The sequence below is a fragment of the uncultured Apibacter sp. genome, assembly GCF_946479295.1.
GTDB lineage: Bacteria > Bacteroidota > Bacteroidia > Flavobacteriales > Weeksellaceae > Apibacter.
Genome location: NZ_CAMLFD010000015.1, coordinates 1 through 57,671, shown reverse-complemented (window position 1 = coordinate 57,671; position 57,671 = coordinate 1). Strand labels below are relative to the sequence as shown.

Sequence of the window (57,671 nt, the reverse complement as noted above, 5' to 3'; positions counted from 1 at the left end):
TTTTATAACTAGTAAATAAAAACAAAAATTATTCCATTATAAATTAACTAGTTAATTGTAAATAAAATGAGAAAAATAGATGAATAACTTATATTATTTTACATTTATATTTATTTAACTAAAATCATTGATAGATATAGAGCAAAATACCTTATAAAAACAGTCTTATTATGTCAGATGTCCGTTTGAAAATATTTTATTCTGTAGCAAAAAACTTAAGTTTTACCAAGGCAGCCGAAGAACTTTATATATCTCAACCGGCAGTTACTAAAAATATAAAGGAATTGGAGACTGAATATGACATGACGCTATTTCTTCGAAAGGGAAATAAAATAGAGCTTACAGATGCAGGTAAATTATTATTGTTTCACTCAGAAAAAATTATAGACATTTACAAGCAAATTAGATTCGATTTTGATTTGTTAAAAAATAATTTTTCCGGTACTTTTCAATTAGGAGCAAGTACCACTTTAGGTCAGTATTTACTTCCGGCACTTATGTCGCAATTTCATTCCATGCATCCAAAAATCAAAATGTCTCTTATAACTGCTAACACGAGGGATATTGAAAAGTATCTTATTGAGAAAAAAATTGAATTGGGATTGGTTGAAGGGAAACCTTCGAATAAACAACTTAAGTATATCCCATTTTTACAAGATGAAATTATAGCTATTGCTCACACTTCTCAAGAAATCTCTACCAGAGAATCTTTATCTTTAGAAGAATTAAAGATTATTCCTTTAGTATTAAGAGAATTGGGGTCAGGAAGCCTTGATATTATAAGGGATGCTTTTCAATCTAAAAACATATTGTTAAAAGACTTGAATATTGCTATGCATTTAGGAAGCACTGAAGGAATTAAATCGTATTTGACCCACGCGAATTGTATCGGATTTGTTTCTATAGCTGCTATAAATAAAGAAATAAAAAATGGAGAATTTCAAGTCATTGATATTGAGGGGATCAATATTGAACGATGGTTTTATTTTGTTTACAATCAAGGAGTTCCTCAAGGGTATTCAGATCTATTTATAAAATTTGCTACGACCCATTATAACTTTTAGTTATAAATAATAACTTTTTTTCATAGGGCTATCTATATATATTTATTGATATTTGTCTGATGAATCAACCGAAAACTAAGAATAAGTTATTATCATTCTTCACTAATGGAAAAAAAATAATATTTATACTTTTAAGCTTATCCTGTCTTATTTTTACTATAGATACCCCTTTAGCATTATTATTAGGTATATTATTTTCCTTTATAGCAGGAAATCCCTATCCTAAATCCACTAAAAAAATTACCCGTTATCTTTTACAATTATCTATTATTGGTTTAGGATTTGGAATGGATTTAGTGACAGCTATAAAAGTGGGTAAAGAAGGGTTGATTTTTACTATAGCATCTATCTGTATCACATTACTAATTGGAATAACGGTAGGTCGGCTGCTTCATATTAATAAAAAAATAGCCTTTTTAATAGCTTCCGGCACGGCGATTTGTGGAGGGAGCGCAATTGCAGCAATATCTCCACTTATTCATGCAGATGAAGAGGAGACGACCCTTTCAATGGCGACCATATTTATTTTAAATTCAATAGCTTTATTCGTGTTCCCTGTATTAGGACAGATATTTCACCTTACACAAGAGCAATTCGGTTATTGGTCTGCATTGGCCATACATGATACCAGCTCCGTGGTAGGAGCAGCACAACATTACGGAGCAAAAGCATTAGAAATTGCAACCATGGTTAAATTGGAAAGAGCCCTATGGATTATCCCTTTATCCTTTGTAACACTTATTGCTTTCAAAGAAGGTAAAGAGGACAAGGGTAAGAAGATAAAAATTCCATATTTCATTTTCTTGTTTCTTTTAGCAATTATTGCTAATACCTATATACCAAAATACTTTCCGATATTTTTCCAGATAAATCATTGGTTAGTAGGGGCAGCTAAAAAAGGGCTAACTCTAACATTATTTTTCATTGGAGCAAACTTAAATTTAAAATCATTAAAAAAGGTAGGAATAGAGCCTTTCTTGTTAGGTGGAATCCTATGGGTAATTATATCTATTGTTTCATTAGTAGTACTACAATTTTTCTTTTAATATGTATTCCAATTGCTTTCCATTTTCATTTTAATTTCTTCAAGGCAGAGGTTATTAATGCTTCCCTCATGGGTATGCGAAGTTTTTTTGCAAGATTGAAAAGTTCCTTCTTCCACTTGTTGAGCTATTAACTTATAAGCATCTCGAAAAGGAATACCTTGAGAAACTAATTCATTCAATCCCTCAACAGTAAATAAATAATCATACTTAGGATCATCAAGGATATTATCCTTTACTTGAATATCTTGTAAAGAATAATGAGCCATATCTAAGCATGCCTTAATATTTTGTATTCCCGGTATGATTCCTTCTTTCAATAATTGTAAATCTCTATGATAACCGCTAGGTAAGTTATTTGTTATCAAAGTTAGCTCATAGGGTAAGGACTGTATCTTATTGCATTTTCCTCGTATTAATTCAAACACATCTGGATTTTTTTTATGAGGCATAATGCTGGAACCTGTAGTTAGGCGTGAAGGGAGAGAAAGAAAATTATAATTTTGGCTGGAGTATAAGGTTACATCCATCGCTAACTTGGATAAAGTTCCGGCTAAACTGCTAAGGGCATAGGCAGTTGTTTTTTCCGATTTTCCTCGACTCATTTGTGCAGCAACGGAATTGAACTTTAAGGTATTAAAACCTAATTCTTTTGTAGTAAATGTTCGGTCAATAGGAAAAGAGCTTCCATATCCCGCTGCTGATCCTAGTGGGTTTTGATCTATTATTCGTAAAGCAGCGTTTATTAAAATTATATCGTCAATTAAACTTTCTGCATAAGCTGAAAACCACATGCCAAAAGAAGAAGGCATAGCGATTTGAAAATGAGTATATCCCGGTAGTAAAACATTTTTATTTTTTTCAGCTAGATCCATCAGAAGATCAAAAAGTGCGCGGGTTTGATTTTTAATAATTTGTAATTCATCTTTTAAAAATAAATGCATATCAACCAAGATTTGATCATTTCGAGAGCGAGCAGTGTGAATCTTTTTTCCAGCCTCGCCAACCTTTTCGGTCAATAAGAATTCAATTTTCGAATGTACATCTTCAAATTTATCTTCAATCTGGAAAGTTTTATTGTCAATATCCTTGAGAATTTCATGTAAAGCATTTACAAGATCTTGCTTTTCTTTCTCCGATATTAGTCCTACTTTACCTAACATTTTTGCTTGCGCTAAAGAGCCTAACACGTCGTATTTTGCTAAAACGACATCAAGTTCTCTATCATTTCCTACTGTAAATAACTCAATTCGCTTATCGGTTGATATACCTTTTTCCCAAAGTTTCATTTTAAAAATTTTAATATAATTATAGTACTATAAAAGAGTTTTATTTAATAGTTCGATATAAAGAGGTATGGCCTCTTCTATTTCCTCACGGAAAATATATTCATCGGCAGTATGAGATCGTAGTGAATTTCCTGGCCCCATTTTCAAAGAAGGACATGTTAACACCGCCTGATCTGAAAGAGTGGGGGAACCGTAGGTTTCTCTCCCTAATTCAATGCCGGCTAAAACTAAGGGATGAGTTTTAGGTATGGAGGAAGATTTTTGTTTCAAAGACCTGGGTGTAATTAAAACTTTTTCAGACGATAAGCTTTTATCAATGATTGAAAATATTTCTTCATTTGTATAACAATCGTTTACGCGTATGTCAATCACCAACCTACATTGTTCCGGGACAAGATTATGCTGTTTTCCTGCATCAATTTGAGATACAGTCATTTTCATGGGACCTAAAACTTCTGATATTTTTTCAAAAGAATAGTCTTTAAACCATTCAATTACTGGCAAAGCATTGTAAATAGAATTATTCGGATTATTGTGAGCAGCATGACTGGCTGTTCCTTTTACGATAATATCCAACACGAGTAATCCTTTTTCGGCAATGGCTAATTGCATAAGCGTCGGCTCTCCAATAATGGCACATGCTAGAGTAGGTAAATGTTTTAAAACACTGTTTAGACCTTTGGCACCGCTATTTTCTTCTTCAGCAGAAGCCACCATAATTAAATTATATTTTAAGTCTTTATGAGAATAAAAATAGGTAAATACAGCTAAAAGTGAAACCAAACAGCCGCCGGCGTCATTGGAACCTAAACCGAATATTTTTCCGTCTTTCTCTATAGCTTCAAAAGGATTGTGTGTATATTCCTTATTTGGGAAAACAGTATCTTGATGGGAATTTAAGAGTAAGTTGGGTTTGCTTTCATCAAAATACTTATTATAAGCCCATACATTATTATTTTCCCTTTTATATGGAATATTGTTGTGCGTAAACCAGGCTTCAATCAATAAAGCAGTATGGTGTTCTTCTCCTGAAAATGAAGGAGTTGAAATTAAATTTTTTAGAAGGTCAATAGCTTCTAAAGTCAGTTGTTTGATTGTTTTCATAAAACTTTTATAAAGTGATACGAGTATGTAATTGATTAGGGTTACTAATTATTTCCGGGTTGGATATAATAATATTCTCTACCCCTTGTGCAAGGGCTTCGAAACAATTATCGAGCTTCGGGATCATACCGGAATGGATAATATTGTTCGTTTTCAAATTTTGATAGGAATTATAATTTATGTTTTCAATTACACTAGTATCATCTTCAATATCTTGTAAAACCCCCATTTTTTCAAAACAATAGAGCAAGGTCGTGTTATATAGAGAAGATAGACCTACAGCAAGAGATTGGGCTATGGAATCAGCATTGGTATTAAGCAATTGGCCTTTTTTATCATGCGTAATGGCACAGAAGACAGGTGTTATTCCTGAATCTAGTAATTTTTTAATCCATTCGGAATTTATCCCGATTACATCTCCCACAAATCCGTAATCATACGTGCTATTTTCTCTTTTTTGTGAAAATATTGAATTTCCGTCAGCACCTGTAAGTCCAATCGCAGAATTATTAAAACCTTGAAGCTGAGCAACAATTTTTTTATTGCAAAGTCCGGCATACGTCATAATTGCCACATCAAGCATTTCTTCATTAGTGACCCTTCTTCCATCAATCATTATTGATTCAACACCTAATTTTACTGCCAATCTTGTTGCAGCTTTTCCTCCCCCGTGAACTAAAATTTTAGGAGTTTTTAAGGTGGAAAAATCCTGCAAAAATCGGAAAAGGACTTCAGGGTTATCGATTACATTCCCTCCAATTTTAATAATAGTTAATTGGTTTTTATTCATGGTGAAATTAATAAAATTAATACTATAGTATTGTTGTTTATGTTAGTTCTTCCAGAATTTTCGTAAGAATTGTTTGAGCCGAATAGATACGATTATTGGCTTCAGGAATAACAATTGAGGTTTCACTATCCAATATTTCATCGGTAACGATCATGTTTCGTCGAACGGGTAAACAATGCATGAATTTAGCATTATTGGTTAAATCCATCTGTCTTTTGCCTATGGTCCAAGTAGGATCTTCGCTGGTTATTTGCCCGTAATCGTTGTAATTGCTCCAATTTTTTGCGTAAATAAAATCAGCATTTCTAAAAGCTTCTTCTTGATTATAAACAATTTTTATTCCTTTTGTGATTTCCGGATTAAGTTCATAGCCTAAAGGATGAGTAATAATAAAATCTACCTCCATCTTCTTCATCATTTTGGCAAATGAATTAGGAACGGATTGTGGAAGAGCCTTAGGGTGGGGCGCCCAGCTCAATACAACTTTAGGACGTTCGGTTTTCTTATATTCCTCAATTGTCAATGCATCCGCAAGGGCTTGTAAAGGGTGCTCGGTAGCTCCTTCCAAACTTATCACCGGTACAGATGCATAGGTAAGAAACGAAGAAATAACCATTTCCTCTTCGTCTTTTTTCTTATCTTTTAAGGTAGGGAAACTTCTGATTGCTATAATATCGCAATACTGTGATATGACTCTGGCAGCTTCCTTAATATGTTCTGAAGCAGAACCATCCATTATCGTTCCGTTTTCAAATTCTAATGTCCAGCCTTCTGTGTTTAAATTCATAACCATGCATTCCATCCCCAAGTTACGGGCTGCTTTTTGTGTACTTAATCGTGTCCTTAGACTAGGATTAAAAAATAAAAGCCCTATGGTTTTGTCTCTTCCCAATTCTTTATTAGAGAAAGGATTTTTCTTGATTTTTTTGGCTAGTTTTAAAAGTTCATTTAAGTTTTGAATATCATCAACAGAAGTATATTTCTTCATTATTTCTAAGTTTATATAGTGTTATTAAAAGAAAGACAGTAAACTGTCGTAAAATATATCTATTTCTTTTTTAGAAATGTTTAAAGGAGGAAGTACCCTTAATAGGTTTTTGTTACTGGAATTACCAGTAAAAATATTTTTTTCATAAATTAATTTTTTACGAAGATCAGCCACTTCGAAATCAAATTCAAGTCCTAACATCAATCCCTTTCCTTTAATTTTTTTTATTTGCGGAATTGAAGCAAATTTTTCAATAAAGTAGGCGGATTGCTCGCGGACATTTTCCAATATATGCTCATTTTCAAAAACCTCTAAAACAGCCAAAGCTGCTGCACAAGCAAGATGATTACCACCAAAAGTGGTTCCTAATAATCCATAAGATGGTTTAAATTCAGGGGAAATTAGTATTCCTCCAATAGGGAAGCCATTACCCATTCCTTTGGCTAAAGATATAATATCTGCTTTAATTCCATGATGCTGATGGGCAAAAAATTTCCCCGATCTTCCATATCCGCATTGGATTTCATCCAGAATTAAAATTACCTTATTTTCTTTACAAACTTTTTCAAGTTCCTGGAAAAACTCTTTAGTTCCTTCGTCCAAGCCTCCAACACCTTGTATTGTTTCAATAATAACTGAAGAAATATTCCCTTTGGCTATCTCTTTTTTTACGGTTTCTATATCATTTAACTCACAAAATACTACGTCATGTTGATAATTGAGTGGAGCAATAATTTTAGGATTGTCAGTTACTGCAACTGCTGCAGAAGTTCTCCCATGAAAACTATTTTTAAAAGCTAAAACTTTAGATTTTCCGGTATGGAAAGAAGCTAATTTTAGAGCATTTTCATTGGCTTCAGCTCCGGAATTGCAGAGAAATAAAGCATACTCAGGATATTCTGAAATTTGAGGTAATAAATTTCCGAGTTTTCTCTGTAAAGGGTTGATAATTGAGTTGGAATAAAACCCGATTTTATTAATTTGTTCGGTTACCTGCTTTATATAAGTCGGATGTGAATGCCCGATTGAAATAACACCGTGTCCCCCATAAAAATCAAGATAAGCATTCCCGTTTTCATCCCATACAGTACTGCCTAATGCTCTTTCGGGAGCTATCGTATAGAGTGGATATACGTTAAATAAACTCATTTTAGTATTTGTTTTAAATTATTATAAGTAAAGCAATAAATAGAGATGTCTCAATTATTTATTCGAAATTTGACTAATTTTTTTATAAGAAGCTAAAAGTCCTTTAATGATAGCAGAACTTGCTCCTTGATGATCCATTTCATTAATTCCTGCAATTGTGCATCCGCCCGGTGTAGTAACCTTATCAATTTCTTGTTCAGGATTACTTTTTTTAATTTCTAGTAGACGTGCTGCGCCGATGCAGGTTTGAGTAATCATGGCTATCGCTTCATTAGATTCGAGTCCCATTTCTATAGCGCCTAAAGTGTGAGCCCGAATAATCCTCATCCAAAAAGCAATACCACTGGAACAAATAATAGTGGCCGCTTGCATTTGTTCTTCTGGAATTTCAATAGCATGACCTAGTTGATTAAAGATATTCAAAGCGATTGGTATTCGTTCTTTTCCTTTTGAATTTGAACACAGACAGGTCATGGATTGATTCACTGATATGGCAGTATTTGGCATGGCCTGAATAATGGATTGATTACTACCTATATGTTCTTCTAATTTAAAGATATTGAATCCTGCTACCACAGATATGATTGTATGAGTATCGGTAAGTAAGCCTTTACATTCGCTCAAAACGATCGGTAATATTTTGGGCTGAACGGCAAAAATTATAATTTCTGAATTTTTAATTGCCGTTTTATTATCAGTAGTCAGAAATATAGAATGAGAGGTTTCAAATTCTTTTATTGTTTCAATATTCCGTTTAGTAATATATAATGTTTCTGTAAAATTGCTGTTAATAATTCCTTTGGCTATTGCCAATCCTAAATTTCCTGCTCCGATAATTGCTATTTTCATATTATTGCTTTTACTTGTAAAAAATAAATCATAATTATTAATTCATCTCAGATGTAAAATTTATTATAGTTTATTGTTTGGAATCATACCAAATTACATTAGAAAAATTTAATTAATATACCAAGGAAACTAATCATGTTTTTGTAGTTTCTATGTACAATTTTTATAATGAATTATTTTATTCATATTTAAATTATATTTAGAATGCTACCGGTTTTAAATGTAATCCTTCAGATTCATTGAATCCGAATAGCAGATTCATATTTTGTATTGCCTGTCCGGAAGCTCCTTTAGTTAAATTATCAATTACCGATGTAATCAACAGGATATCTCCATGCCTTTGTATCTCCAATAAACATTTATTGGTATTAACCACCTGCTTTATAGAGATAGGGTCATTTGAAAGATAAATAAAAGGATGATCTTTATAATATTCAGTATATAAATTTATAGCTTGTTCCTTAGATATATCCGTTTTTAAATAGACGCCGGCAAGAATACCACGAGAAAAATTTCCACGCATCGGCAGGAAATAGAGTTGATAATTATCGTCTCCTAGATAATGAATGCTTTGTAAAATTTCAGCTTCGTGTTGGTGGCTGAATTCTTTATAAAATGATACATTATTATTTCTCCAACTAAAATGAGTAGTAGAAGAAAGAGATTGTCCGGCTCCGGTAGAACCGGTTACGGCATTTATATGGATATCTTTATGTAACAGACCTTCCTTAGCTAAAGGGAGTAATGCTAATTGAATAGCAGTGGCGAAGCAACCGGGATTTGCAATATTTTTTGCTTTTCTTATTTCCTCTCTTTGTAATTCAGGAAGTCCGTATGTAAATGACCTTTCTTGAAATGTATGGTTAGGTTTAACTCTGAAATCATTACTAAGATCAATAATTTTCGTGTTTTTAGAATATAGATTATTTTCTAAGAATTTTCTGGATTTACCGTGTCCCAAACAAAGAAAAACCACGTCTGAATCCTGGTCGATTTTATCAGTAAAAATTAAGTTAGTTTCACCTAAAAGATCTTCATGCACTTTACTTACAGGATTGCCAGAATTGGAGGTACTGTAAATGGATGTAATCTCCACATTAGGATGATTGATAAGAATTCGTATTAATTCTCCGGCAGTGTAACCTGCGCCTCCTACTATACTTGCTTTTATTTTATTCATTTTGAATGTTAGGCTATTACTAAACTAGGCTTTGTCTATTATAAGATTGCATTAAGTTAAGATAAATTTCATATTTATATAATTTTTATTGGATAATTTTTTTAATAAATTAATTTACTTACGGGATAAAAGTGATATAATCTACAAAACATCATTAAATAAAATTTTAAAATTTATGTGTTTTTTTTATTTCAAAATATCTTCTTCTATGAAACTTTTAAAAATGTTTTGATTTATTTAATCAATTTATACGCTTAGTTATGACCATTCTTTTCTTGTATTTTTATTATAGCACATTGAAAGAAGTAGTAAATTAATTATTTATAAATTATCATATAGAATATAATTTTAAAATTTATTCTTGATCATTAAAACTATGATGGATTTTTAATTGATTTCCGAATATTTTTATAAATCCTTTTGCATCTCTACTATCCCATGCTTGATTTTCTTCACCGTAAATTGCAACTTTGGATTGCATCATATCATAAGGTGAATTTATGCCGATCATGCGGAAATAATAAGGGTATAGCTGAACCTTTACAGTTCCTGTAACTCGTTTTTGAGATGAGGTTAAAAAAGCCTCTATATCTCTCATAACCGGATCTAAGTATTGAGCTTCATGCAATAAAGTTCCATACCAATTTGCTAAGGAATCTTTATGTAATAGTTGCCAGCGAGAAAGGGTATGTTTTTCAAGCAGGTGATGTGCTTTAATAATTATCATTGAGGCGGGAGCTTCAAAACCTACACGTCCTTTTATTCCCAAAATGGTGTCTCCAACATGTATATCTCTTCCAATGGCATATTTTCCACCAATTTCATTAAGTTTTTGAATTAAAGCAACAGAATTCATTTTTTCACCATTTAATCCAATGGGTTCTCCTTTAGAGAATTCAATTTCAAGTATAGCAGAATCTGTTTCGGAAAGTTGAGTAGGAAAGGCATCTTCCGGTAATGCAAGATCGGAAGAAAGAGTTTCAACACCTCCAACAGAAGTACCCCATATACCTTTATTGATGGAATACTTAGCTTTTTCCCAGTTCATATGTATTCCCTGTTTTTTCAAATAATCTACTTCTTGTTGACGAGTAACTTTTTCATCGCGGATCGGCGTAATTATTTTAGATTTAGGTGAGATGACTTCAAAAGCAACATCAAAACGTATTTGATCGTTTCCTGCTCCCGTACTTCCATGAACAATATATTCTGCCTCTATACTCTTGGCATATTCCGCGATTGCAATTGATTGAAAGATTCGTTCAGCACTTACAGATAAGGGATAAGTATTATTTTTCAGAATATTTCCATAGATAAGAAAACGTAAGCAATCTTTGTAAAACTTGTCGATTATATTTATGGTTTTGTGAAAATTGGAACCCAGTTCGTAAGCGCGTTTTTCTATTTGTTTCAATTCTTCACTTGAAAAACCTCCGGTATTTATTATAACCGTGTGTACTTCCATTTCATGCTCTCTTGTTAGCTTAACCAGAGAATAAGAGGTATCGAGACCACCACTGTATGCCAAAACTGCTTTTTTCATAAAGGTATTTTAAATGGTTTTAATCTGAGAATTGTCGAAATCTTTTTTAGATTTAATATGAAGGACTTCTTTTATTTTGTTTAATTGAGTAATGACTTTTTTGTCAAAACTATTTTTTTGTGTATTATCCATTTCCTTTTTTTTGTCTTTTGGATCGAATAACATACCGGTACATAAGCACATTTTATTCTGTTTACTTTGTAAAATATTAAAATTAGTACAAGTTCTACATCCATTCCAAAATTCAGGATCATCAGTCAGTTCAGAAAAAGGAACCGGCTTATAGCCTAATTCCGAATTTATTTTCATAACGGCCAACCCTGTTGTTATTCCAAATATTTTAGCTTCAGGAAATTTCTTTCGCGTATAATCAAAAATAAAATGCTTGATTTTCTTAGCTAATCCCACACCTCTGTAGTCAGGATGAACTATTAGTCCTGAATGGACGACAAACTCTCCGTTTTGCCATTTTTCTATATAACAGAAACCTGCAAATTTTGAATCATCGAGAGCTAATATGGCCTGCCGTTGGTCCATTTTTTTTTGTATATACTCAGGAGTTCTTTTAGCAATGCCAGTACCCCTAACAATCGCCGATTGATATATAGTTTCACATATTTCCTCAGCGTATTGATAATGTTTTTCTGTAGCAACAACAATATTGATATTCATTTTATAATAATAATATACTTATATAAATAAATGGATAAATGAAAAACAGTTTTACTTGAACAAGTTTACTGTATTAAAATGCGGAAGTGTCGGCTCTGTAAAAATTTAAGATCAAAGCCTAACCTGCCTACTAAAGTAGATAGGATAAGAGAAGTAGACAATTTTATTAACTAGCAATATTAAATTGCGTAATAACATGACTAAGATTTTTTTAATTTTTAAAATCTAAATTAACAGAACAAAATTAATAATATTTTTTTTATACAAATAAAATTTAAAAAAAAATATATGGTTAAAATTAAATTTTTTTATAATATATGTTGTTAGAGAATTTCAAGGGTTTTAGAATAATGGTTTGATGGAATGGATTGCAATTCTAATTGATAGTTTATTCAGACAAAAAATTTTAATTTTGTATATAAAATACTAAATCTTTATGGGATCTAAAATTACATTTTATATAGCTCGTCATGGAAGGACGATTTTAAATTCATTAAATAAGGTACAAGGGTGGAGTGATACTCCTCTAACGAAAGAAGGAATTGAAGTAGCAGAAAATTTAGGAAAAGGTCTGAGAGATATTAAATTTTCGTCTGCATATTGCAGTGATTTGAGAAGGACGCGAGAAACTATCAATATTGTTTTAAACAATTCAGGACAAAAAGAACTTACAGTTGTAGAGAAACCTGAATTTAGAGAAATTTGTTTCGGGGCTTACGAAACAGCCTTAGCAACGGAAATGTTTAAAGATGTGGCATTATATCTTCATTACACTAAAGTAGAAGATCTATTTGCTGATATTTTTGATAAGAATAAAGAAATAACTTATAAAGATGCCGTAAATACAATCAGCATTTTAGATCCGATGAAAATGGCAGAAGATTTTAATACGGTAGAGAAAAGAACTCATAAAGCTTTAAATGAGATTGTGGAAAAAGAAAATAAGTATAATGAAGATAGGAATATATTGATTGTTTCTCATGGATTAAGTATTACTTTGATGCTTCACAATCTAGGTGGTAAAAAATTATTTGTAAAAGATTTGGATAATGCTTCTATCTGTAAAGTTTTGTATGAAGATGGAAAATTTACGATTGAATCTGTTAATGATATGAGCTATGTTGATAAAGGTCAAAATAGTTAACTATTTTTAGTAAGCAAACCTTTTAATATATAATAGAAGATTGGATGATAATCATCCAGTCTTTTTTTATTAATATATTTTGTACTTTTAATTTTTATGTAGTAGTTTCTATATTTTTTTATATAATAGATGATTCCTCATAATAAGTTAGATTACGTAATCCTATTTTTACAATTAATAATTATTCTTCTTTAAAAAGTTATATAAATAGATAAATATATATTCATATTTTAGTTCTAATAAAATTTAATTTATCTGTTCAGTATAAAAATACAATAATTTTTCGTTCTACATTAAATAAAATATTTGTTTATCAATAAGGACTTATAAACTAACAGATATGAATTTACGCCTTAAAATGATAAAGGAACAACGAATGGGAGTTCTTTTATTACTTAGTATTATATTTATTCTCGAAATTATTATTCATAGCAATTTTTTATTTTCATCAAGTTTAGATAGTAATGTACCTTTCTCATTTGTAGAAGAAATTAATGATGAAATTGATGATAATAAATTAAAAGATAAAAAACTTGAATTATTTGATCCCAATAAATGTACTTCCGAGGATTGGCAACATTTAGGATTTTCAAAGAAACAAGCAGAAGTACTTATAAAATATAAAGCTAAGTTAGGCGGTACGTTTAGTTCTAAAGAACAGATTAAATCCTGTTTTGTCATTTCTGAAGAGATGTTTTCAAAGATTTCACCATTTTTATTGCTTCCAGATGGAAATGTAACAAAAGAAGAACTAAATGAATCAAAAAATATAAGATATAAGCTTCGTACTTTTGATCCTAATATTTTTGAGATAAAGGATTGGGTGAACATAGGCTTTTCTGAAAAACAGGCAGAAAGTATTTTAAAATATAAGAAAACGTTAGGGGATGGTATATTTAGTTCTAAAGAAGACATAAAAAGATGTTATGTTATTTCCTCTTCGAAATATAAAGAACTGGAAGATTTTATTATCCTACCAAAGCATATCTACGAAAATAAAACGGTTTTAAAAGTAAATACACAAAAAGATCTAAATTCTGCGACCTATCAGGATATTTTTTCAATTATTAACAATGAAATTATAACTAAGAGGATACTAGGTTTTAGAAAAGTACTAGGTGGTTTCGTATCTTTAGAACAGGTAAAAGATGTGTATGATATAACACCTGATATGATAAGAAAAATTTTTGATTCTTTTATTCTTGATCTGACTAAAGTCAAAAAAATAAATTTACAAACTGCGTCAGAACAAGAATTACATAATCAGGTTTATATAAGGAAATACAAAAGCAAGATATTGGAAGCAAGAAATAAGGGGAAAGATCCATTACAAGTGATTCCGGAATCAGACCCTAAATATCAGTTTATTATGAATTATTTAGAACAATAAAGAAGCCCATGAAGGCTTCTTTATTTATAATTTTTGTTTATAAAAGAAAAAATATTAAATTTTAATTTCATTTATAATCTTAATACCATAGCCACTACTAAGTGGGAAATTCTTATTAGGGTTTGTTGTTAAAACATTAATGTATTTAATTCCTAAATCTTTTATAATCTGAGCACCGATTCCTAAATCTCTTTCATCTGAATTGATTTCCAAATTGGCTTTTTCTCCTGATATGTATTTTTTTAGATCACCAAGATGATTTTCAATCATTTCCGTGTTGGAAGAATTGTTTATAAATATAAGCACCCCTTTGCCTTCGTTGTCAATAAAATCTATGGCTCTCTGTACAATTGTCTCTTCACCCTGAGCAAGAATTTTGAAAAGATCTAAATATACGTTAATGGCAATAACTTTTACCGGAATAGTTTCATCATTTTTAATATCCCCTTTAACTAAAGCAAAATGAATGTGTTCATTGGTTTTATCTTTATAAGCTATGAATCTTAATTCTCCATAATGAGTGTTGATCTTTTCATCCTCGATTTTTTCAATTAATGAATCATTTTTTAGTCGATAAGAAATTAAATCTTTAATAGTTATAATTTTTAAATCAAACTTTTTAGCAACTTCCATCAATTGAGGCATTCGAGCCATGGTTCCATCCTCATCCATAATTTCAACTAGAACACCGGTTGAAGGGAGACCCGCCAATTGTAATAAATCCACAGTAGCTTCAGTATGTCCGTCTCGTTTAAGTACCCCACCTTTTTTTGCCACTAAAGGAAATATATGTCCCGGTCGTGCAAAATCAGTTGGTTTTATATTCTCATCCACTAAGGCTCGTATAGTTTTAGATCTATCCGAAGCAGAAATTCCTGTCGTAACTCCATGTCCGAGTAAATCCACAGAAACGGTAAAAGCAGTTTGTTTTGGATCTGTATTCCTTCCAACCATAAATTCTAAATCCAATTCTTCTGCTCTCTTTTGGGTAAGGGGAGTACAGATTAATCCTCTTCCGTGTTTAGTCATGAAATTTATGGTTTCGGGAGTCATAGTTGAAGCAGCTGCTACAAAATCACCTTCGTTTTCACGGTTTTCATCATCGACAACTATAATTACCTTGCCTTGCCTTAAATCTTCAAGAGCCTCTGATATGGTATTCATTTTAAAGTCTGTAATAATCATTGGTATCTACTGTGTTCTAAATTTTTTTGTTTTATAAATTTATTAATAAATTTTTTAAAAGGTTTTAAATAATTATCAACATCAAACAACTCTGAATCCTTCATGGATTTAATGGTTAGAAAAATTCCAACAGGTAAAAATAAAGCATTCGGAATCCATGAAGCCCAATAAGGATTTATAACCTGGTTCTTTGCTAAATTTTCCATATAGAGTCCTAAAATATAAAATATGATAAATATTATGATTGCTACAACTACAGGTAAACCTACTCCTCCCTTTCTTATGATAGAGCCTAGAGGAGCACCAATAAGAAAAAATACTATGCAGGTAATAGAATAAGAAATTATATTTTTTTGCTGCCAGATAATCATTTTAGCAACAAATTTTTCAATCGCTTTCATTTCTGTAGCTTTTGAACTTAATTCGTGTTTAGAAATTTTAACCTGCTCAATTGCGGCTTTTACTAAATTATATTTAGTCAAATCATCTAAGTTTGACCATTCGAAAGGGTAAGTTTCATTGTATATACTATAGTCTAAAGAATCTAATTGATTGTTTTGACCTAATAATATTATTTTCAAGCCGTTCTCTCCAATCTCTTTAAAATATGCGATATTCGAAGTTTGTATTGAATCTATATACGTGCTTAATTCCGATACAGATTTATACCTGAAGTTATCACCTTCGGATTGCTTGTCCAAAGATTTTTTAATTAAGTCTGAAATATCATAATATTGGGTTAATGTATCAAATTTGATAGCATTACCTGGTTGTTTTTTCAGTTCATTATAATTTTTCCCTCTAATATTATCTTGGTATATAAACCCATTATACAATTCAATCTTTAGGTAATGATTATCTTTTGAAACAATATTTCCTTTATCCGCAATAATAGTTTGTTGATCTTCAAATGGAGATGCATTTTTATGAATAAAAACTTGATCCCATTCACTGTCATTCTTGCCACTTTTTTTACCTATCTTTATGCTTAAGGGATTCATTTCTTTTATGAATCTTCCTTCTTCAAAATTTAATGCTGGCCTTGTTTGTGCAATATTGATAAGCATATTGCGAGCTCTCCTTTGATTCTCAGGTAGGGTAGTGTTGCAAAAATAAAATAACCAGATAGCTATTAAAATGATGAGACTAAAAAGAGGATACATGATTCTTGCTAATGATATTCCGGCTGATTTCATGGCCGCCAATTCATAGCGCTCTCCAAATCCGCCAAATGTCATAATGGAAGATAATAATATGGTTAGTGGTAAAACTAAACGAATAACGTCAAGTCCTAAATAATACAACAATTTAGATATGTCCCATAAGTTCAATCCTTTGCCTAAAAATTTGTCCATTTGATTAAAGGCAAATTGAATTACAAAGATGAACATTAAAACGCTAAATATAAATAAAAAAGGACCAAAAAAAGTGCGTATAATATACCAATCTAACTTTTTAATCATCTTTTATAACTCTGTTAGTGTGTAATCTTTATAGTTATTTTTATCAAATGTAAGTAAAGATTTATTAACAATTAAATTTTCTTTGAAATCGATGATCATTAAAATCAATGAACTTCCATCGTTATAATTTTCAGATACTCTGATTACTTTATTATCAGAAAGAGCAATAAATATTGATTTTGATTTTTTAGTATCGTTAGGAACTAATTTTATAACGGAACATTTTATATTATTAATGATTGCATTTCCTTCAAAAGTTATGTTGAATCCTGATTTATATAAATTTAAGATATTGGTAGGAGAGAGACTTTCTCCATCTTCTTTTTCGGAAGAGGTTATTTCTTTATCTTCCTTGGATATGGTATAAATTTTGTTTCCATCGTAAATTTGAGTAAGAGTAGGCAAAATCAAATGATATTTTTCCTTTGCTGCATACACTTGCCCAATTTCTGATATACTTTTTTTTCCCGGTTGAGAATATAAATAATTAAATTTTATATAAAAAGTTGAATTTTTGCTGAGCTTACTACTGGCAGAATCTAAAAGCCTTTTTGCTTCCGGGTCTATTTTTTGTGCCCATAATATAATTGAAGAACTAATAAGTAATAATGCAAATATCTTTTTCATAATGTTATTAAGTATTTTTTAGTTGTTTAAATTTTCCAATAATTGTTCCAAACTTACTAGGTCTGTGATTAATACTTTGCGTGCTTTACTACCTTCAAAAGCGCCAACGATGCCGAATGCTTCCAATTGATCCATAATTCTACCCGCTCTGTTATAACCCAATGACAATTTTCGCTGTATTAACGAGGTAGATCCTTGTTGTGCAGTTACGATTACTCTAGCTGCATCATTGAAAAGTTCATCTCTTTTTGCTTCTGAGACTTCATTCTGGCTAGCATTAGTATTATCTTCATAAAATTCCGGTAATTGATATGCATCAGGATATCCTTGTTGAGAACCTATATATTCTGTGATTTTATCTACTTCTGGGGTGTCTACAAAAGCACATTGCATACGTATCAATTCATTTCCCGTTGTAAATAACATATCACCTTTTCCAATTAGCTGATCTGCTCCATTTCCATCTAAAATAGTTCTGGAATCAATTTTGGAAGTTACACGAAAAGCTACTCGAGCAGGGAAATTGGCTTTAATCATACCTGTAATAACATTTACCGAAGGTCTTTGCGTAGCAATAATTAGATGAATTCCTATGGCTCTGGCTAGCTGAGCTAATCTGGCAATCGGAAGTTCAACCTCTTTTCCCGCAGTCATGATTAAATCAGCAAATTCGTCTATAACTAAGACAATATACGGTAAAAAACGATGTCCTTTTTCAGGGTTTAATTTACGTTCTTTAAATTTTTGATTATATTCTTTAATGGTTCTTACATAGGCGCTTTGGAGAAGTTTGTAACGATTATCCATCTCGACACAAAGTGAATTTAAAGTATTAATTACTTTAGTAGTATCGGTGATAATGGCTTCTTCCGTATCAGGTAATTTTGCGAGAAAATGACGCTCAATTTTATTATATAGAGTAAGCTCTACCTTTTTAGGGTCTACAAATACAAATTTCAATTCACTAGGATGCTTTTTATATAATAAGGAAGTTATTATAGCATTTAAACCTACAGATTTACCCTGACCTGTTGCTCCTGCCATTAGCATATGAGGCATTTTAGCTAAATCTGTAACAAAAGTTTCGTTAGAAATGGTTTTTCCAAAAACAATCGGAAGTTCCATATCTATTTTTTGAAATTTTTGAGAAGCAATTACCGATCGCATGGAAACCATGGTAGCCGTGCTGTTTGGTACCTCAATACCTATAGTTCCTTTTCCTGGAATTGGAGCTATAATACGTATTCCTAAAGCAGCAAGGCTAAGGGCAATATCATCTTCTAAATTTTTAATTTTAGAAATTCGTATACCTGCTTCCGGTATGATTTCATATAAGGTCACCGTAGGACCCACTGTTGCCTTTATACTTGAAATTCCAATACCATAGTTAGCTAATGTAGTTACAATTTTATTTTTATTTTCTTCTAACTCTTCATTATTGATAGTAATGTTGTTGTTGATATTATAATTTGTAAGAAGGTCAAGTGTCGGGAATTTATATTTTGGTAAATCCAATTTAGGATCATAAGGTCCAAATTCTTCTAAAATGTTTTTATGAGGCTCAATTTCAGTTAGAAGCTCTTCTTTTTTTGTTTCTTCAATGGTGAGTGAAATATCCTCCTCAACTGTTTCTTCAATTGTAGGGATATCTATCTCAAAATCAGTGGTAGGTTGACTTATATCATTATTTGCTGTAGAATTCTGTAATTCTAAAGTTGAATCAGATAAGCTTAATGGAATATTTTCTTCAACTAGTGTTTCAGAATCTTTCGTTTGTTTATCTTCTTTTTCAACTTTTTCATCTGAAGGGCTTTTTGTAAAAACAGTCTCAGATTGAGCCGTTTTAGGATCTTTTATTTTCTCATAAATTTGATCTTCTTTAAATGGTTCATTTATTTCATTGTTTTTCTTTTCAGCCGTTTTAGACTGTGTTCCGGGATGTACTTGTAATTTGGATTTTATATTTTCTACACTAAGGTTAAACTCAAGAATGAAATATATTGAAATTGTTAATAACAATATAATACCTGTCCCCACGCTTCCAAGTAAAGATTTTAAATAATCATAGACTTCGTATCCTATTAAGCCAGAAAGAAGCCATTTAGAGCCCAAAACCATAGCTAGGAATATCGGTGTCCATATGATAAAGAAAATTCCATGAGAAAGTAGTTTCCATATTTTTAGAATTTCTTTATCAAATAATATTTTAAAGGATAAAATTAAAAAGAAAAATGGGATAAAAACAGAAATAGCTCCAACACCGTCAAAAATAAATATTTGTCCTAAATACGCTCCTATTTTACCGATGATATTTTGTGCAGTAATATTTTTATTTAAAAAAGAAGTTAATTGACTTTGATCTTCTTTCCAATTATAATAGAATGATATAAATGAAATAAATAATATAAGGGAAAAGCTAAATAGAACTAATCCTAAGATTGTTTTTAATAGAGGTTTTTTTTTATTTTTTTTTATACTATCTTTTGGATTATTCTCCATATTGATTTTCTAATAAATTTAAATTTACAAAAATTATAGTTTACGTCTGTGTTAAATTTTATTTTAAATAAGATATTTTATTATATGTAAATAGGTGAATAAAAACATTATTCACCTATAAACTATTTTTAAGGTTTTTCAAAAAGAAAAATTATTTTCGTGACCCAAGAAATCTTAATAAATATAAGAAAAGATTAATAAAATCTAAATATAAAGATAAAGCCCCTTGAATAGCTATTTTAGAATAGTTCTCTCCTAATTCTTCATTTATCTGAGCTCCAATATTTTTAAGTGTTTGCGTATCATAAGCTATTAATCCCACAAATATTAAAACTCCTACTACAGAAGTTATTAAATCCAACATAGTGTTTTTTAAGAAAATATTTACTAATAAAGCTAATAATACTCCTAATAGCGCCATAGATAAAATCTTTCCAAATTTAGTTAAATCCGTTTTTGCGAAATATCCATATAAACTCATTATAGCAAAGGTGCCGGCAGAAATAAAAAATGTGGTAGCGATAGAAGACATAGTATAAGCTAAAAATATGATGGATAATGTCATTCCATTTATAAAAGAATAAAAAAGAAAAACAGCCATTGCTAAGCTTAAAGTCATTTTGTGAATAGCCCCCCCTAAGGCAATAACCAATCCTAATTCACCAATAATCAAGGCATAATATAAAAATGTCGGACCGGTAGGAGTGAACATTAGATTTAGTACTCCCGGTGAGTTGGCTGTAAAATAAGCAGTAAAACCGCTTATAAATAAAGCGAAGCTCATCCACATATATACTTTAGAAATAAATGTAGCTTGTTGCTTTGCAGTAATATTTTTTTGAAACGATGTTTCCAATGTGTTTTCGTAATCTTTAAAATCCATTTCCTTGATTATTTATAAACCCAAATGTACAATTTTTATGTTATTTTATAAAGAGATTATTTATTCCAAAAATAAATTTAAAAAAAATATTATTGTAATATTCACGTTCTCAACATATTTCACCAATTGGAAATTTTATTCACACGATGTTGATGTCTTCCCCCTTCGAAATTAGTCGATAGAAATATGTCAATGATATTCTCAGCCAATTCTTTAGCAATGAAACGAGTGGGAATAGCCAACACATTTGCATTGTTGTGTTGTCTAGCTAGACGGGCTATATCTGTTTGCCAACAAAGTGCACAACGAATTCCCAAATGCTTATTGGCAGTAATGGAGACTCCTTCACCACTTCCGCAGAAAAGAATTCCAAAGTCAAATTCATGATTTTCAACAGCAATAGCCAAAGGATGTACAAAATCAGGATAGTCTACACTTTCTCCTGAATAAGTTCCAAAATCATGAACTTGATTTCCTTTTTCTGTAAGGTATTTAAATATATAATTTTTATATTCAAATCCTGCATGATCTGAAGCTAACGCTATTTTCATAACATATTTTTTTAAATTTTTAATTCTAAATTTTTTATACGTTGTAAAGTTTCTGTTTTTCCAAGTAATTCCATAATGACAGGAACATCCGGCCCTTTGAGATCTCCAACTAAAGCTAAGCGTAAAGGTTGCATGATTTTGCCGAATCCCATTCCTGATTTTTCAACGAATTCATGAATATAAGTATGCAATTCTTTTTCTGTAAAAGATACTGATTCCAATTCAGAATATAATTGAAATAGGATGGGTTTAGTATCTTCTTTGATAGCCTTTTTAAAGCTTTTTTCATTATATGTGCTAGGAGCTAGCCAGAAAAAAGAGCCTATGTCCCAAATTTCTTTTACAAAAGAAACTCTCTCTTTTAAGAGTTCTACAATTCGAAGATCCTTAGCATCATCTGTTTCAATGTTTTTTTCTTTTAATATTTTCTGAAATTCTGGTAATAATTTATAGGCATCAGATTTACTAATATATTCATGATTAAACCATTTTGCTTTTTCGGGATTAAAACGGGCTCCGGCTTTATGAACTTTTTCCAGATCGAATTCATCAATCATTTCATGTAAAGAGATGATTTCTTTATCGTTGGAGGGCGACCAACCTAGTAAGGCAAGCATATTAATAAATGCTTCAGGTAAATAACCTTCTTCTTTATAGCCTATAGAAGAAGTTCCCTCCTTTACATTTTCCCATGCAAGAGGAAAAACAGGAAATCCGTATTTGTCACCGTCTCGTTTGCTTAATTTTCCTTTCCCTTCCGGCTTTAAGATTAATGGTAAATGGGCAAATTCGGGAGAATTCCAACCAAATGCTTCATAAAGCAATATATGTAAAGCTAACGAAGGTAACCATTCTTCGCCTCTAATGACATGTGTAATTTCCATCGTATGATCATCTACAATGTTAGCAAAATGGTATGTAGGCATACCATCGGTCTTTACAAGAACTTTGTCATCTAATATTGAAGTATCAATAGTGAAATTACCACGGATAATATCATTTAAAACTAGAGTTCTATGAGGTGGAATTTTAAATCTGATCACATAAGGCGTACCGGCATTTAATTTTTGTTCAACTTCATCATCAGGGAGAGTAAGGCTATTATTTAAACTATTTCTAATTTCATGATTATAAGAAAACACTTTTCCTTGCTCTTCATATTCTTTTCGTAATTTTTCTAATTCCTCAGGTGTGTCGAATGCTATGTATGCATAGTCAGTTTTGAGTATTTCTTGAATATATTTATTATAAATATCTTTTCTTTCAGATTGTTTATAAGGAGCAAAGGGACCTCCTTTTTCAGGACTCTCGTCAAGTTCTAATCCGCACCATTTTAAGGAATCATTAATGTATTTTTCAGCTTCTTCAACGTAACGGTTTTGATCTGTATCTTCAATTCGCAGTATAAATTTGCCTTTATTTTTTTTAGCAAAAAGATAATTATATAATGCGGTTCTAACTCCTCCGATATGTAAATACCCTGTTGGACTGGGTGCAAAGCGAACTCTAATTTTTGACATTTTCTATATTTTACTACGCAAAAATAACAAAGAAAATAGATATATTATAAACATTTGATTCCTAAATTTATTTAGCTTTTTTATAGGATTGATAATAATTGAAAATTTTGTTGTAGTGATTATCTAGATATATTAATAGCTTACTTTTATCTTTTTCATTAAATTGTGCTATAAATTTTGTATTATTTTTTCCTTTAGAGCCAGAAAAATGAAGATTATTATTAGTCACGTCGTAAGGTATTTTTACTACTCGATATGCAATATCATTTTCTTCTAATCTTGTTAAATTCGATTTGAAAAAATAATCAATAGGAACTATAGTGTTTTTATCTAATTTCCTTAACTGAGCTATCTGATAATGGGTATTTAAACTGAAATAGAAATTTATTGTCAGAGATATTATAATAAATAAAAAGGTATTTAAGCTTATTAACGATATTGTTAAATTTGTCAATATTTTAGCATATATATACATATTAGATTTATATTCCATTAATAAAAGAATTATTATAGGGAATAAATAGAGTTGAGGTACCATTCTTGCAAGCCAAAAATCCGGAAAAGATAAAATACTGGCTGCGATTCCTAAAATTAAATAATATAATACGGAAGGAGTATTATTAGCTAAAAATAAAGACATAACTAAAAGTACTGCTGTAAGAATAATAATAACACAAAAAAATGGCCCAAAACCTCCATAGGTAATTGTTACTTCACTAAGATTTTTTATTTCAGAAAGCTTGACAGAAAAAGGTATTTTAAAATTCATTGTTTGGTTACTTCTTCCGGTATAAGAAAAATAAGATATAAATGCTTTTTCAATTCTGTTTTTTTTATAAAAATCTTCATTTACATGAGATGATAATAAGTTTTTAACTTTATCTTTTCCAAATACCGGATGAAAAATATGAAGATTATTTTTTATATTAGTGTAATAAGGGTTTACATTGGTTAAAGGAAAAATAATTAATCCGGTAATAAAGAAAGGAAGTAAATATTTAAATTTTAACTTATCATTTTTCCATAAATATATAAAGACAAATAGTACAAGTATAAAGATTAAAAGGAGAGAGGTAAATTTCAATGATGAAATTATGGATAGGATAAAAATAAAATTAAGAAATTCAATTTTGTTATAATTTTTAACTAAAAGAATTAATGAGCAAATTAATATAATTAAACAAGAGTACATAAATCCATCTAAATAATGAGTAAATATTTCTGTAACTACAATAGGATTCACACATATGAGAAAGGTGTAAATATATTTTTTTAAATTACTTAAATTAGCTTGATTTAATAGTTTAAAAACATATATTATAGAAGCTATAAGAACAATCATATTAATAAGTTTACCTGATTCCATTTTTTTGGTAAAAGAATAGATGGAAGCAGCAATTATTTCATAGCCTTTAGGATAAGATTGTACGTATATCTGTGCTACATTCGTTTTTGAAATTTCGTAGATAGGATTCCACCCTTGTTTTAAGTTTATAATGCTTTCCAAATGATACCATTGGCCATCAGTTGAAAGATCATAAAAAGATATAGAAAGATAGAAAGACAGTGTATAAAATATAATCGTTACAAACCACTCATAAAAAATATTTTTTTTTGACAGGAAAGGAAGTGTAAAATAAGAAATTATAAATGAAAATAATATTATGTATCGGGGAATACTTATTTTGAATAAAAATAATATATTAGATAAAAATAAGATTATAAAAAGTGGTGATATAGTAAAAAATACTAATATTGATGAGTTAATATGGGATTTATTTTTAAAATTTATTACCATTTAAATAAAGATCAATTATGCAAATATATGAAAAAAGGAATATGTTGTTCACGTATTCCTTTTTTTTATTTTTTATAATTAAAATTAATTATTTTCCGATCTTAATTCTCTAATAGTCACCACTTCTGCTTTTTATATAAAAAAATACTAATATGTATTATTTAATATACATTTTTTATTAATTAACATTTTAATATAAATTTATTATACATATGGTATAAAAAAAGGAATATGTAATTTACATATTCCTTTTTTTGTTTTTTATAATTAAAATTAATTATTTTCGGGTCTTAATTCTCTAACAACCGCTCCCGCTTTCCACATTTCGCTTTCACGAAGAGCTTTTAACTCTTCTTCCAATTTTTCGCGATAATCCGGCTTAGAGTTAGTATCAATAGATCTTTGAGCTTCATTACCACAAGCTACTTCTGCATATAATTTTGCAAATACAGGTTTTGTAGCGTCGTGGAAAGGTGTCATCCAATCTAATGCTCCTCTTTGAGCAGTAGTAGAACAGTTAGCATACATCCAATCCATTCCTTTTTCAGCAAAAAGCGGCATTAGCGATTGAGTAAGCTCTTCAACGGTTTCATTAAATGCTTCTGATGGTGTGTGTCCGTTTTCACGTAATACTTCATATTGAGCTAATAAGATACCTTGAATAGCACCCATTAATGTACCTCTTTCTCCGGTAAGGTCAGAATATACTTCACGTTTGAAGTCAGTTTCAAATAAATATCCGGAACCTACTCCTATACCTAAAGCGATAGTTCTGTCTTTAGCTTTTCCCGTTGCATCTTGGTAGATAGCATAGCTTGAGTTCAACCCTCTACCTTCTAAGAACATACGTCTAAGGCTAGTTCCTGATCCTTTAGGAGCAACTAATATTACATCTATATCTTTAGGGGGAATAATTCCGGTACGATCGCTGAAAGTGATACCAAAACCATGAGAAAAATATAATGCTTTTCCGGCTGTTAAATAAGGTTTTAATTTTGGCCAAACTTCAATTTGAGCAGCATCTGATAATAAATACTGAATAATAGTTCCTTTGGAAGCTGCTTCTTCTATATCAAATAAAGTTTCTCCGGGAACCCATCCATCAGCAATAGCTTTTTCCCAAGTTTTACCGCCTTTACGTTGACCAACGATCACATTAAAGCCATTATCTCTTAAATTTAAGGCTTGTCCGGGACCTTGTACTCCATACCCAATAACTGCAATGGTTTCACCTTTTAATGTTTCCCTAGCTTTTTCTAAAGGAAACTCATCACGAGTAATAACATTTTCAATTACTCCACCAAAATTCATTTGTGCCATCTTGTTAGTATTTTTAATTTTTTATTAAAGATTCTTTTATTTTTAATTCGCTTAACATATCACTTAAGCGTTCTATTTTTGAAGTATTTATAGCTATTCTTCCAGAGCGAATAAACTGCAAAACTTTTATATTCTCACTTAATTCTTGAAACAGCGCTTGTGTATCTGTGTAATGTCCTGTTTTTTGAATTACAACACAAATCTCGTTAATTTCAAGTATCTGAGCATTATATTTTCTAATTAAATTTTCAACCGAGCCAATTTTTAGGAATTCAGGTGTCGGTAATTTATATAATGCAATTTCTTGATGAATGAGTTCATCGTCAGTATTATAATAAGATTTTAATACATCCACACATTTGTCAATTTGCTTGACAACTTTTTCAATGGTTTCTTTATCGCAAAGGACCGTAATGGTAAATTTATGTATTCCTTCTATAGCAGATGGAGATACTGATAAAGTTTCTATATTTAAAAATCTTCTGGTAAAAACACTAGTAACCTGACCCAAAAGTCCCACCGTGTTTTCAGAAAATATGGTAACAGTATATAACGTTTTATTTTTCATGATTTTACTTTTTAGCATATAAAACTGCGAAGTCGTAATATTTATAAAGACAATCAACCTCTTTAAATCCTGCACTTTTAAGCCAATTTAATTGCTCTAGCAAAGGACTCCTTTTATCTAACTTTATTCGTTCAAAGCAAGCCTCAATTGCTTCTTGAGCTAAGCCGCTTTTTTCAATATACGCTCTCCATAATCTGTCATAAAGTGTAGAAAAAAATTCATCATTTCCCGCAATTTGTTCTGCATTTATAAATACACCGTTTTCCTTAAGATAGGAAAATATGGAATTATAAAGTTTAATTTTATCAAAATCCTCTAAATGATGAATTGCTAAAGAGGATACCACCGCATCGAAAGGTTGAGTTACTGTTAACGTGGTAAAATTCTGACAGATTATTTTAATATTCGGATTATTAATAAATCTATTTTTGGCAACTTCCAGCATCTTTTCAGAAAAATCAACTAAAGTAATTTTAGCTTTAGGATATTTTTGCAAAATAAATTCAGATAATAATCCGGTGCCTGCTCCGATATCTAGGATTTCAGGGGAAGAAGTTGAAAGATTTATATTTTCTACCGCAATCTGATAAAAATCGTCAAAACAAGGAATTAATTTCTTTCTTTGTTGATCGTATTGCTGTGCGACGGAATTAAATTTGGATTGAATAGTTTTCATAATTTTTAATTTATAGTTGATTAGATTCTCCCAACAAAATGTTAGTTACACAAGAACCTGCAGGTACCATAGGATAAACCATTCCTTGTAATTCTACTTGTACATCCAATAAATAAGGACCTTTATGATTAATCATTTCATCAATTGCCTTATCTAAATCATCTCTTTCACTTATGGTTTTAGATTTTATATTATAAGCCTTAGCGATAGCTTCGAAATTTGGGTTTTTCATAAGAGTTTCTGAATATCTTTTATCAAAAAATAATTCTTGCCATTGACGTACCATGCCAAGGAAATGATTATTTAAAATAATTATTTTTACATCAATGTCGTATTGCATGATGGTTCCCAATTCTTGTATAGTCATTTGTATCCCTCCATCACCCACAAATAAGCAGACCGTTCTATTGGGAGCACCAATTTTAGCTCCAATAGCTGCAGGCAATCCAAATCCCATGGTACCCAGTCCTCCCGAAGTAATAACGCTTCTACTATGTTTATATTTAAAGTATCGCACTCCCATCATTTGGTTCTGTCCAACATCGGTAACTAATATTCCTTCATGGTTTGTAGCTTCAGAAACTTTTCTAACTACTTCCCCCATCTTTAAGCTTCCTGCTTCCGGATACAACTCTTTTTTGATTACAGCATCATATTCTTTACTGTCATATTCTTTGAAGCTATCAAGCCATTCAGTATGCTTACTCTCATGGAGAAGTTTTGTAACTTCTGCTAAGGTAGTTTTTGCATCCCCAAGAACTTTTACATGAGTTTTTACATTTTTATCAACCTCAGAAGGATCAATATCAAAGTGAATAATTTTTGCCTGTTTAGCATAAGTATTTAAATCACCGGTGACACGATCGTCAAATCGCATACCTATTGCAATTAAAACATCGCATTCATTAGTTTTAATGTTTGGGGCAACATTTCCGTGCATTCCTAAAAGTCCGACATTTAGCGGATGGTCTGTAGGTATAGCTGAAAGGCCTAACATAGTGGACGCTCCGGGAATATTTGCTTTCTCTAAGAAATTTTTAAGTTCCTTTTCCGCACCGCTTAAAATAACCCCTTGTCCAATTAAAGCCAGGGGCTTTTTTGCTTCATTAATTAATTTTGCAGCTGATCGAATTTCCTCTTGTTTTAAATCGGGAATCGGCTGGTAGCTTCTTATAAAATTAATATCTTTTGGAGAATATTCAAATTGTCCGATCAAAGCATCTTTTGTAATATCTAATACCACAGGTCCTTTGCGACCGTTACTAGCAATATAAAAAGCTCTAGCTACCGCCCATGGAATTTCTTCTGCATTACGTATTTGATATGTCCATTTGCTAATTGGCTTGGTAATTCCTACTACATCTGCTTCTTGGAAAGCATCACTTCCTAATAAGCCGGAAAATACCTGGCCAGATATTACTACTAAAGGAGTACTGTCAATCATAGCATCAGCAATTCCGGTTACCGTATTTGTAGCACCGGGACCTGAAGTTACTAATACTATTCCGGGTTTTCCATTAGCTCGGGCATAACCTTGCGCAGCATGGGCAGCTGCCTGTTCATGACGTACAAGAATATGATTGATTTTATCTGTGTAATCATATAAAGCATCGAATACCGGCATAATAGCCCCTCCCGGATATCCGAATATAGTGTCTACACCTTCTTTAAGCAAGGATTTTATTAAAGCCTCACTTCCTGAAATATTAGTATTCATAGTCTTTATTCTTATTATTTAAGTCATTAATTATATTATTCTTACTGCACCTAAATCCGCTGAGCTAACCATACTAGCGTATGCTTTTAATGCTTTTGAAATTTTACGTTCTCTGTTGGGTTTAAATGCTTCGTTACCTTTTGAATATTCTTGATTCCTTCGAAATTCCAGTTCTTCATCGGATATTTTAACGTTAATAGAACGATTAGGAATATCAATTTCAATAATATCTCCGTCTTCTACCAAACCTATGGCTCCTCCGGCTGCAGCTTCAGGGGAAACATGCCCTATGGATAAACCGGAAGTTCCTCCTGAAAATCTTCCATCGGTAATTAAGGCGCATTCTTTTCCTAAATGTTTTGATTTTATATAGGAAGTAGGGTAGAGCATCTCTTGCATTCCTGGGCCTCCTTTTGGGCCTTCATAGGTAATGATTACGACATCGCCGGACTGAACTTTTCCTGATAAAATTCCTTCGCAAGCAGCATCTTGTGATTGAAATACTTTTGCCGTACCTGTAAATTTAAATATGCTTTCGTCTACTCCCGCCGTTTTTACCACACATCCGTTTAAAGCTATATTACCTTTTAATATAGCTAACCCACCGTCTTTAGTGTAAGCATGTTCCATATCTCGAATACATCCTTCAGATCGATTGGTATCAAGGGTAGGATAGGCTGAATTTTGTGATCCCATAACTAAATTAAACTTATTCCCAGGAGCTGATTTATATAAATTTAATGCTTCTTGATTAGGAGCTTCCGTAGTTATATCATATTTTTCTATTGCTTGTTTTAATGTATAACCGTCAATTCGGTAGGTAGAGGTATTGATTAAATTTGATTTAGCTAATTCATTCAAAATACCCATAATACCACCGGCTCGATTTACATCTTGAATATGGTATTTTGTTGTATTCGGAGCAACTTTACATAGACAAGGAATCTTTCTAGATAAGGAATCTATATCGTCCATAGTGAATTCCACCTGTGCCTCATTTGCGATGGCTAAAAGATGAAGGATTGTATTCGTAGAACCACCCATAGCAATATCTAAAGCCATAGAATTGAGGAAAGCCTGTTTCGTAGCAATACTTCTTGGCAATATGGAATCATCTCCAGCACGATAATATTTGTAAGCATTTTTTACAATCAAGGCAGCGGCATCTTTAAATAGTTTTTTTCTATTTTCATGGGTTGCTACTATGGTGCCATTTCCGGGCAAGGCTAATCCGATTGCTTCATTTAGGCAGTTCATAGAATTTGCTGTGAACATACCAGAGCAAGAACCACAAGTAGGACAAGCAGATCGTTCAATGGCATTGACCTCTTTGTCTGATACAGTGGAATCTGCAGATTTAATCATAGCATCAATTAGATCTAAATGTTGATGATTTAATTCTCCTGCTTCCATTGGTCCACCGGAAACGAAAATAGTTGGAATATTTAATCGCATAGAAGCCATAAGCATACCGGGTGTTATTTTATCACAATTGCTTATACATATCATTGCATCAGCTTTGTGAGCATTTACCATATATTCAACACTATCAGCAATTAAGTCTCTAGAAGGAAGAGAATATAACATTCCGTCGTGTCCCATAGCAATACCATCATCTATGGCAATGGTATTAAACTCAGCAGCAAAACATCCTAATGCTTCTATTTCCGATTTTACAAATTGTCCTATTTGATGTAAATGCACATGCCCGGGTACGAATTGGGTAAATGAATTGACGATTGCAATTAAAGGTTTACCCATTTGTTCCTCCTGCATTCCGTTTGCTCTCCATAGAGCGCGGGCTCCAGCCATTCTTCTACCATGGGTGCTGGTGTGACTTCTTAACTGGTTTTTCATTTTTTTAGTTTATTTTTGTTTCTTTATAAAATTAAAGCCCTTTCCTTAATAGGGAGAAAGGGCTTATGATATTTTATAACTACAATAGATTCTACTAACATCCCTCCCCCTGATTAACAAATATTGACCAGAATGAGGTTTAATAAGAGTATGTAGTTTAAATGAGACATTAGTTTTTAATTATATATTTTTATAACTTATAAGAGTGAGACAAAATTAAGATAGTTTTTTATTATGTCCAAATATTATTTGTAAATAAAATAATATTTGATAAAAGTAAATCCTAATTTAATATTAAAAATAAAAAAAAAATATATTATTTATATTGTATTAATTTGTTAAGTATAAAATTTCTTTAATTTTTTATTTATTAGATAAAATTAGAGGTTTAGTATTAAAAAAATAGGTTAAATTAAATTGTTAAAATATTTTTATTAAGAAGTCTGTATTTTTTGTCTTAAATTGTCTCGCATCTTTACTTAAATTATACAATAGTTTCTAAAAAAATCTAAAATAATAAGATTGAATATAAAAAGAACTCCTTTGTAAAGAAGTCCTTTTTATTATGAATTTTGGATATAATTAACAATCCATTTTCCAACTTCAGTGGTTGAATAAGCTTTTCCCTCGAAAGCGATATCTTCTGTTACAATTTTTTGTTCCATAGAAGCATCTACCGCTTTTCTAATCAAAGCACCTTCCTTTTTTAAATCAAAAGCATATTCGAACATCAAGGCAGCGGAAAGTATGGTAGCAAGTGGATTTGCTATATTTTTCCCTGCTGCTTGTGGGTAAGAGCCATGTATAGGCTCGAAAACAGAAGTATGAATGCCGATTGAGGCTGAAGGTAACATTCCCAGAGATCCTGTAATAACGGAAGCCTCATCTGTTAAAATATCTCCAAATAGGTTTTCAGTTACCAATACATCAAAACGTTTCGGCCATTGAATAATTTGCATTGCAGCATTATCAACAAACATGTATTCAGTTTCAATATCTGGAAATTCTTTTTCAATCTCCTGAGAAACTTGCCTCCATAGACGAGATGAGCAAAGCACATTTGCTTTATCAACTATAGTAAGTTTTTTATTTCGCTGTCCAGCTAATTTATAGGCTAATCTAACTATTCTTTCAATTTCCTCTCTAGTATAAACGCAAGTATCATAAGCGGTATTTCCGTCTTCACTTCTTCCTTGAGGTCGTCCAAAATATAAACCTCCCGTTAATTCTCTGACACACATAAAATCTGCACCTTCAACTAAGTCAGGTCGTAAAGGGGATTTATGTATTAGTGAAGGAAACGTATTGATAGGACGAAGGTTTGCATATAAACCAAGATCTTTTCTCATTTTCAATAATCCTTGTTCCGGACGAACTTTGGCAGAAGGATTATTGTCATATTTTGGATCTCCGATTGCCCCAAAAAGAACAGCGTCTGAATTCATACAAAGTTCATGAGTCTCCTGCGGATAAGGATTTCCAGTTTTGTCAATTGCAATTGCTCCTACTAACGCTTCTTTATAGGCAAGCTCATGATTAAATTTGGCACATATAGCTTTAGTTACATCTAAAGCCTGAGCAATAATCTCAGGGCCAATTCCATCTCCCGGTAATACGGCTATATTTAATTTCATTTTATATATTCTTTTATTTATTTTTTTCTAGTATAATATGTTTTTTAAAATGTTGAAACAATTATTTTTTACAAAATTAATTTCAATGTAAATTTTCAATAATGTTCAACATTTTTTCTGTTGCTTTAATGGCAGCTTCGGTTTGGTCAGCGTCTAATCCTCTGGTTTTAAATTCATAGTTATTGAGCTTCCAAGATATAACGGTTTGAACTAAAGCATCTGTTTGCCCTCCGGGAGGAATAATTACTTTGTAATTAGTAAGAATGGGTTTGGCTTTATTTAATTTTTCATATATAAGGCTGATCGCCTCGGAAAAAGCGTCATACTGTCCATCTCCAGATGCAGTTTGTTCATATGTTTTACCATCTATTTCCATTCTTATAGAGGCGGTTGGGTGCAGACCTTTACTTAAAACTAATGCATACGAAAGAATTTTTACTTTCTTTTCATTTTCATTCGTATTTAAAACATCGGATATGATAAAGGGGAGGTCTTCCTGTGTAATAATCTCTTTTCTATCTCCTAATTCAATCACGCGATTGGTCACCTTGATCATATCTTTTTCATCGAGTTCTATGCCTAAAGCCTCTATATTTTTTTTAATGTTAGCTTTTCCTGATAATTTACCTAAAGCATATTCTCTGATACGACCGAATCTATTCGGATGAAGATCATTGTAATAAAGATTGTTTTTATTGTCTCCGTCAGCATGAATTCCTGCAGTTTGTGTAAAAACATTTTCGCCTATTACTGGTTGGTTAGAAGAAATATTTTGTCCCGAATAAGTCTCTACTACGCGACTTACTTTATTTAACATAAATTCTTTAACGGAGGTCTTTATTTTCATCTGATCATGAAGAACAGCAATTACGCTAGGTAAGGGTGCATTTCCTGCTCTTTCTCCTAATCCATTCATGGTTACATGAATACCATGGATTCCTGAATCTACAGCAGCCATTACATTAGCCACAGCTAAGTCATAATCATTGTGAGCATGAAAATCAAAATGAATATCGGGATAACGATTTACTATTTCAGTACAAAAAAGTTTCGTGTTATTTGGATTTAGTATTCCTAAGGTATCAGGAAGCATAAAACGTTTAATGGGAAGACTTTTAAGATTATCGAGCATAAAAAATACGTAATCTTTTGAATGGATCATTCCATTAGACCAATCTTCAAGATATATATTAATGGATATATTCATAGATTGCGCTAGTAAAATATCATGCTTAATATCCTCTAAATGTTGCTGAGGAGTTTTACGTAATTGCTCTGTTACATGTTTTAGCGAGCCTTTAGTTAGTAAATTTATTATTTTACACCCGGAATCTTTTATCCAACGTAAAGAGGCTCCTTTATCTACAAATCCTAATATTTCCAATTTTTCCAAGTTTCCGGAGCTTTCTGCCCAAGAAGCTATTTTTTTAACGGTCAGAAACTCTCCTTCAGAAACTTTGGCAGAAGCAATTTCCAATCGGTTTATTCCCATGTCTATGAGTAGACGGGCAACGCTTAACTTCTCCTGCATTGAAAATGAAACTCCGGAAGTTTGCTCTCCGTCACGGAGAGTGGTATCCATAATTTCTATCATACTATTTTTTTTATTAATGAAACATGATTGACCAGTTGGAAATATTACTTTAATCTACGAATGATAAAATCGTAATTAATATTGAAAAATACGTTTTTTTTCATACTCTTCGATTTTATCTTTTTTTGATAGTAGATAATCAATATCGTCAAGTCCTTGAATAAGACATTCTTTTTTGTAAGAATTTATGTCAAAAATTTCAGTTTTTCCCGTTTTATTATTTGTGATAGATTGCTTTTCAAGATCTATCGTAATAGTATTTTTTTGGTCCGAATGGATGCTTTCAAAAAGATCCGATAAAAACTCCGGGCTAACTACTACTGGAAGTAAGCCGTTGTTTAGAGAGTTGTTCTTAAAAATATCTGCAAAATAGCTGGAAACAACCGCACGAAATCCATAACCTGATACAGCCCAAGCAGCATGTTCTCTACTTGATCCGCTTCCGAAATTTTTTCCTGCTACTAAAATTGTACCACTGTAGGTAGAATTATTTAATACAAAATCTGGTTTTGGATTTCCACTTTTATCATATCTCCAATCTGCGAATAAGTTATCACCGAATCCTTCTTTATTCGTTGCTTTTAAGAATCGTGCCGGTATTATTTGGTCTGTATCCACATTTTCTATTGGAAGTGGAATGTATGTTGATGTTATCGTTTTAAATTTTTCCATGTTGTTTTTTATAGAATTAGTTTAATTTTCTAGGATCGGTTATTTTTCCGGTTACAGCCGCGGCTGCAGCTACCAATGGACTGGCTAAAATAGTTCTGGCGCCTGGTCCTTGTCTTCCTTCAAAATTTCTATTAGTGGTAGAAACCGCATATTTTCCTGCTGGAACTTTGTCATCATTCATAGCAAGGCATGCAGAACAACCGGGTTGACGTATTTCGAACCCTGCTTCTTCTAAAATTTCATATAACCCTTCATCGATAAGTTGTTGAGCAACTCGATGACTTCCGGGAACTAACCATGCTGTAACATTTTCTGCTTTTTTCTTACCCTTAACAAAATTTGCAAAAGTTCTAAAATCTTCAATTCTTCCATTAGTGCAACTTCCTATAAACACATAGTCTATAGGCTTTCCTTCCATTTTTTCTCCTGGATTGAAGCCCATATAATTCAATGATTTTATAAAAGAAATTTTACCTGTTTCATCCAACCCTTCTAATGTTGGTATAGATCCGGTTATTGAAACCCCCATACCTGGATTGGTCCCGTAAGTAACCATAGGTTCAATTTTAGAAGCGTCAAATGTATATTCTTTATCGAATTTAGCTCCTTCATCTGTTTTTAGAGTTTTCCAATATTCGATAGCTTCATTCCATTTATCTCCTTTAGGAGCAAAGTCTTTACCTTTAAGATATTCGAATGTTGTTTCATCAGGAGCAATTAACCCTCCACGTGCTCCCATTTCGATGCTTAAATTACAAAGGGTCATTCTTTGTTCCATGTTTAGATTTCGAATTGCTTCACCCGCATATTCAACAAAATATCCGGTAGCTCCTCCCGTAGTAAGGGTTGAAATCATAAATAATGCTAAATCTTTAGCGGTAACTCCGTCACTTAAAGATCCATTAAAGTTAATTCTCATGGTTTTAGGTCTACTTTGAAGAATACATTGAGTAGCTAATACCATTTCAACTTCACTGGTTCCTATTCCAAAAGCAATAGCTCCAAAAGCACCATGAGTAGAAGTATGGCTATCTCCACAAACTATAGTCATACCCGGTTGGGTATATCCATTTTCCGGTCCGATGATATGAACTACTCCATTTCTTTCGTTTCCAAGTGCATATAATGTAAGTCCAAATTCTTCTGCATTTTTAGAAAGTGTATCTAATTGTTTTTTGGATATAGGGTCTTTTACCGGCTGATCTTGATTGCAGGTTGGTGTATTATGGTCAGCAGTAAGTGTGGTTTGTTCTGGTCTGAAAACCTTTAATCCTCTTTCTCTTAGTCCGTTGAAGGCTTGAGGGCTGGTAACTTCATGGCAAAAATGCCTATCTATATATAATTGGGTAGGCCCATCTTGTATAGAAGTAACCGTATGAGCATCCCAAATTTTGTCAAAAAGTGTTTTCATGGTATATTCTCTTTTTTAATTGGTTTAATTATAAATGTTAAACGGTAAATTTATTTATAGCGTCAATATAGGCTTCCACAGAAGCAGTAACAATATCTGTATTTGCTGCAAAGCCATAATAGTTTTTGCCATTATATTCTACTTGCATATGTACTTTCCCTAAATCATCGCTTCCTTTATTAATAGCTTGAATTAAAAATTCATGAATAGTCATTTGTTTTTTGAGTATTTCTTTAACTGTATTGATAGCTGCGTCGACAGGACCGTTTCCGAAGGAAGTAGAGGTGAATTTTTCTCCGGCAATATCTAAGGTAACAATCGCTGCATTTATAACGCCTTTACCAGATGTAACTTGTAGAAAATCCAATTTAATACGATTGCTTTCATTCGGTTCTTTTCCAACAAGAATTAATAGGTCATCGTCGTTAATATCTTTCTTTTTGTCAGCTAATTCTAAAAATCGTTCATAGATAGTGGTTAATTCATTTGATTCAACTTTAATTCCCAATAAGTTTAATCTGTTTTTAAGAGCATGGCGTCCACTACGGGCTGTTAAAACGATTGCGTTGTCATCAATACCTACTTCTTTAGGGTCTATAATTTCATAGGTTGAAAGGTTTTTCAATACGCCGTCCTGATGTATTCCAGAGGAATGAGCAAATGCATTTCTTCCAACAATTGCCTTATTGGGTTGGATAGGCATATTCATTAAGCTGGAAACCATTTTACTTACAGGATATAATTTTTTGGTATTAATACTTGTCTCTATAGCTAATTCCTTGTGGCTTTTAATTGCCATAACAACTTCTTCTAGAGAAGTATTTCCTGCACGTTCACCAATTCCATTCATGGTAACTTCCACTTGTCTAGCCCCATTTATAACTCCCATAAGAGAATTGGCAGTTGCCATTCCTAAATCTTGATGACAATGTGTAGATAAAATGGCGTTTTTCATATCCACATGTTCCATCAGATATTTTATCTTTTCTCCATATTCCGTAGGAAGGCAATAACCGGTAGTATCAGGGATATTTATTACTGTTGCTCCTGCATTTATAACTGCCTGAACCACTTTGGCTAAATATTCATTGTCTGTTCTTCCGGCATCTTCAGCATAGAATTCTACGTCTTCAACAAATTTTTTAGCATAGGCGGTTGCTGCAACAGCTCTTTTGATTATTTCCTCTCGAGTAGAATTAAATTTATATTTAATATGGTAATCGGAAGTTCCAATTCCTGTATGTATTCTTTTTTTCTTCGCATATTTAAGAGCATCGGCTGCTACTTCTATGTCTTTTTCTACAGCGCGAGTTAGAGCGCAGATGGTTGGTCTTGTTACTGCTTTGGAAATGGCTTCTACTGAGCTAAAATCTCCAGGGCTTGAAATCGGGAAACCGGCTTCAATAACATCTACTCCTAATTCTTCTAATGCTTTAGCAACTTCTATTTTTTCAATTGTATTTAACTGACACCCGGGTACCTGTTCTCCATCCCGTAAAGTAGTGTCGAAAATGAATAATTTATCCATCTTTATATCGTTTTCTTTTGTGATTAATAAACAATAAAAAGCCTTTCCCCTTGGAGTGAGAAAGGCTTTTTATATTTTGTATAATTTACAACATAAGCGTTACTCACTCTGAGTTTTACCCAGAATCAGAATAATGCTAATTATGTTAGTAAACAATGACATTCGTTTTATTAATTATAATTGGCCGCTAAATTATGATAATTTTTCTAAATACCAAAATAAATAGGGTAAAAAAATATTTTAGTTTTAATTTAAATTCAAAAAAATATTCTAAAAATAATACATAAAGGATAATTATTGCTATGTGATTGTTAATTGTTAAAAAAAACGTGTTTTTGTTTCAAATTTTTTTAAGAATTTAATAGAATTTAAAATAATGTTAAATAAATATTGCTTAAATCCCAATGTTTAGTTGAATTAACTTTTTTTAAATACCTTTTATTTAGATACTTTCGGTTATTTTTTGCTAAAAATTGTTATTTATTCTTTTACTAGGTGATTACTTAGTATTATATAACATTGATGTTAAAGAGGATTTATTACAAATGTCAATCTGTATTTAAAAAATTAGATAAAACAACCCTATAGAAATTTTCCTCATTTTATGTGTATAAGCAGTCCACACGTGATTATTACTTTACGCAATCTTTGAATATTGGTTTTTGCATTTAACTAGTTAAAGCATGATTATAAGGATTACCTAATCTAAGAAACAACAGCTAAAAATAAGTTATTATAGGTTTTGCTTCGTTGCTTTTATTGTTCATATTTTCTTTTGATATTTTAAACAGGAGTAAGCATTTCTGTATTTTTGATGTACTTTTTGTTTTTTATCAAAATATTCGAAATTAGAGTATGTCTTATCTCCAAATAAGACTATGTTGAAAATTTAATCATCTCCATGTTTGTTTAAAGACAGTCAGGTCATTATCCTCTTCATAGGTAAAAGTGATATTTCCCGAAAAGGGAACTATATTGATTCTTTTGTAGGCCAAAGCATGAAGTTTTAAACCAGCAATATCCTTAAGCTGTTATTTTTTTGCTACTTTGCTTTCTCTATTCCGTCTTGCACAAATGATAACAGGCATTGAGTCAATTAACGATATATTAAAATCAAAATCTTGCGTTCTGAATAATGTAATCACTCTCTTAGAAATTATATTTTATGCATTCAATTTGGCGATTAATCTTAGGCTAAATATATAATAGAATAGCAGTAAAGGAAAACAGAAAGAAAGATACTTGTATTTTTGATAAGGAAATACTTCTGATAATACTCTGCAAATAGGCAAATAGTCATTATTTCCTGATTGGTAAAAGATACTATTGTACCTTTAATAGCAATATTTTAGCTCTGAATCGTATGAATCACAGGTATATATATAAATTATTTATCAGTTTAAGCTCTTCTTCTTGGGAATCATAATTAAAGAATAGTGTGGTAATATTCCTTTAAACTAATGATTTTTTAGATGATTGACCAAGTGTGTGATGTGTTTATTTTGTTGATAATTAATATTTTGGATAAATAGCGATCTGCGTCAACTACTGATTGGTTTTATTTTATAGTTTTAAATAATTGAAAATATTCTATATTAATTGAAAATATCCTATATTAATTTAGATTGTAATTTGTAAGTTTGTATTTTATATGTTAAAATTAATTATGAAAAAAATTTGTTTATTTATTTATTTTATTATTTTAATTGAAGTTATACTTAAGTTTTTAAATTATTTTAATAATAAAATTCTTATCGTGTCGACTTTTTATATTAATTATCAAGATGGGTTTATTAGAAGAGGATTGTTTGGAAGTATTTTACATTTCTTCTCAAAATATACATTTATAAATCCATTTAAATTTCAAATAATTTTTTTTCTTATTGTAATAGTTGTTTTGTTTTATTTGATTATAAGAGGATTTTATAAACATAAAATCGAATTTTATATATTATTTGGGAGTTTTATGCTTTTGAATGTTATAGCATTTAATATGTTTTTTTTCATAGATATATTTTTTATAGTATTTTTTGTTTTGCAAATGTATGTTATAAACAAGATTGACAATATTAATACTAAACTTATTGTGATTAACTTGATGAGTATTTTTATGATTCTTAATCACGAAGCATACTTTATCTTTACTTTTTTTCCGATACTCTATTTACTTAATGTAAATAGTTTTAGTGTAGAGAATGTAAGAAAGATAGTTTTATTATCTCCTTCATTTATTGTATTTTTATTAATGGGACTGTATTTTAATGGTCGTGGCGTGGATACAAATGTTATTATTGATAGTTGGAAGGGTTTCGGAGGAGAATATTTAGATCAAATAAGCAAATTATATTGGACATTTAATTCTACTGATGAAGTCGTTATATGGAAAATCTCTATTTTTAAGAATAATCCAATTTACCTTGTAGGTTTTTTTATTAATCTAGTATTAATTTTCTTATGTATGTTGATTTATTTGAATAATAATTTTAAATCAAATTCAAAATATATTTTCACATTTCTATTATTTCAATATTTTGCTATTATCTTAATATCCTTAATAGCAATTGATTATGTTAGGTGGTTCTGGCTTGCCAATATAATAACTATATTCACTTTACTTAATGTAAATTCCAATATGGGTTTTTTAAAACAAATTAATATTAATATTTCTAATAGGATTTGTTATATTAATAGATTCATAATATTATTTATTGGTTTACCATTAGGGGGGAGCTGGTCACCTATTCAATTTATATATACAATGCCGATAAAACATTTTTTTGATTTTGGGAATAGGGTTTTGTCTTTATTCGCTTAGTTGGAATGTTTAGTTAAAATAAGTTCATGATTTATACTTGTTGGTATTTCGTTTTTCTGATGGGTAACATAAATTAATGATTTATGGGAATCACAGAATTCTTCGATAATTCGTAATACGTGAGATTTATTGCCCATGTCTAATCCATGTAAGGGTTCATCGAGAATTACAAGAGATGGATTTTTCACAAAAACGCGTGCTAAGAGTACTAGACGCTGCTCTCCGGTTGATACAGTAAGAAAAGATACGTTTTTTAACTTTTCTATGTGTAAAGCCTCCATCCATTGTATAGATATTTTTTTTTGTTCGTTGTTACATTTTCTATATAGTCCAATGGTATCAAAAAAACCTGAGCTAATTACTTCAAGACAGCTTATATTTTTTTTATAATATAGATGCATTTCCGGAGAAACATATCCAATATGTTTTTTTATATCCCAGATACTTTCTCCTGTTCCTCGTTTTTTATCGAATAAAATTATATCATTGGCATAAGCTTGAGGATTGTCGGCTGCTATTACACTTAATAAAGTAGATTTTCCAGATCCGTTAGGTCCGGATAATAGCCATTTTTCACCTTTTACAACTTTCCAAGATAAATCTTTTAGAATTGTCCTATTTCCATAACGGATGTTTATATGGTTTAATAATAGTGCATTTTTGTAATTGTTTTGATTGTTTTGGTTTTCAAAGTTTGGAAGAAACTTTTTATCATTTAAACTTATAGTGAATAAAGTATTTTGTAATTTTTTGTCGGTTAAAAAATCATTTATACTTAGACTATCTAATATTTCTTTGTTTTTAATAGGTAAGATATGCGTAATAATAGGGGAGATATCATAAAGATCCGAAATAAGAAGTACTATTTGTACATTTTTTAGATTTTTTAGATTTTGAAAAACCTCTTCTAAAACTTGTCTTGCTTGAATATCCAATCCAATAAATGGATTATCCAAAATTAATATTCTGGGTTGGGTAGACAAAGTTTGTATAATTAAAAATTTCCTTAGCTCTCCACTGGAAAGAAGATCTATATTCTTTTCAATTAAATCTTCAATTCTGAATGTTTCGATTAAATATTTTATCCATTTTAAGTCAGCATTTTTAAACAAAATATCTTTTACTTTTGGTGTATCGTCATTTAATCCGATATTCCATCTTTGTTGATAATAACTATCTTGAGTTTTGGTAAATGAATAAATATTTCGAAAAGCGACCACTTTAATGTAATTACTTAAGCAAGTCTTTTTTTCTTTATAAATAATCTTTCCTTCTTTTAAAGCATATTTTCCGAATAAAATATCGATAAGTAGGGATTTGCCTGATCCGTTGGGACCAATAATTGCCCAATGTTGCGAGGAGTTAATTTTCCAGTTGATTGGTTGGGAGAATCTTACAGTTTCATTTTGCGGAATTATATTTTCTAATTTTAGTAATGTATCCATTTTTATTGTTTAAAAATTTGTGAAAACTAAATGTAATAAAATTTAAACACTTCTTTTTTTCAATACTATTTATATGTAATAACTAGTAACTAAAAAAAATATGATTAGTGTCAAATGTAAAACTTTGATAATAAATTTGTTTACAAGGATAGGAAGAATGTTTTACAAAACCTTATCTTTGTATAAAGATATAGAAAATATGAAATAATGCCTTTCTTAGATAAATATAAATTAATTGTTACAGATGCCATTGAGAACTATAAGCTAACTAATTCTCCTCACCAATTATACGATCCTATCAATTATATTTTAGCATTGGGAGGGAAGCATCTACGCCCTATCATATTATTAATGTCTTGTGATCTATTTGATGGAGATATTGAAAGGGCGATAAAGCCTGCTTTAGGAATAGAATATTTTCACAATTTTTCCTTAATGCATGACGATATTATGGATAAAGCCTCTTTACGTAGAGGTAAAAAAACAGTTCACGTAAAGTATGATGAGAATACCGCCATACTTTCAGGTGACGCTTTATTGGTAAAATCATTTCAAATGTATGAAGACCTTGATTCTCACTTATTTAAAAAATGTTTTACCCTATTTTCTCAAACGGCACTAGAAGTTTGTGAAGGACAGCAATATGATATGAATTTTGAAAAGCAACAAGAGGTATCTTATGATGAGTATATCGATATGATAACTAAAAAGACCGCTGTTCTGTGTGCTTGCGCATTGGAGATGGGAGCTTTATTGGCTGAAGCTGGGGTTGAAGATTCGAAAAATATGTATGAATTTGGTCGTCATTTAGGAATTGCATTTCAGTTAATGGATGATTATTTAGATGTATTTGGAAAACAAGAAACTATAGGTAAAAAACATGCCGGCGATATTGATGAAAATAAAAAAACTATTTTATACATATTAGCCAAACAAAAGGCTAATGAAAATCAAAAAAGAAAATTAAATCATTGGTATGCTGTTATAGAAGCAAGTCAGGATAAGACCAACGAAGTTTTGACTATTTTTAAAGAATTGGATGTTGCTACCTCTTGTATGGAATTAATAAAACACTATTCTGATCAGGCAAAAAATTATTTAGAAATGGTTAAGGCAGATACAAATAAGAAAAAGATGTTTTATGAATTAATAGATTATTTATTAGTGAGGGATAATTAGTACGTATGATATTTAGAACAGAATTGCCATATAATCCTAATAATTCGATTAAGATTGATTACAAAAGTAAAATATTTACTATAGGTTCTTGTTTTGCTACTGAAATTTCCAATAAGCTTTCAGAATATAAGTTTTCGGTGATGCATAACCCTTTTGGAGTTATATTTCATCCCTTAGCCATAGAAAACGCAATCATGAGGATTTTTTCTCAAGAAGAATATCAGGCTTCAGAGCTGTTTAAATACGAAGAATTATATTTAAGTTGGGATCATCATTCCTCTTTTAGTGATATATCTAAAGAGAAGGTTCTAAATACTATTAATCAAAATATACATCAAGCCAACAGTTTTCTACAAGAAACAGACATGGTTATAATTACTCTTGGAACCTCATTTGTATATAAATTAACTCAATTTGATATAATAGTTGCCAATTGTCATAAAATACCAAATTCAAATTTTTCTAAAATATTATTAGCAGAGCATCAAATAAAAACTTCTCTTAAAAATATTATAGAAATGTTGACAGAAATGGGTAAAAAAGAAATGAAAATTTTTTTTACCTTAAGTCCTGTAAGACATATAAAAGATGGAATTATTGAAAATAATAAGAGTAAGTCAAAATTATTATGTGCTATTCATTCAGTAGTTGAATCGTACGATAATTGTGAATATTTTCCTTCCTATGAATTTATGATGGACGACTTAAGAGATTATCGCTTTTATAAGGAAGATATGATTCATCCGAACGACCTAGCTATTAAATATATTTGGGAAAAATTTAAGACAGCTCATATATCATCTAAAGATTACACTACTATGCAAATGGTAAAAAAAGTAAATACTTCTTTACAACATAAAATTCAAAATAAACATACGATAGCATATAAGAAGTTTTTGTATAGTATTTTAAAACATATTAAAGATTTGGAGCCGTTTCTGCCCCCTATGGCTTTTAAAGAAGAATTTCAGGAATTAAGAAATAGAATGAATGAATCTTATTAAATCCTAGTAATAATTTTATAACATTAAAAAGATAAAAGGAATGATACTAATAGACACCCATACTCATATATATTCTGAAAAGTTTGATCATGACAGGGATAAAGTTATCCAAAGAGCTATGGATATAGGAGTGCAACGTTTTTACCTTCCATCTATAAATTCTTCATATTATAATAAAATGGAAGATCTTAAAAATAAATATCCTGAAAATATGTTTTTAATGATCGGCCTTCATCCATGCGATGTGAAATCAGAAACATACGAACACGAATTAGCTTTTGTAGAAAATAAGTTATTGGAAGAAAAATTTGCAGCTGTTGGAGAAATCGGTTTAGATCTATATTGGGATACTACTACATTGGAATTGCAAAAATATGCTTTTATTAAACAAATAAATTTAGCTAAGAAATTTAAGCTGCCTATAATAATTCATATAAGAGATGCTTTTAAAGAAGCATTGGAAATTCTTGAAAAAGAGAAGGATTCGGATTTATATGGGATAGTACATTGTTTTAGTGGAAACTTAGAGCAAGCAAAACAATTTATAGATTTGGGGTTTTATTTAGGTATAGGTGGAGTAGTTACTTTTAAGAATGGAAAAATTGATAAATTTTTGAAAGAAATTCCTCTAGAAAATATAGTTTTGGAAACTGATTCCCCTTATTTAGCACCTACACCGTTTCGAGGAAAAAGAAATGAATCATCGTATTTAAAAGTAATTGCAGATAAAATTTCAGATATCTATGAGCTCATGCCTGATGAAGTAGGTAAAATTACTTCAGAAAATGCAAGAAGAATTTTTAATCTATAAAATAAAATTTAAGATGAAATAATATCATATAGTATTATTCATAATATTTAAATATAACGGTTATGCAAAGAAATATGCTCTTTGATTCTTTGAAATTCGGTTTAATATATTTAATGGTTTTTGGTCATACTTTACAATATAATTCCGGAAGTATTAAAGATGCTATTTATGGGTTTATATATTCATTTCATATGCCTTTATTTATATTTGTTTCCGGATATTTTTCAAAAAATATAAATTTGGGAAAATATAAAAAATCATTTATATCACTTATAATTACGTTTACAATATTCCAATTTATTTATTCTTTTCCCTTATTGTTTTTAGATTTTAAAGAATGGCTTATCTTTTTCGCTAAACCTAAAGGATGGTATATTATCGGATTATTAGTATGGCGTCTTCTATTCCTTTTAGCTAAAGATAAATTTTCTAAATACAGTTTGCTAAGTTTGTCTTTTATTTTTCCTCTTTGTATAGGATTCTTCGATTATGAAATACCTTTGTTCAGAATATTTACTTTTTTTCCCTATTTTCTTTTAGGTGCTTATTGTAGAGAATCAACAATTTTTAAAATAAGAGATATAAATAAAATTTATACAATAGGTTTCTTAATTATATTCTTTATTTGCATGTATTTCTTTGTTAATAGAGAATTCATAGTCTCTCTTTTTGGAGAAGCCCCTTATATTGAACAAGATTCTTCCAGGATTACAGGACTCTTATATAGGATTTTAGCGTATTTTTTAGCAATAGTAGTTTCTATTGGAGTTATCAATTTAGTTCCTGATACCATTGGCAAGTATGGTTCGAAAACGTTAGAAATATATTTGATGCATCACATTTTTTTATATTTATTATATGTGGCATTGTTTCCTTTTTTACATTTTCATCCTGGCATAGTATCAAATTTTGGTATTTCCGCACTCATTATTATATTGTGTCTATATTTAAGTATGTTTAAAGTTGTTAAAATCATTATGGCTCCATTAGACTATTTGAATAAAATAAAATAACAGTAATAAAAAATTAAAGTAAAAAGCCTGTTTTGAACAAGTTTTTATAGATCAGTATTAAAAGACTATTAAAATAGAAATAAAAAAAATCCGGTCTAGACCGGATTTCATATTTTTACATAAATCGTTATATTTATGCCTGAGCTTCACTACTAGGTTGTATGGAAACATAGGAACGATTATTTTGTTTTTTTCTAAAAACTACTATTCCATCTGTTAGAGCAAACAAAGTATGATCTTTACCCATTCCAACATTATCACCTGGGTGATGAGTTGTTCCTCTTTGTCTAACTAAGATGTTACCTGCTTTGGCGTCTTGACCACCGAAAATCTTTACTCCTAATCTTTTGGAATGTGATTCTCTACCGTTTTTGGAGCTACCAACTCCTTTCTTGTGTGCCATGCTTTAATTTCTTTATTAAATTAATCTTCTGCTTTTGCTTCTGTTTCTTTTTTAGGAGCTGCTTTTTTTGCCGCTTTTTTAGGTGCTTCCAACCCGCCAATAGATACAATTTGTATTTGAGTAAATTGTTGTCTATGACCGTTTTTCACTTTATATCCTTTTCTTCTTTTCTTTTTAAAGACAATTACTTTGTCTCCTTTTACTTGATCTAAGACTTTAGCGACTACTGTCACTCCATTAATAACTGGGGCGCCAACTGTTACAGAACCGTTATCGGTAAGCAATACTTTGTCGAAAGTTACTTCGTCATCAATATTAGCTTTCAAACGGTTTACGAACAATTTTTGGTCTTGCTCAACTTTGTATTGAAGCCCTGCTATCTCTACAATTGCGTACATAAAATATTCGTTTTTGGTTTGCAAATATAGTGAATTTTTTAATATCGAAAATGTATTCTTATTGTAAAATATAAAAAGATAAAAAATGAGAAACATATTAATAAAAGAAAAATTACAATGTTTACCTTTGTATTATATACAAATTTATACGCATATTTTACATGACAAAAAAAGCATTAAGAATAGTCTATATGGGAACTCCGGAGTTTGCAGTAGCTCCATTAGAAGAAATTATAAAGTCCGGATATGAAGTGGTAGGAGTAGTAACAACCCCGGATAAGCCAGCTGGAAGAGGACAAAAAATAGCAGAATCCTCTGTTAAAAAATATGCATTGAGTCATGATTTACCTCTATTTCAACCGGTAAAAATGAAAGATCCTGAATTTGTAAGCCAACTTCAAAAGCTGAATCCCGATGTAATAGTAATTGTTGCTTTTCGTTTGTTACCTAAAGAAGTGTGGTCCCTACCTAAACTAGGAACTTTTAATTTGCATGCTTCTTTATTGCCTCAGTACAGAGGAGCATCACCTATAAATTTTGCTATAATTAATGGGGATAAAGTGTCTGGAGTAACAACATTTTTTATAGATGATAAGATTGATACCGGTGAAATTTTATTACAGGCCAAAACTGAAATTAATGATTCTGATGATGCAGGAATTCTACATGATAAATTGAAAATACTTGGAAAACACTTAGTAGTAAAAACCTTAGATGGATTAGCAGAAGGGATTTTAAAACCTCAAAAACAAATTCTTAAAGAAGATGTAGAATACAAATATGCTCCTAAAATATTTAAAAATGATTGTCAAATACGGTGGGAAGAACCTTTAGAAAAAATACATAATTTAATAAGAGGCTTAAGTCCTTATCCTACTGCTTTTACTCATTTACTAATTAATGGAGAATCAAAAATTTTAAAAATATATAAAGGACATTATAAAATTGAAAAGCATATCTTAGAAATTGGAACTGTAATTATAGAAGGGAAAAAGATACTTAAAATCGCAGCATCTGATGGGTTCTATTTTTTAAATGAAGTGCAGTTAGAAGGAAAGAAAAGAATGAGGATTTCAGATTTTATCAATGGACTAACAATAAAACATAATTTAAAAGTTAACTAAGTTATTATATGGATTACAGTAAGTTAAAATTAGTGGTAACAGATATGGATGGCACCTTGCTTCATTCAGACCATACATTAAATAAGGAGTTCTTTACAATTTATGAAAAGCTGAAAAGATTGGATATAAAATTTGCTGTAGCTAGTGGAAGACAATATTACAGTCTTTTAGGTGATTTTGAAAGTATTAAAGATGAAATATATTTCATTGCGGAAAATGGAGGGAATGTGGTACATGATGAAAAACAATTATTTGTTCATAAACTTGATCAAGAGGTAATTAATGAAGTAGCACAATTAATTTTACCCTTACCGGATACACAGATGCTTTTATGTGGGGTAAACAGTGCATACATTGAAGAAGGTCATTATGAATTTGAAAAGCAAATAGCTCCCTATTATCCTAAAAGAAAAATTATTGCGGATTTTCAAAAAAAACTTAATGATCAGATTGTAAAAATTGCCATATATAATTCTGATAGTTCCGAAGAAAATATTTTACCACTTGTTGAACATCTCAGTGAAAATTATCAAGTAGTAATATCGGGGAAAAATTGGTTGGATATATCTGTTAACAATGCCAATAAGGGGTTTGCATTAAAAGAAATTCAAGAAATATTAAAAATATCTAAAGATGAAACTATGGCTTTTGGGGATTATTTAAATGATTTAGGTATGTTTAATGAAAGTTATTTTAGTTATGCAATGAAAAATGCTCATCCCAAATTGAAAGAAATCGCAAAATTTGAAGCAGACACTAATGATGAAGATGGGGTATTAAAGGTATTAAAGGAAGTGATTGCGCAAAGAGGATTATAAATAACTAAAGATTGCACGTTATTTATTGGTATTTTATATAAATACTGTTATAATTAATAATAATTATAATTGGTGAAAAAATAAAAATATTACCTAAATATAATTAAAATAAAGGAAATTTTCCTATATCGTGTTAATAAGGATACTGTTTAAAGATTAGGATTATACTCAATTATTTTTTTTAAGAATTTAAATAAAAACAAAATGAAAAGAAAAATATTTACCTTATTAATAATTGTTTCGTACATAGTAAAAGCAGCTAATTTAGAAGTTGGATACACTGCAGTTTCAAATACTATTTTGGAACAAGAACCAACGTTAGAATCAGTTCTTCATAACTATTATATTGCTGTAGCCGGAAGTAAAGAAAAATTAGAACAGCTTACTTCCTTAGTTTCTAAAGGGGAAATGTCTATTAAGGATGTTCCTAATAAAGTGAGTTTTGAAATTAAATACAAAACACCTAATAAGTATATATCTAAATTTTTATTTATGGGAAAAACCACGATAACTGGTTTTGATGGAAAAAACCTATTTTACAATATGAGTGCTGTTGACTATGAAGATCAATTAAGAGAAAGACTACTACCATTAAAAGGAATATCAGAGTTATATTATACCTCTGACAATGCCGTATTTGATGGTAAGGAAATGTTAGCTGGTAAGGAAGTTTATAAGATAATAGTTACAGATAATTTTGTAAAACACGTTGTTTATTTCGATCTTAAAACAGGTTTCAAAGTAAAGGAGGATATAATAGAGTGTATTGAAGTGAATGAAGTAGTGAATGAAGTAGTGATGACAAAAGAGTATTCAGATTATAAAAATTTTAATGGATATAAATTACCCACTAAGATTACCACAAATATTATCCGAAAAACAGATACGAAAACCTATACTTTTCCTGAAATTCAAGAAACCATTACTAAGTATAAAATAAATCCTAAATTAAACGATTCAGAATTCAAACTTTAATTTTAAATAAAAGGCCTTTTTAAGGCCTTTTATTATAATATTAGTTAAATTAATCATTAGTTTTCTTTTTATATTGCGGTGGCATGACAGTTTCATTGCCATCTCGCTCTGCATAAAAATGTGGAGACAAAATTTCAATTCCTTCTTCATGGAACCTATCAATAATATTTTTATGAAGATTTGAATAAACTTTAGGCATAGCCAAATCGCAATCTGTGTAAGCATTAATTTGATAGCAGCAATAAAAATCTTCTAACTCTTTAATTAAAACAAAGGGAGAAGGATTTTTCATTACCCCCTCAGTATTTGTTGCAGCTTCAATAAGTAAATCCTCCACTTTTTTTCGAGGAATATCATAACCTACTGTAATATCTGAATAAATGATAATTCCATAGTTTCTTGCTGAAGTGCTATAATTGACTGTTTGAGAGGAAAGTATAAATGAATTAGGTATTGTAATTAATTCATTTTTAGATGTTCTGATACGTGTTACAAAAGGCGTTTTTTCAACTACATTTCCAACCGTATCATTTAATTTAATTTGATCTCCTATTTTAAAGGCACGCATATAGGTGATAACTAATCCGGACATTAAATTTCCAATTACAGTAGTTGAACCTAAAGATATGATAAGTCCAATAAACACAGATATTCCTTGAAAGGCGGGAGAATTGGAATTAGGAAGTAGAGGCCATATCATTATAAACATAAAAGAATAAAGTAAAAAGCGAAGGATATTGAAGGTTGAGTAAGCCCAATCCGAATAAAAGCCTTTTATTTTAATTCTTTCTTCGAATATTTCTCCTGCAAAATATTTTAAGATTTTAATAATATATTTGAAAATAAGGTATATAAAAATAATTTTTACAAGATTTGGTATGTAATGTATAATTGTATTTCCCATGTCTTTGGCCATGTTGCTCACAAAATTGAAAATATAATACACATATTTTTCTGTTTCAGGAAAAATTGAAAAAATAATAAATAAAGATATAATTAATTGGATAATGATAAATGAATATTTAATTACCTTCGTTACGGAAACCAATAACACTTCCTGTCGATCATTTGTTAGGAATTTATTAGCTTTGAATTTTTCATTAATTAATTTTTTTAAATAATTTTTAATTTTATTAAATAATTTTTGAGTAAAATAAATAGCAATTATTTGAATAATAATAACTAAAAATAAAATTAAGAATGATTTAATTTTTTGCTGAAGTCCGTATTTTGAATGGAGTTCAGAAATTTTTTTAGAAATAATTGAGGTATACTTTTTAGCAAGATCTTGTCGAGATAAATTTTGCCATAATCCATCCTGATCCGACAAAGTAATTATAACTTTATCACCTGACATTATATCGGTTACATATTCGGTTTCATAGGTATAAATAGAGTCTGGTTTAAGTTTTAATTTTTTTCCTTCTGCTAGTATTACTTCCTGTACTTTACTTGCGCGGTCAGCAGGCATAACTCCCCCTCTTCTTGCATATAGATAAAATAATGTATCTCTATCGATAACAACAGGAAATCCTTTGGTAGTTGCTCGTAGTGAATCTATTCGCTTTTTCTGTAATGCTTTTTTTAAGGAATCCGTTTTACCCATATTTTTCTTTTCAGTGAGTAGGGCAATTTGACTCAATTTTAATTCTTGGACTTGCATTTTTAATTCCTGAATTTTAAGAGAGTCTCTTTTTCCTTGAGATAGGAGAGTGTCTTCGCATTCACTGTTATTTTCACTAGTATTTTGAGCGTAGGCACCCAAAGTTGTAGTTAAATAGAGCAGTATTAAGAAGAATATATTTTGATTTGTTTTTTTCATCATATGTGAATTTATACTTCGTTAAGTGTAAGTAATTATTATTTAATGAACATGTGTGATATAAAATAAAAAGATTTAATATTTTAGAGTTTTATTCTATATAAATAGGATAAAATTATTTAATTGTTTGTATTTTTATTTTATAACAAATAAACTAATAAAATTTTAAAATAAAAAAAATATTTATAGATAAAAGAATCACATTCATAAATACTACCCCAAATAAGTTATGTGTATTATTTAAACTTTTACAACCAGTTTTCATTAAGTAATTCGGCTAAATCTTTAACATATATTTCAGAGCTTTTATTTTTAGTCTGTATCCCATCTGCGAGCATGGTATTGCAGAATGGGCATCCTGTAGCAATAATATCGGGATTAAGTTGTAAGGCCTCTTCTGTTCTCTCAATATTAATATCTTTAGAACCTCGTTCAGGTTCTTTAAACATTTGTGCACCTCCGGCACCACAGCAAAAGCCATTTTGTTTACAACGTTTCATTTCTAATAAATTTGCTTCAAGTTGGGCTAATAATTTTCGCGGAGCTTCATACTCATCATTGGCCCTTCCTAAATAACAAGGATCATGAAAAGTTATTTTCTTCCCCTTAAAGATTCCTCCTTTTACTTTTATTTTACCTTCATTTAGTAAAGATTGTAAAAATTGTGTATGATGTAACACTTCATAATTACCTCCTAATTGTGGATATTCATTCTTTAAAGTATTAAAACAATGAGGACAGGCAGTCACTATTTTTTTTATTTGATAAGAATTTAAAATTTCTATATTCATCATTGCCTGCATTTGAAAAAGAAACTCGTTACCTGCTCTTTTTGCAGGATCCCCTGTACAACCTTCTTCCTGACCTAATATGGCGAATTCCACGTTAGCTTTTTGCAGTAAAGAAGCGAAAGATCTCGTTATTTTTTTAGCTCTTTCATCAAAACTACCGGCACATCCCACCCAAAATAATATTTCCGGGGATTTGCCTTCTTCCTTAAATTCCGCCATTGTTTTTATGGGTCGTTCCATGATGTGGTTTATTTTCTAAAAATAAATAAAAAAATTACTCTTTAGTCCAATTTGCTCTATCACTTTGACTAAATTGCCAAGGTGCATTATTATTTTCTATATTATTCATCATAATATTCAATTCATTAGGTGCATCCGTTTTTTCCATAACTAAATATCTTCTCATATCAATAATAATGGAAAGAGGATCAATGAGAAGCGGACAAGCTTCTACACAGGCATTACAAGTAGTACAGGCCCAAAGTTCTTCTGTAGAGATATAGTCTCCTAAAAGTTGTTTACCGTCCTCCAAAAAATGTCCGTTTTTATCAATGTTTCTTCCTATTTCATCTATACGATCACGTACATCCATCATAATTTTCCTAGGAGAAAGTTTTTTTCCGGTTAAATTTGCCGGACAATTTGAAGTGCACCGTCCACATTCAGTACATGTATAAGCATTTAACAATTGAACCCATGATAAATCTGTTGCATCACTAACTCCAAATTTTTCTGGAATGGTATCATCCGCTTCAGCACTGTATGGATCCGTATTCGGGGCTATTAATAATTTTACTTCTTTAGATACGGATTCCAGATTATTCAACTGTCCTTTTTTATGAAGGGAAGCAAAATAAGTATTGGGAAAAGCCAATATAATATGCAAATGTTTTGAAAAATAAAGATAGTTTAAAAAAAATAATACTCCTATATAATGAAACCACCAAGTGGATTTTTGCCATATGAATAAGCTTTCTTTAGAAAAGGAAGAAAATAATTGCTCAAAAATATAAGTACTTATCGGGAAAAATCCACAAGAGTACTCGATTCCCATTCTTTGAAGGGTTGAATCGGATGCATTCATAATAAGTAATGAAAGCATCATTAAAAATTCTATAGCTAAAATGAGGTTTCCGTCCATATGCGGCCAACCTAGTAAATCTTTAGAATTAAGTCTAGAAACTTTAGTTATGTTTCTTCGTATAAAGAAAATGGTAACTGCAATTAATACTAAAAAAGATAATATATCTACCGTACCGGTTACAAAATTGTAAAAAGAGGCAGGTAATATTTTTCCGAAATATCTATGCGTACCTAATATTCCGTCTGCAAATATTTCAATTAATTCAATATTTATAATAATAAAGCCAGAATATACTATAATGTGTAAAAGTCCGGATATAGGACGAATCATCATTTTTCCTTGCCCTATGGCTATTCTTAAAACTAAGAGCCACCTTTGAGCAATATGATCTGAACGATTTTCAGATTTGCCTAATAGAATATTTCTTTTTATTTTAAGAATATTACGAATGAACAATCCAATTCCAACAAAAGCAAGAAGTAAGAATATGATGTTCTGTACGTAATCCATAATTAGCTTATTAACGGATCTTCAAACCCATAACAGAATTTATTGTTAGTTGATCGGCTCTTCTTTTTTTTTGGTTTTATCTTTTCCCCCAAAGATTGAAAAATGTACATATCTTTTTGGATGGGTTTTTAAATCATCCAATAAAACGCTCAAATTTTTAGAAGCTTGAGTTAAATTTGAATATAATCCGGGATCATTCATAAGTTTCCCCATGGTACCTTCTCCAGAATTAATTTTACTTGATATATCATTAAGATTACTTAAAGTGGATTCCAGCTTCTTAACAGCAACATCCAAATCAGTTTTGTTAAGCTTATCGGCCATCATTCCATATTTTTCAACAGTTGAATTAGTAGTAACCAACATCTTGTTCGTATTGTCTATAGCCGTAGTAATTTTAGATGAATTAGTGGCGAGCAATTGATTTGCACCTTTACCTAATTTATTGAATTCAGCTATAGCATTGTTTAAATTAGCTAAAGAAGCTTCTATGTTTTGTCTGTTTTTTTCATTAAGAAGCTTATTAGTAGAGGCCAAGGTAGAGTCTAACCGCATCAATACTGTATTCGCATTGTCACTGATAGGTTTTATCTTTTCTTCAGCGAGATCCATTAAACCGGGAACTAAACTTCCTTTTAGGGTATCACCTGATTTCGCAATTTCTGCTTGATCTTCTGCCAGCACTAAGTTAATTTCTGCTCCATTCATAAAGCTAGTAACAATTTGAGCAACAGAATTTTTAGAAAATTTATAATCTTTGTCTACATTTATGGATACAATGAAACTAATATTTTTTGTTTTGGTTGGGACCGGGGTAATAGATTCGACCATACCTACCTTCAATCCGTTTATATTTACATTTTTGGATTTTGATAAACCTTCAACTTTATTATACTTTATATAATAGGTATTTTGGTTAGTAAAAATGTTTTGTGCTTTTAAAAATTTAAATAACCACCAAAAAGCTATTAAGGTTACAATTATTATTATACCTGCTATAAATTCCTTTCTTGCTTTCACTTTTATATTTTAGAATAACTTTTGACAAATATAAACAATTAATAAAAAAACCATTGTTTTTTTTAAATGAAGATAAATAAAAGAGATAGAAGCAAAAGTTCTCAATGGTTTTTAGGGTTTATGTTATTATAATTTTTCAATTTTAATAAATTGATACTTAATCGTGTAAGTAAATTGATTATGAAAATAGTTTAAAAATTGAAAAAAAAGTTTGCAGAAAAGAAAAATCAATTCTATATTTGCAAACCAAATTACAAGAGAGACGTTAATTGAAGCGCGAAAATAGCTCAGCTGGTAGAGCACGACCTTGCCAAGGTCGGGGTCGCGGGTTCGAGTCCCGTTTTTCGCTCAGGTTTGATAATTAAAATTTAATAATACTAAGCCCCGGTGGTGGAATTGGTAGACACGCAGGACTTAAAATCCTGTGGCCATTAGGCTGTACGGGTTCAAGTCCCGTCTGGGGTACGTTTTTAAAGGCTTAAACATTTGACTGTAAATGATTTAAGCCTTTTTCTTTTTACAATACGCCGACATCAAGCCGAAAAATGAAGTAAAAAGTATTTTTTAGTAAAATTTGTTTGATGTCTTAATTAAAATAATCCCCCAATTATAAAACATAAAAAAGCACCTTAAAAATTTAAAGCGCTTTTATAAATTATTTAAAGGTTGTTTAAACGCTATTTAATTAATATTTAAAGAACTGTCTAAAAATTCAAAGGGTGCATAATCTAACAACTCTCTTTGTATCTCTAGTAAATTAGTTACATCCTCAGGATTTGTGGTTATTAACATATTTTCATCTTTTAAACGCAATATGTTTATACAAATATTTAAAATTGAAGTTTGTAACCTGTATAAGTGCCAATAATTACAAATTTCAAACTCTATAAACTTTTTACCTGTTTTGGAGTTTGTTTTAATCTTTTCTAAATAACAAGGGGGAATACTGTTTTTTGTTGCATTTTTTTGCATAATGTTTTTACTTTAGGAAATATAAACCTGTATAAATTAGGTGTCCTAGCGGTAAAAAATATCGCTTGTAGTCCTTTCGGGTATTGCCACCATGTTATACGGGAAATTTTTTTACTAGTTTTCAAAATGTTTTTACTTTAGAAGTTGTAAAAAGTAATAAAAAGCAAAATTTCTTTTGTTATAATGTTATGTTTTTTATTAAACTTAGTTATTTAAGGTTTTCAATAAATTTGTTGAAAACCTATTAAAGATTGTTTTTGTTTGTTCCACAAAATAGGTAAGTAATTGAAGTAAACTTTTGATTCACTAAATTTGGTGAATCAAAAAAAGGTTGTTTTACATTCAACGAAATAATTACGGGTAATAATGTATTTTTTGATATTATTTTCACTTATTGGCTTACCTTTATATAATTGTTTTGACAACTTTGTCAAATCGTCGTACTATTTAGTAAATTGAGTAGTTCAAGAAAATTATTGAGTTACACGTTTGACAATTTAGTCAAACGAGAAAAATAATTTGCTTAATAATTTCGTTAAGCAAAAGTATTCACGATTGATAAAGTTCTCAGATATAAAAACAAACCGTTCTATAATGTTGTTGAGCGGTGTAATTACTTTATTAAAGAAATAAAATTTATTATTTCACTAAATTGTGAAACCTGAAAAATACCGTACAACAAACTTGGCGAGTGGGGCTTTTTTAACCCTTTTTCACAAACTTATGAAAAAACTATTTTAATATCCCCGTTTTAATAGCCTCTTGTAATTCTGCAATGCTTAAGTCTTTTAATTCAGGTTCTTTAATTGCTTCTTGTGAAAGTATGTTTTTAACTTTGTTAAATATACTTTTAAAAACATCAGTTATTGAGTACGCTTCGGGGTAAAATCTTTCATCAAAATTAAACTTATTACTTACAGCAATATTAAACTCTTTTGTAAAATGTATCAAAAAATCGTCTACATCGTCTCCAACTAAGCCAAAGTCTTTATATAGTTTCATATCAGGTGTAAAAACTATTCTTTTGTCTTTTTTTGATAGTAATTCTTTTTCTAAAAATAATTGTAGTCTGTTATCAATCATAATAATTTGATTATAAAATTACCAATATCCACTACTGCCACCGCCTCCAAAGCTCCCGCCACTACCAAATCCTTTAAAGATTACTTTATTATTTTTCTTATCAAATTCGTAAACTTCTATTAGTAATTGTATTATATCAATGACTATTAAAGCCGCTCCAATATTAGGGATAAGATGCCCAACTCCTCGACCTAAATTTGTTGTAGCCTTTATCTTTCCTTGTATATTACTTGACAATGCAAGTAAATTATTGAAAAAAAATAAAATAAAAAAAGTAGAGAATTTTTCATAAAAATACATTTTAATAGGATTAGTAATTTTTTAATTTTTAATGGTATAAAAGTAGTGATAATATTAAATTAATATTTTAAAATGATAAAACTCACAAATATATGTATTTATAATACTTAACTTATACTGTTTGTTTATTTTTTTTTGTTTATTTTTATTTTTGTTTAATAAATTGTTTTTATGTCGATTAGTTAACTTAATTATATTTATAGATATTTGTTATTCAATGTCAGATTTTAACATAATGTTTATAGTTGAATGATACCTATCGCCAATATCGTTGAAAAATACATTCCATTTTTATAAAAAAGACCAAGGCGGAACAATTTGTTCCGCCTCGGTCTTTAAGAAACTACTAATGTGTAGTAAAATAATTAATAACAGTGTTTAAATTTTAATAAACCT

At 30.3% G+C, this 57,671-nt stretch carries 49 protein-coding genes and 2 tRNA genes; 14 read left to right on the top strand and 37 right to left on the bottom strand.

Going from position 1 to position 57,671, the window contains the following annotated elements; all coding sequences use genetic code 11:
* The first annotated feature begins 170 nt into the window (after positions 1-170).
* Both Q0T35_RS09180 and Q0T35_RS09175 read left to right on the top strand, forming a co-directional pair.
* Entirely contained in the window at positions 171-1,064 is an 894-nt protein-coding gene (locus Q0T35_RS09180) for a LysR family transcriptional regulator (RefSeq protein ID WP_295842713.1), read from the top strand.
* A gap of 59 nt (positions 1,065-1,123) precedes the next feature.
* Positions 1,124-2,110 (top strand): putative sulfate exporter family transporter, encoded by a 987-nt coding sequence (locus Q0T35_RS09175; RefSeq protein WP_295842711.1) that lies wholly within the window; start codon positions 1,124-1,126, stop codon positions 2,108-2,110.
* On the opposite strand, the gene argH is transcribed toward Q0T35_RS09175, so the two are convergent.
* The 9 genes from argH to Q0T35_RS09130 all read right to left on the bottom strand — a co-directional run bounded on the left by argH (position 2,107) and on the right by Q0T35_RS09130 (position 11,671).
* Complete coding sequence (argH, locus tag Q0T35_RS09170) at positions 2,107-3,396, bottom strand: argininosuccinate lyase (protein WP_293919299.1); 1,290 nt, start codon at positions 3,394-3,396, stop codon at positions 2,107-2,109. The two genes, Q0T35_RS09175 and argH, sit on opposite strands and share 4 nt — an antisense overlap.
* Positions 3,397-3,423: 27 nt before the next feature.
* Positions 3,424-4,500, bottom strand: a complete 1,077-nt coding sequence (locus Q0T35_RS09165; RefSeq protein WP_295842708.1) for a M20 family metallo-hydrolase — start codon at positions 4,498-4,500, stop codon at positions 3,424-3,426.
* Positions 4,501-4,507: 7 nt separating this feature from the next.
* A complete protein-coding gene (gene argB, locus Q0T35_RS09160) occupies positions 4,508-5,290 on the bottom strand; it encodes an acetylglutamate kinase (RefSeq protein ID WP_295842706.1) in 783 nt (260 codons plus the stop codon).
* Positions 5,291-5,327: 37 nt separating this feature from the next.
* On the bottom strand, positions 5,328-6,278 hold the full coding sequence (locus Q0T35_RS09155) for an N-acetylornithine carbamoyltransferase (protein ID WP_295842704.1): 951 nt from the start codon (positions 6,276-6,278) through the stop codon (positions 5,328-5,330).
* A 24-nt stretch (positions 6,279-6,302) separates the two neighbouring features.
* A complete protein-coding gene (locus tag Q0T35_RS09150; protein WP_293917790.1) occupies positions 6,303-7,427 on the bottom strand; it encodes an aminotransferase class III-fold pyridoxal phosphate-dependent enzyme in 1,125 nt (374 codons plus the stop codon).
* A gap of 54 nt (positions 7,428-7,481) precedes the next feature.
* Positions 7,482-8,276, bottom strand: coding sequence for a pyrroline-5-carboxylate reductase (gene proC / locus Q0T35_RS09145; RefSeq protein WP_295842700.1), 795 nt, complete (start codon positions 8,274-8,276; stop codon positions 7,482-7,484).
* Positions 8,277-8,475: 199 nt separating this feature from the next.
* Positions 8,476-9,456, bottom strand: a complete 981-nt coding sequence (gene argC / locus Q0T35_RS09140) for an N-acetyl-gamma-glutamyl-phosphate reductase (RefSeq protein ID WP_295842699.1) — start codon at positions 9,454-9,456, stop codon at positions 8,476-8,478.
* 355 nt (positions 9,457-9,811) lie between these two features.
* Positions 9,812-10,999: an argininosuccinate synthase gene (gene argG / locus Q0T35_RS09135; RefSeq protein WP_295842697.1), complete on the bottom strand. Its 1,188-nt coding sequence runs from the start codon at positions 10,997-10,999 to the stop codon at positions 9,812-9,814.
* A gap of 9 nt (positions 11,000-11,008) precedes the next feature.
* Positions 11,009-11,671 (bottom strand): GNAT family N-acetyltransferase, encoded by a 663-nt coding sequence (locus tag Q0T35_RS09130; protein WP_293917782.1) that lies wholly within the window; start codon positions 11,669-11,671, stop codon positions 11,009-11,011.
* 436 nt (positions 11,672-12,107) lie between these two features.
* On the opposite strand from Q0T35_RS09130, the gene Q0T35_RS09125 reads away from it, so the two are divergent.
* Complete coding sequence (locus Q0T35_RS09125; RefSeq protein ID WP_293917780.1) at positions 12,108-12,815, top strand: histidine phosphatase family protein; 708 nt, start codon at positions 12,108-12,110, stop codon at positions 12,813-12,815.
* A gap of 340 nt (positions 12,816-13,155) precedes the next feature.
* Entirely contained in the window at positions 13,156-14,205 is a 1,050-nt protein-coding gene (locus tag Q0T35_RS09120; RefSeq protein WP_293917779.1) for a helix-hairpin-helix domain-containing protein, read from the top strand.
* A gap of 54 nt (positions 14,206-14,259) precedes the next feature.
* Here the strand turns inward: Q0T35_RS09120 and ribB are convergent, their stop codons facing one another.
* From ribB to Q0T35_RS09030, 18 genes are all read right to left on the bottom strand, one after another.
* A complete protein-coding gene (gene ribB / locus Q0T35_RS09115) occupies positions 14,260-15,384 on the bottom strand; it encodes a 3,4-dihydroxy-2-butanone-4-phosphate synthase (RefSeq protein ID WP_293917796.1) in 1,125 nt (374 codons plus the stop codon).
* A 2-nt stretch (positions 15,385-15,386) separates the two neighbouring features.
* Positions 15,387-16,853, bottom strand: coding sequence for an LptF/LptG family permease (locus tag Q0T35_RS09110; protein WP_295842695.1), 1,467 nt, complete (start codon positions 16,851-16,853; stop codon positions 15,387-15,389).
* A 3-nt stretch (positions 16,854-16,856) separates the two neighbouring features.
* Entirely contained in the window at positions 16,857-17,480 is a 624-nt protein-coding gene (locus tag Q0T35_RS09105) for a hypothetical protein (RefSeq protein ID WP_293917777.1), read from the bottom strand.
* Positions 17,481-17,498: 18 nt separating this feature from the next.
* On the bottom strand, positions 17,499-19,979 hold the full coding sequence (locus Q0T35_RS09100) for a DNA translocase FtsK (RefSeq protein WP_295842694.1): 2,481 nt from the start codon (positions 19,977-19,979) through the stop codon (positions 17,499-17,501).
* A 151-nt stretch (positions 19,980-20,130) separates the two neighbouring features.
* Positions 20,131-20,862 (bottom strand): Bax inhibitor-1/YccA family protein, encoded by a 732-nt coding sequence (locus tag Q0T35_RS09095; protein ID WP_295842692.1) that lies wholly within the window; start codon positions 20,860-20,862, stop codon positions 20,131-20,133.
* A 119-nt stretch (positions 20,863-20,981) separates the two neighbouring features.
* A complete protein-coding gene (gene rpiB, locus Q0T35_RS09090; protein WP_295842691.1) occupies positions 20,982-21,413 on the bottom strand; it encodes a ribose 5-phosphate isomerase B in 432 nt (143 codons plus the stop codon).
* Between the two features lie 11 nt (positions 21,414-21,424).
* Positions 21,425-22,933: a glutamate--tRNA ligase gene (gene gltX, locus Q0T35_RS09085; protein ID WP_295842690.1), complete on the bottom strand. Its 1,509-nt coding sequence runs from the start codon at positions 22,931-22,933 to the stop codon at positions 21,425-21,427.
* Positions 22,934-23,000: 67 nt separating this feature from the next.
* Positions 23,001-24,440, bottom strand: a complete 1,440-nt coding sequence (locus tag Q0T35_RS09080) for a hypothetical protein (RefSeq protein WP_295842689.1) — start codon at positions 24,438-24,440, stop codon at positions 23,001-23,003.
* 564 nt (positions 24,441-25,004) lie between these two features.
* The gene (gene ilvC, locus Q0T35_RS09075) at positions 25,005-26,051 is read right to left on the bottom strand and encodes a ketol-acid reductoisomerase (protein ID WP_295842687.1); all 1,047 of its coding nucleotides are present in this window, start codon (positions 26,049-26,051) and stop codon (positions 25,005-25,007) included.
* Positions 26,052-26,064: 13 nt separating this feature from the next.
* The gene (ilvN, locus tag Q0T35_RS09070; RefSeq protein ID WP_295812568.1) at positions 26,065-26,619 is read right to left on the bottom strand and encodes an acetolactate synthase small subunit; all 555 of its coding nucleotides are present in this window, start codon (positions 26,617-26,619) and stop codon (positions 26,065-26,067) included.
* Between the two features lie 4 nt (positions 26,620-26,623).
* The gene (locus Q0T35_RS09065) at positions 26,624-27,295 is read right to left on the bottom strand and encodes a class I SAM-dependent methyltransferase (protein WP_295842684.1); all 672 of its coding nucleotides are present in this window, start codon (positions 27,293-27,295) and stop codon (positions 26,624-26,626) included.
* Positions 27,296-27,305: 10 nt separating this feature from the next.
* Complete coding sequence (gene ilvB / locus Q0T35_RS09060; RefSeq protein WP_295842682.1) at positions 27,306-29,012, bottom strand: biosynthetic-type acetolactate synthase large subunit; 1,707 nt, start codon at positions 29,010-29,012, stop codon at positions 27,306-27,308.
* A 30-nt stretch (positions 29,013-29,042) separates the two neighbouring features.
* Positions 29,043-30,869: a dihydroxy-acid dehydratase gene (gene ilvD, locus Q0T35_RS09055; RefSeq protein ID WP_295842680.1), complete on the bottom strand. Its 1,827-nt coding sequence runs from the start codon at positions 30,867-30,869 to the stop codon at positions 29,043-29,045.
* 563 nt (positions 30,870-31,432) lie between these two features.
* Positions 31,433-32,503, bottom strand: coding sequence for a 3-isopropylmalate dehydrogenase (gene leuB, locus Q0T35_RS09050; protein WP_295812562.1), 1,071 nt, complete (start codon positions 32,501-32,503; stop codon positions 31,433-31,435).
* Positions 32,504-32,585: 82 nt separating this feature from the next.
* Positions 32,586-34,097 (bottom strand): alpha-isopropylmalate synthase regulatory domain-containing protein, encoded by a 1,512-nt coding sequence (locus Q0T35_RS09045; protein ID WP_295842678.1) that lies wholly within the window; start codon positions 34,095-34,097, stop codon positions 32,586-32,588.
* 75 nt (positions 34,098-34,172) lie between these two features.
* Positions 34,173-34,769, bottom strand: coding sequence for a 3-isopropylmalate dehydratase small subunit (gene leuD, locus Q0T35_RS09040; protein ID WP_295842675.1), 597 nt, complete (start codon positions 34,767-34,769; stop codon positions 34,173-34,175).
* Positions 34,770-34,785: 16 nt separating this feature from the next.
* Positions 34,786-36,180 (bottom strand): 3-isopropylmalate dehydratase large subunit, encoded by a 1,395-nt coding sequence (leuC, locus tag Q0T35_RS09035; RefSeq protein WP_295842673.1) that lies wholly within the window; start codon positions 36,178-36,180, stop codon positions 34,786-34,788.
* Between the two features lie 37 nt (positions 36,181-36,217).
* Positions 36,218-37,714 (bottom strand): 2-isopropylmalate synthase, encoded by a 1,497-nt coding sequence (locus Q0T35_RS09030; protein ID WP_295842718.1) that lies wholly within the window; start codon positions 37,712-37,714, stop codon positions 36,218-36,220.
* A 2,104-nt stretch (positions 37,715-39,818) separates the two neighbouring features.
* Here Q0T35_RS09030 and Q0T35_RS09025 point away from each other — a divergent pair.
* A complete protein-coding gene (locus tag Q0T35_RS09025; protein ID WP_293918218.1) occupies positions 39,819-40,523 on the top strand; it encodes a hypothetical protein in 705 nt (234 codons plus the stop codon).
* Here Q0T35_RS09025 and Q0T35_RS09020 read toward each other — a convergent pair.
* Positions 40,520-41,968 (bottom strand): ATP-binding cassette domain-containing protein, encoded by a 1,449-nt coding sequence (locus Q0T35_RS09020; RefSeq protein ID WP_295842670.1) that lies wholly within the window; start codon positions 41,966-41,968, stop codon positions 40,520-40,522. The genes Q0T35_RS09025 and Q0T35_RS09020 overlap by 4 nt on opposite strands.
* A gap of 207 nt (positions 41,969-42,175) precedes the next feature.
* On the opposite strand from Q0T35_RS09020, the gene Q0T35_RS09015 reads away from it, so the two are divergent.
* The 4 genes from Q0T35_RS09015 to Q0T35_RS09000 all read left to right on the top strand — a co-directional run bounded on the left by Q0T35_RS09015 (position 42,176) and on the right by Q0T35_RS09000 (position 45,975).
* Complete coding sequence (locus tag Q0T35_RS09015) at positions 42,176-43,147, top strand: polyprenyl synthetase family protein (RefSeq protein ID WP_295842667.1); 972 nt, start codon at positions 42,176-42,178, stop codon at positions 43,145-43,147.
* Positions 43,148-43,152: 5 nt separating this feature from the next.
* Positions 43,153-44,151: a GSCFA domain-containing protein gene (locus tag Q0T35_RS09010; RefSeq protein ID WP_293918212.1), complete on the top strand. Its 999-nt coding sequence runs from the start codon at positions 43,153-43,155 to the stop codon at positions 44,149-44,151.
* A gap of 40 nt (positions 44,152-44,191) precedes the next feature.
* Positions 44,192-44,962, top strand: coding sequence for a TatD family hydrolase (locus Q0T35_RS09005; protein WP_293918210.1), 771 nt, complete (start codon positions 44,192-44,194; stop codon positions 44,960-44,962).
* A gap of 62 nt (positions 44,963-45,024) precedes the next feature.
* Entirely contained in the window at positions 45,025-45,975 is a 951-nt protein-coding gene (locus tag Q0T35_RS09000; protein ID WP_293918208.1) for an acyltransferase family protein, read from the top strand.
* A gap of 133 nt (positions 45,976-46,108) precedes the next feature.
* Here Q0T35_RS09000 and rpmA read toward each other — a convergent pair whose 3' ends face one another.
* Positions 46,109-46,378 (bottom strand): 50S ribosomal protein L27, encoded by a 270-nt coding sequence (gene rpmA / locus Q0T35_RS08995; protein ID WP_293918206.1) that lies wholly within the window; start codon positions 46,376-46,378, stop codon positions 46,109-46,111.
* A 20-nt stretch (positions 46,379-46,398) separates the two neighbouring features.
* The gene (gene rplU / locus Q0T35_RS08990; protein WP_293918204.1) at positions 46,399-46,776 is read right to left on the bottom strand and encodes a 50S ribosomal protein L21; all 378 of its coding nucleotides are present in this window, start codon (positions 46,774-46,776) and stop codon (positions 46,399-46,401) included.
* A 161-nt stretch (positions 46,777-46,937) separates the two neighbouring features.
* On the opposite strand from rplU, the gene fmt reads away from it, so the two are divergent.
* The 3 genes from fmt to Q0T35_RS08975 all read left to right on the top strand — a co-directional run bounded on the left by fmt (position 46,938) and on the right by Q0T35_RS08975 (position 49,693).
* A complete protein-coding gene (gene fmt / locus Q0T35_RS08985) occupies positions 46,938-47,900 on the top strand; it encodes a methionyl-tRNA formyltransferase (protein WP_293918202.1) in 963 nt (320 codons plus the stop codon).
* A gap of 8 nt (positions 47,901-47,908) precedes the next feature.
* Positions 47,909-48,718 carry a Cof-type HAD-IIB family hydrolase gene (locus tag Q0T35_RS08980; RefSeq protein ID WP_293918200.1) on the top strand — a complete coding sequence of 270 codons (810 nt, stop codon included), beginning with the start codon at positions 47,909-47,911 and terminating at the stop codon, positions 48,716-48,718.
* A gap of 204 nt (positions 48,719-48,922) precedes the next feature.
* Positions 48,923-49,693, top strand: a complete 771-nt coding sequence (locus Q0T35_RS08975; protein ID WP_293918198.1) for a hypothetical protein — start codon at positions 48,923-48,925, stop codon at positions 49,691-49,693.
* 49 nt (positions 49,694-49,742) lie between these two features.
* On the opposite strand, the gene Q0T35_RS08970 is transcribed toward Q0T35_RS08975, so the two are convergent.
* From Q0T35_RS08970 to Q0T35_RS08955, 4 genes are all read right to left on the bottom strand, one after another.
* Positions 49,743-51,515, bottom strand: a complete 1,773-nt coding sequence (locus Q0T35_RS08970) for a mechanosensitive ion channel family protein (protein ID WP_293918196.1) — start codon at positions 51,513-51,515, stop codon at positions 49,743-49,745.
* Positions 51,516-51,763: 248 nt separating this feature from the next.
* Positions 51,764-52,546, bottom strand: a complete 783-nt coding sequence (locus Q0T35_RS08965) for a (Fe-S)-binding protein (RefSeq protein ID WP_293918194.1) — start codon at positions 52,544-52,546, stop codon at positions 51,764-51,766.
* 34 nt (positions 52,547-52,580) lie between these two features.
* Positions 52,581-53,900: a (Fe-S)-binding protein gene (locus Q0T35_RS08960; protein WP_295842664.1), complete on the bottom strand. Its 1,320-nt coding sequence runs from the start codon at positions 53,898-53,900 to the stop codon at positions 52,581-52,583.
* A gap of 45 nt (positions 53,901-53,945) precedes the next feature.
* Positions 53,946-54,920: an MlaD family protein gene (locus Q0T35_RS08955; protein WP_293918190.1), complete on the bottom strand. Its 975-nt coding sequence runs from the start codon at positions 54,918-54,920 to the stop codon at positions 53,946-53,948.
* Positions 54,921-55,196: 276 nt separating this feature from the next.
* Between Q0T35_RS08955 and Q0T35_RS08950 the strand changes: the two genes are divergently transcribed.
* Both Q0T35_RS08950 and Q0T35_RS08945 read left to right on the top strand, forming a co-directional pair.
* Positions 55,197-55,269 (top strand) — tRNA-Gly (locus tag Q0T35_RS08950).
* A gap of 32 nt (positions 55,270-55,301) precedes the next feature.
* A tRNA-Leu gene (locus tag Q0T35_RS08945) sits at positions 55,302-55,385 on the top strand.
* 216 nt (positions 55,386-55,601) lie between these two features.
* Here the strand turns inward: Q0T35_RS08945 and Q0T35_RS08940 are convergent.
* From Q0T35_RS08940 to Q0T35_RS08930, 3 genes are all read right to left on the bottom strand, one after another.
* Positions 55,602-55,892 (bottom strand): hypothetical protein, encoded by a 291-nt coding sequence (locus Q0T35_RS08940; RefSeq protein ID WP_295842661.1) that lies wholly within the window; start codon positions 55,890-55,892, stop codon positions 55,602-55,604.
* Positions 55,893-56,624: 732 nt separating this feature from the next.
* Positions 56,625-56,975, bottom strand: coding sequence for a DUF1493 family protein (locus Q0T35_RS08935; RefSeq protein ID WP_295842659.1), 351 nt, complete (start codon positions 56,973-56,975; stop codon positions 56,625-56,627).
* A gap of 18 nt (positions 56,976-56,993) precedes the next feature.
* Positions 56,994-57,212 (bottom strand): hypothetical protein, encoded by a 219-nt coding sequence (locus Q0T35_RS08930; RefSeq protein WP_295842657.1) that lies wholly within the window; start codon positions 57,210-57,212, stop codon positions 56,994-56,996.
* Positions 57,213-57,671 lie beyond the last annotated feature (459 nt).

What these genes read in the sequence shown, in the direction of transcription:
- Q0T35_RS09165 (WP_295842708.1), bottom strand. Translation starts at nt 4,500, where the DNA reads ATGAAAACAATCAAACAACTGACTTTAGAAGCTATTGACCTTCTAAAA.
- Q0T35_RS09120 (WP_293917779.1), top strand. Translation starts at nt 13,156, where the DNA reads ATGAATTTACGCCTTAAAATGATAAAGGAACAACGAATGGGAGTTCTT.
- rpmA (WP_293918206.1), bottom strand. Translation starts at nt 46,378, where the DNA reads ATGGCACACAAGAAAGGAGTTGGTAGCTCCAAAAACGGTAGAGAATCA.
- ilvD (WP_295842680.1), bottom strand. Translation starts at nt 30,869, where the DNA reads ATGAAAAACCAGTTAAGAAGTCACACCAGCACCCATGGTAGAAGAATG.
- Q0T35_RS09180 (WP_295842713.1), top strand. Translation starts at nt 171, where the DNA reads ATGTCAGATGTCCGTTTGAAAATATTTTATTCTGTAGCAAAAAACTTA.
- Q0T35_RS08960 (WP_295842664.1), bottom strand. Translation starts at nt 53,900, where the DNA reads ATGGATTACGTACAGAACATCATATTCTTACTTCTTGCTTTTGTTGGA.
- Q0T35_RS08980 (WP_293918200.1), top strand. Translation starts at nt 47,909, where the DNA reads ATGGATTACAGTAAGTTAAAATTAGTGGTAACAGATATGGATGGCACC.
- Q0T35_RS09020 (WP_295842670.1), bottom strand. Translation starts at nt 41,968, where the DNA reads ATGGATACATTACTAAAATTAGAAAATATAATTCCGCAAAATGAAACT.
- Q0T35_RS09155 (WP_295842704.1), bottom strand. Translation starts at nt 6,278, where the DNA reads ATGAAGAAATATACTTCTGTTGATGATATTCAAAACTTAAATGAACTT.
- leuC (WP_295842673.1), bottom strand. Translation starts at nt 36,180, where the DNA reads ATGAAAACACTTTTTGACAAAATTTGGGATGCTCATACGGTTACTTCT.
- proC (WP_295842700.1), bottom strand. Translation starts at nt 8,276, where the DNA reads ATGAAAATAGCAATTATCGGAGCAGGAAATTTAGGATTGGCAATAGCC.
- leuB (WP_295812562.1), bottom strand. Translation starts at nt 32,503, where the DNA reads ATGAAATTAAATATAGCCGTATTACCGGGAGATGGAATTGGCCCTGAG.
- gltX (WP_295842690.1), bottom strand. Translation starts at nt 22,933, where the DNA reads ATGTCAAAAATTAGAGTTCGCTTTGCACCCAGTCCAACAGGGTATTTA.
- Q0T35_RS09010 (WP_293918212.1), top strand. Translation starts at nt 43,153, where the DNA reads ATGATATTTAGAACAGAATTGCCATATAATCCTAATAATTCGATTAAG.
- ilvN (WP_295812568.1), bottom strand. Translation starts at nt 26,619, where the DNA reads ATGAAAAATAAAACGTTATATACTGTTACCATATTTTCTGAAAACACG.
- leuD (WP_295842675.1), bottom strand. Translation starts at nt 34,769, where the DNA reads ATGGAAAAATTTAAAACGATAACATCAACATACATTCCACTTCCAATA.
- Q0T35_RS09005 (WP_293918210.1), top strand. Translation starts at nt 44,192, where the DNA reads ATGATACTAATAGACACCCATACTCATATATATTCTGAAAAGTTTGAT.
- Q0T35_RS09110 (WP_295842695.1), bottom strand. Translation starts at nt 16,853, where the DNA reads ATGATTAAAAAGTTAGATTGGTATATTATACGCACTTTTTTTGGTCCT.
- Q0T35_RS08940 (WP_295842661.1), bottom strand. Translation starts at nt 55,892, where the DNA reads ATGCAAAAAAATGCAACAAAAAACAGTATTCCCCCTTGTTATTTAGAA.
- Q0T35_RS09045 (WP_295842678.1), bottom strand. Translation starts at nt 34,097, where the DNA reads ATGATAGAAATTATGGATACCACTCTCCGTGACGGAGAGCAAACTTCC.
- Q0T35_RS09100 (WP_295842694.1), bottom strand. Translation starts at nt 19,979, where the DNA reads ATGGAGAATAATCCAAAAGATAGTATAAAAAAAAATAAAAAAAAACCT.
- argH (WP_293919299.1), bottom strand. Translation starts at nt 3,396, where the DNA reads ATGAAACTTTGGGAAAAAGGTATATCAACCGATAAGCGAATTGAGTTA.
- Q0T35_RS09130 (WP_293917782.1), bottom strand. Translation starts at nt 11,671, where the DNA reads ATGAATATCAATATTGTTGTTGCTACAGAAAAACATTATCAATACGCT.
- Q0T35_RS09150 (WP_293917790.1), bottom strand. Translation starts at nt 7,427, where the DNA reads ATGAGTTTATTTAACGTATATCCACTCTATACGATAGCTCCCGAAAGA.
- Q0T35_RS09000 (WP_293918208.1), top strand. Translation starts at nt 45,025, where the DNA reads ATGCAAAGAAATATGCTCTTTGATTCTTTGAAATTCGGTTTAATATAT.
- Q0T35_RS09175 (WP_295842711.1), top strand. Translation starts at nt 1,124, where the DNA reads ATGAATCAACCGAAAACTAAGAATAAGTTATTATCATTCTTCACTAAT.
- Q0T35_RS09095 (WP_295842692.1), bottom strand. Translation starts at nt 20,862, where the DNA reads ATGGATTTTAAAGATTACGAAAACACATTGGAAACATCGTTTCAAAAA.
- rpiB (WP_295842691.1), bottom strand. Translation starts at nt 21,413, where the DNA reads ATGAAAATAGCGTTAGCTTCAGATCATGCAGGATTTGAATATAAAAAT.
- Q0T35_RS08970 (WP_293918196.1), bottom strand. Translation starts at nt 51,515, where the DNA reads ATGAAAAAAACAAATCAAAATATATTCTTCTTAATACTGCTCTATTTA.
- Q0T35_RS09125 (WP_293917780.1), top strand. Translation starts at nt 12,108, where the DNA reads ATGGGATCTAAAATTACATTTTATATAGCTCGTCATGGAAGGACGATT.
- ilvB (WP_295842682.1), bottom strand. Translation starts at nt 29,012, where the DNA reads ATGAATACTAATATTTCAGGAAGTGAGGCTTTAATAAAATCCTTGCTT.
- Q0T35_RS09105 (WP_293917777.1), bottom strand. Translation starts at nt 17,480, where the DNA reads ATGAAAAAGATATTTGCATTATTACTTATTAGTTCTTCAATTATATTA.
- Q0T35_RS09065 (WP_295842684.1), bottom strand. Translation starts at nt 27,295, where the DNA reads ATGAAAACTATTCAATCCAAATTTAATTCCGTCGCACAGCAATACGAT.
- argG (WP_295842697.1), bottom strand. Translation starts at nt 10,999, where the DNA reads ATGAAAAAAGCAGTTTTGGCATACAGTGGTGGTCTCGATACCTCTTAT.
- argC (WP_295842699.1), bottom strand. Translation starts at nt 9,456, where the DNA reads ATGAATAAAATAAAAGCAAGTATAGTAGGAGGCGCAGGTTACACTGCC.
- Q0T35_RS08965 (WP_293918194.1), bottom strand. Translation starts at nt 52,546, where the DNA reads ATGGAACGACCCATAAAAACAATGGCGGAATTTAAGGAAGAAGGCAAA.
- fmt (WP_293918202.1), top strand. Translation starts at nt 46,938, where the DNA reads ATGACAAAAAAAGCATTAAGAATAGTCTATATGGGAACTCCGGAGTTT.
- argB (WP_295842706.1), bottom strand. Translation starts at nt 5,290, where the DNA reads ATGAATAAAAACCAATTAACTATTATTAAAATTGGAGGGAATGTAATC.
- rplU (WP_293918204.1), bottom strand. Translation starts at nt 46,776, where the DNA reads ATGTACGCAATTGTAGAGATAGCAGGGCTTCAATACAAAGTTGAGCAA.
- Q0T35_RS08975 (WP_293918198.1), top strand. Translation starts at nt 48,923, where the DNA reads ATGAAAAGAAAAATATTTACCTTATTAATAATTGTTTCGTACATAGTA.
- Q0T35_RS08935 (WP_295842659.1), bottom strand. Translation starts at nt 56,975, where the DNA reads ATGATTGATAACAGACTACAATTATTTTTAGAAAAAGAATTACTATCA.
- Q0T35_RS09015 (WP_295842667.1), top strand. Translation starts at nt 42,176, where the DNA reads ATGCCTTTCTTAGATAAATATAAATTAATTGTTACAGATGCCATTGAG.
- Q0T35_RS09025 (WP_293918218.1), top strand. Translation starts at nt 39,819, where the DNA reads ATGATTCTTAATCACGAAGCATACTTTATCTTTACTTTTTTTCCGATA.
- ilvC (WP_295842687.1), bottom strand. Translation starts at nt 26,051, where the DNA reads ATGGCACAAATGAATTTTGGTGGAGTAATTGAAAATGTTATTACTCGT.